General features: G+C 29.7%; 61 protein-coding genes, 1 pseudogene and 1 riboswitch (1 of these 63 running past the window's edge). Of the genes and pseudogenes, 12 read left to right on the forward strand and 50 right to left on the reverse strand.

The genetic code is table 11. The features are described from left to right. Positions 1-377: 377 nt before the first annotated feature. From ABCM86_RS11430 to ABCM86_RS11440, 3 genes are all read left to right on the forward strand, one after another. Positions 378-617, forward strand: coding sequence for a DUF1659 domain-containing protein (locus ABCM86_RS11430; protein ID WP_195931375.1), 240 nt, complete (start codon positions 378-380; stop codon positions 615-617). A gap of 26 nt (positions 618-643) precedes the next feature. Then, positions 644-874, forward strand: coding sequence for a DUF2922 domain-containing protein (locus tag ABCM86_RS11435; RefSeq protein ID WP_295764111.1), 231 nt, complete (start codon positions 644-646; stop codon positions 872-874). Between the two features lie 80 nt (positions 875-954). Continuing rightward, a complete protein-coding gene (locus ABCM86_RS11440; RefSeq protein ID WP_195931377.1) occupies positions 955-1,110 on the forward strand; it encodes a YvrJ family protein in 156 nt (51 codons plus the stop codon). 46 nt (positions 1,111-1,156) lie between these two features. Here ABCM86_RS11440 and ABCM86_RS11445 read toward each other — a convergent pair whose 3' ends face one another. The 16 genes from ABCM86_RS11445 to ABCM86_RS11520 form a co-directional block, all read right to left on the reverse strand. Then, positions 1,157-1,420, reverse strand: a complete 264-nt coding sequence (locus ABCM86_RS11445; protein WP_195931378.1) for a Mor transcription activator family protein — start codon at positions 1,418-1,420, stop codon at positions 1,157-1,159. Positions 1,421-1,534: 114 nt separating this feature from the next. Next, a complete protein-coding gene (locus tag ABCM86_RS11450) occupies positions 1,535-1,687 on the reverse strand; it encodes a hypothetical protein (protein ID WP_295764107.1) in 153 nt (50 codons plus the stop codon). A gap of 56 nt (positions 1,688-1,743) precedes the next feature. After that, positions 1,744-1,932 carry a hypothetical protein gene (locus ABCM86_RS11455; protein ID WP_195931379.1) on the reverse strand — a complete coding sequence of 63 codons (189 nt, stop codon included), beginning with the start codon at positions 1,930-1,932 and terminating at the stop codon, positions 1,744-1,746. Between the two features lie 15 nt (positions 1,933-1,947). Further along, the gene (locus ABCM86_RS11460) at positions 1,948-2,793 is read right to left on the reverse strand and encodes a hypothetical protein (RefSeq protein ID WP_295572017.1); all 846 of its coding nucleotides are present in this window, start codon (positions 2,791-2,793) and stop codon (positions 1,948-1,950) included. A 30-nt stretch (positions 2,794-2,823) separates the two neighbouring features. Next, positions 2,824-3,276 (reverse strand): hypothetical protein, encoded by a 453-nt coding sequence (locus ABCM86_RS11465; protein WP_195931381.1) that lies wholly within the window; start codon positions 3,274-3,276, stop codon positions 2,824-2,826. Positions 3,277-3,308: 32 nt separating this feature from the next. Continuing rightward, positions 3,309-3,737 (reverse strand): hypothetical protein, encoded by a 429-nt coding sequence (locus ABCM86_RS11470; protein WP_195931382.1) that lies wholly within the window; start codon positions 3,735-3,737, stop codon positions 3,309-3,311. 78 nt (positions 3,738-3,815) lie between these two features. Continuing rightward, entirely contained in the window at positions 3,816-4,520 is a 705-nt protein-coding gene (locus ABCM86_RS11475) for a DUF4367 domain-containing protein (RefSeq protein WP_195931383.1), read from the reverse strand. Continuing rightward, positions 4,513-5,055: an RNA polymerase sigma factor gene (locus ABCM86_RS11480; RefSeq protein ID WP_195931384.1), complete on the reverse strand. Its 543-nt coding sequence runs from the start codon at positions 5,053-5,055 to the stop codon at positions 4,513-4,515. Before ABCM86_RS11480 ends, ABCM86_RS11475 begins: the two co-directional genes overlap by 8 nt. A 148-nt stretch (positions 5,056-5,203) precedes the next feature. After that, positions 5,204-5,680, reverse strand: coding sequence for an MATE family efflux transporter (locus ABCM86_RS11485; RefSeq protein ID WP_195931385.1), 477 nt, complete (start codon positions 5,678-5,680; stop codon positions 5,204-5,206). Positions 5,681-5,723: 43 nt separating this feature from the next. After that, positions 5,724-6,245: a cyclase family protein gene (locus ABCM86_RS11490; RefSeq protein WP_022070869.1), complete on the reverse strand. Its 522-nt coding sequence runs from the start codon at positions 6,243-6,245 to the stop codon at positions 5,724-5,726. A 103-nt stretch (positions 6,246-6,348) separates the two neighbouring features. Next, positions 6,349-7,101, reverse strand: a complete 753-nt coding sequence (locus tag ABCM86_RS11495) for a permease prefix domain 1-containing protein (RefSeq protein WP_295572826.1) — start codon at positions 7,099-7,101, stop codon at positions 6,349-6,351. Between the two features lie 3 nt (positions 7,102-7,104). Next, a complete protein-coding gene (locus ABCM86_RS11500; protein WP_048926537.1) occupies positions 7,105-7,440 on the reverse strand; it encodes a PadR family transcriptional regulator in 336 nt (111 codons plus the stop codon). Positions 7,441-7,801: 361 nt separating this feature from the next. Then, positions 7,802-9,049, reverse strand: a complete 1,248-nt coding sequence (locus tag ABCM86_RS11505) for a Glu/Leu/Phe/Val dehydrogenase (RefSeq protein WP_295572832.1) — start codon at positions 9,047-9,049, stop codon at positions 7,802-7,804. 597 nt (positions 9,050-9,646) lie between these two features. Next, positions 9,647-10,099: a hypothetical protein gene (locus ABCM86_RS11510; RefSeq protein WP_195931875.1), complete on the reverse strand. Its 453-nt coding sequence runs from the start codon at positions 10,097-10,099 to the stop codon at positions 9,647-9,649. A 289-nt stretch (positions 10,100-10,388) separates the two neighbouring features. After that, on the reverse strand, positions 10,389-10,574 hold the full coding sequence (locus tag ABCM86_RS11515; RefSeq protein WP_195931874.1) for a hypothetical protein: 186 nt from the start codon (positions 10,572-10,574) through the stop codon (positions 10,389-10,391). A gap of 313 nt (positions 10,575-10,887) precedes the next feature. Further along, the gene (locus tag ABCM86_RS11520) at positions 10,888-11,310 is read right to left on the reverse strand and encodes a hypothetical protein (protein ID WP_337814454.1); all 423 of its coding nucleotides are present in this window, start codon (positions 11,308-11,310) and stop codon (positions 10,888-10,890) included. Between the two features lie 573 nt (positions 11,311-11,883). Between ABCM86_RS11520 and ABCM86_RS11525 the strand changes: the two genes are divergently transcribed. Continuing rightward, positions 11,884-12,453, forward strand: coding sequence for a flavodoxin family protein (locus tag ABCM86_RS11525; RefSeq protein ID WP_195931723.1), 570 nt, complete (start codon positions 11,884-11,886; stop codon positions 12,451-12,453). A gap of 253 nt (positions 12,454-12,706) precedes the next feature. Here ABCM86_RS11525 and ABCM86_RS11530 read toward each other — a convergent pair whose 3' ends face one another. The 5 genes from ABCM86_RS11530 to ABCM86_RS11550 form a co-directional block, all read right to left on the reverse strand. Further along, positions 12,707-13,471 carry an HNH endonuclease gene (locus tag ABCM86_RS11530; protein ID WP_295572843.1) on the reverse strand — a complete coding sequence of 255 codons (765 nt, stop codon included), beginning with the start codon at positions 13,469-13,471 and terminating at the stop codon, positions 12,707-12,709. Between the two features lie 38 nt (positions 13,472-13,509). After that, on the reverse strand, positions 13,510-14,286 hold the full coding sequence (locus ABCM86_RS11535) for a hypothetical protein (RefSeq protein ID WP_295572846.1): 777 nt from the start codon (positions 14,284-14,286) through the stop codon (positions 13,510-13,512). Then, a complete protein-coding gene (locus tag ABCM86_RS11540; protein WP_295572849.1) occupies positions 14,276-15,121 on the reverse strand; it encodes a hypothetical protein in 846 nt (281 codons plus the stop codon). The genes ABCM86_RS11535 and ABCM86_RS11540 overlap by 11 nt, the downstream gene beginning before the upstream one ends. 232 nt (positions 15,122-15,353) lie before the next feature. Then, positions 15,354-15,695 (reverse strand): hypothetical protein, encoded by a 342-nt coding sequence (locus ABCM86_RS11545; RefSeq protein WP_195929732.1) that lies wholly within the window; start codon positions 15,693-15,695, stop codon positions 15,354-15,356. 61 nt (positions 15,696-15,756) lie between these two features. Further along, positions 15,757-17,769: a hypothetical protein gene (locus ABCM86_RS11550; RefSeq protein WP_343004043.1), complete on the reverse strand. Its 2,013-nt coding sequence runs from the start codon at positions 17,767-17,769 to the stop codon at positions 15,757-15,759. A gap of 460 nt (positions 17,770-18,229) precedes the next feature. Here ABCM86_RS11550 and ABCM86_RS11555 point away from each other — a divergent pair, with 460 nt between their 5' ends. Together ABCM86_RS11555 and mgsA are read left to right on the forward strand one after the other, a co-directional pair. Then, positions 18,230-19,324 (forward strand): hypothetical protein, encoded by a 1,095-nt coding sequence (locus ABCM86_RS11555; protein WP_337814456.1) that lies wholly within the window; start codon positions 18,230-18,232, stop codon positions 19,322-19,324. 437 nt (positions 19,325-19,761) lie between these two features. Further along, positions 19,762-20,163: a methylglyoxal synthase gene (mgsA, locus tag ABCM86_RS11560; RefSeq protein ID WP_337814457.1), complete on the forward strand. Its 402-nt coding sequence runs from the start codon at positions 19,762-19,764 to the stop codon at positions 20,161-20,163. A gap of 70 nt (positions 20,164-20,233) precedes the next feature. On the opposite strand, the gene ABCM86_RS11565 is transcribed toward mgsA, so the two are convergent. Next, entirely contained in the window at positions 20,234-20,407 is a 174-nt protein-coding gene (locus tag ABCM86_RS11565; RefSeq protein WP_007285829.1) for a (2Fe-2S)-binding protein, read from the reverse strand. Between the two features lie 234 nt (positions 20,408-20,641). On the opposite strand from ABCM86_RS11565, the gene ABCM86_RS11570 reads away from it, so the two are divergent. Together ABCM86_RS11570 and ABCM86_RS11575 are read left to right on the forward strand one after the other, a co-directional pair. Continuing rightward, positions 20,642-21,289, forward strand: a complete 648-nt coding sequence (locus tag ABCM86_RS11570; RefSeq protein ID WP_337814458.1) for a hypothetical protein — start codon at positions 20,642-20,644, stop codon at positions 21,287-21,289. Positions 21,290-21,355: 66 nt separating this feature from the next. Next, a complete protein-coding gene (locus ABCM86_RS11575) occupies positions 21,356-21,868 on the forward strand; it encodes a ferritin (protein WP_278568860.1) in 513 nt (170 codons plus the stop codon). A 125-nt stretch (positions 21,869-21,993) separates the two neighbouring features. Here the strand turns inward: ABCM86_RS11575 and ABCM86_RS11580 are convergent, their stop codons facing one another. The 4 genes from ABCM86_RS11580 to cooS all read right to left on the reverse strand — a co-directional run bounded on the left by ABCM86_RS11580 (position 21,994) and on the right by cooS (position 27,397). Beyond that, positions 21,994-22,497 carry a GNAT family N-acetyltransferase gene (locus tag ABCM86_RS11580; RefSeq protein WP_343004045.1) on the reverse strand — a complete coding sequence of 168 codons (504 nt, stop codon included), beginning with the start codon at positions 22,495-22,497 and terminating at the stop codon, positions 21,994-21,996. A gap of 322 nt (positions 22,498-22,819) precedes the next feature. After that, positions 22,820-23,272, reverse strand: a complete 453-nt coding sequence (locus ABCM86_RS11585) for a MarR family transcriptional regulator (protein WP_195930017.1) — start codon at positions 23,270-23,272, stop codon at positions 22,820-22,822. Between the two features lie 464 nt (positions 23,273-23,736). Next, on the reverse strand, positions 23,737-25,488 hold the full coding sequence (locus ABCM86_RS11590; protein ID WP_337814460.1) for an FAD-dependent oxidoreductase: 1,752 nt from the start codon (positions 25,486-25,488) through the stop codon (positions 23,737-23,739). Between the two features lie 19 nt (positions 25,489-25,507). Continuing rightward, positions 25,508-27,397 carry an anaerobic carbon-monoxide dehydrogenase catalytic subunit gene (gene cooS / locus ABCM86_RS11595; protein ID WP_337814461.1) on the reverse strand — a complete coding sequence of 630 codons (1,890 nt, stop codon included), beginning with the start codon at positions 27,395-27,397 and terminating at the stop codon, positions 25,508-25,510. A 230-nt stretch (positions 27,398-27,627) separates the two neighbouring features. On the opposite strand from cooS, the gene ABCM86_RS11600 reads away from it, so the two are divergent. Next, positions 27,628-27,798, forward strand: coding sequence for a 4Fe-4S binding protein (locus ABCM86_RS11600; protein ID WP_195930020.1), 171 nt, complete (start codon positions 27,628-27,630; stop codon positions 27,796-27,798). A gap of 101 nt (positions 27,799-27,899) precedes the next feature. Next, positions 27,900-28,070 (forward strand): 4Fe-4S binding protein, encoded by a 171-nt coding sequence (locus ABCM86_RS11605; RefSeq protein WP_195930021.1) that lies wholly within the window; start codon positions 27,900-27,902, stop codon positions 28,068-28,070. A 277-nt stretch (positions 28,071-28,347) separates the two neighbouring features. On the opposite strand, the gene ABCM86_RS11610 is transcribed toward ABCM86_RS11605, so the two are convergent. Further along, positions 28,348-28,974 carry a redox-sensing transcriptional repressor Rex gene (locus ABCM86_RS11610; protein ID WP_195930022.1) on the reverse strand — a complete coding sequence of 209 codons (627 nt, stop codon included), beginning with the start codon at positions 28,972-28,974 and terminating at the stop codon, positions 28,348-28,350. A gap of 138 nt (positions 28,975-29,112) precedes the next feature. On the opposite strand from ABCM86_RS11610, the gene abc-f reads away from it, so the two are divergent. Continuing rightward, positions 29,113-31,029 (forward strand): ribosomal protection-like ABC-F family protein, encoded by a 1,917-nt coding sequence (abc-f, locus tag ABCM86_RS11615; protein WP_195930023.1) that lies wholly within the window; start codon positions 29,113-29,115, stop codon positions 31,027-31,029. Between the two features lie 136 nt (positions 31,030-31,165). Here abc-f and ABCM86_RS11620 read toward each other — a convergent pair whose 3' ends face one another. The 16 genes and pseudogenes from ABCM86_RS11620 to ABCM86_RS11695 all read right to left on the reverse strand — a co-directional run. Next, positions 31,166-31,510 carry a RidA family protein gene (locus ABCM86_RS11620; protein WP_195930024.1) on the reverse strand — a complete coding sequence of 115 codons (345 nt, stop codon included), beginning with the start codon at positions 31,508-31,510 and terminating at the stop codon, positions 31,166-31,168. 87 nt (positions 31,511-31,597) lie between these two features. Continuing rightward, positions 31,598-32,614, reverse strand: a complete 1,017-nt coding sequence (gene tsaD / locus ABCM86_RS11625) for a tRNA (adenosine(37)-N6)-threonylcarbamoyltransferase complex transferase subunit TsaD (RefSeq protein WP_295675583.1) — start codon at positions 32,612-32,614, stop codon at positions 31,598-31,600. 94 nt (positions 32,615-32,708) lie between these two features. Further along, on the reverse strand, positions 32,709-33,248 hold the full coding sequence (gene rimI / locus ABCM86_RS11630) for a ribosomal protein S18-alanine N-acetyltransferase (RefSeq protein WP_343004048.1): 540 nt from the start codon (positions 33,246-33,248) through the stop codon (positions 32,709-32,711). Between the two features lie 80 nt (positions 33,249-33,328). Continuing rightward, positions 33,329-34,063 carry a tRNA (adenosine(37)-N6)-threonylcarbamoyltransferase complex dimerization subunit type 1 TsaB gene (gene tsaB, locus ABCM86_RS11635; RefSeq protein ID WP_343004049.1) on the reverse strand — a complete coding sequence of 245 codons (735 nt, stop codon included), beginning with the start codon at positions 34,061-34,063 and terminating at the stop codon, positions 33,329-33,331. Then, on the reverse strand, positions 34,063-34,533 hold the full coding sequence (tsaE, locus tag ABCM86_RS11640) for a tRNA (adenosine(37)-N6)-threonylcarbamoyltransferase complex ATPase subunit type 1 TsaE (RefSeq protein WP_207743829.1): 471 nt from the start codon (positions 34,531-34,533) through the stop codon (positions 34,063-34,065). The genes tsaB and tsaE overlap by 1 nt, the downstream gene beginning before the upstream one ends. Positions 34,534-34,804: 271 nt before the next feature. Further along, a complete protein-coding gene (locus tag ABCM86_RS11645) occupies positions 34,805-35,419 on the reverse strand; it encodes an ECF transporter S component (RefSeq protein ID WP_343004051.1) in 615 nt (204 codons plus the stop codon). Between the two features lie 112 nt (positions 35,420-35,531). Beyond that, a riboswitch (FMN riboswitch) is annotated at positions 35,532-35,649 on the reverse strand. Positions 35,650-36,054: 405 nt separating this feature from the next. Continuing rightward, a complete protein-coding gene (locus ABCM86_RS11650; RefSeq protein WP_195929518.1) occupies positions 36,055-37,320 on the reverse strand; it encodes an amidohydrolase family protein in 1,266 nt (421 codons plus the stop codon). 193 nt (positions 37,321-37,513) lie between these two features. Beyond that, positions 37,514-39,655 (reverse strand): Tex family protein, encoded by a 2,142-nt coding sequence (locus ABCM86_RS11655; protein ID WP_343004052.1) that lies wholly within the window; start codon positions 39,653-39,655, stop codon positions 37,514-37,516. Positions 39,656-39,717: 62 nt separating this feature from the next. After that, a protein-coding gene (gene prfB, locus ABCM86_RS11660; RefSeq protein ID WP_295734675.1) for a peptide chain release factor 2 occupies positions 39,718-40,831 on the reverse strand; the annotation gives its coding sequence in 2 pieces (ribosomal slippage) (positions 39,718-40,755 and positions 40,757-40,831; 1,113 coding nt in all). Positions 40,832-40,840: 9 nt separating this feature from the next. Continuing rightward, on the reverse strand, positions 40,841-43,567 hold the full coding sequence (secA, locus tag ABCM86_RS11665; RefSeq protein WP_343004053.1) for a preprotein translocase subunit SecA: 2,727 nt from the start codon (positions 43,565-43,567) through the stop codon (positions 40,841-40,843). A gap of 173 nt (positions 43,568-43,740) precedes the next feature. Continuing rightward, positions 43,741-45,066, reverse strand: a complete 1,326-nt coding sequence (rmuC, locus tag ABCM86_RS11670) for a DNA recombination protein RmuC (RefSeq protein WP_343004054.1) — start codon at positions 45,064-45,066, stop codon at positions 43,741-43,743. 147 nt (positions 45,067-45,213) lie between these two features. Next, complete coding sequence (gene raiA / locus ABCM86_RS11675; protein WP_195929513.1) at positions 45,214-45,759, reverse strand: ribosome-associated translation inhibitor RaiA; 546 nt, start codon at positions 45,757-45,759, stop codon at positions 45,214-45,216. 542 nt (positions 45,760-46,301) lie between these two features. Continuing rightward, positions 46,302-46,715, reverse strand: coding sequence for a hypothetical protein (locus tag ABCM86_RS11680; RefSeq protein WP_343004055.1), 414 nt, complete (start codon positions 46,713-46,715; stop codon positions 46,302-46,304). 1 nt (position 46,716) lies between these two features. Beyond that, positions 46,717-47,226: a hypothetical protein gene (locus tag ABCM86_RS11685; RefSeq protein WP_343004056.1), complete on the reverse strand. Its 510-nt coding sequence runs from the start codon at positions 47,224-47,226 to the stop codon at positions 46,717-46,719. Between the two features lie 67 nt (positions 47,227-47,293). Beyond that, entirely contained in the window at positions 47,294-47,893 is a 600-nt protein-coding gene (locus ABCM86_RS11690) for a helix-turn-helix domain-containing protein (RefSeq protein ID WP_343004057.1), read from the reverse strand. A 440-nt stretch (positions 47,894-48,333) separates the two neighbouring features. Then, positions 48,334-49,002, reverse strand: a pseudogene (locus ABCM86_RS11695) (ABC transporter ATP-binding protein); the annotation flags it as partial. Between the two features lie 212 nt (positions 49,003-49,214). On the opposite strand from ABCM86_RS11695, the gene ABCM86_RS11700 reads away from it, so the two are divergent. Beyond that, positions 49,215-49,817, forward strand: coding sequence for a sugar O-acetyltransferase (locus tag ABCM86_RS11700; protein ID WP_195929507.1), 603 nt, complete (start codon positions 49,215-49,217; stop codon positions 49,815-49,817). A 112-nt stretch (positions 49,818-49,929) separates the two neighbouring features. Here ABCM86_RS11700 and ABCM86_RS11705 read toward each other — a convergent pair whose 3' ends face one another. The 7 genes from ABCM86_RS11705 to ABCM86_RS11735 form a co-directional block, all read right to left on the reverse strand. Beyond that, on the reverse strand, positions 49,930-50,847 hold the full coding sequence (locus ABCM86_RS11705) for a D-ribose ABC transporter substrate-binding protein (RefSeq protein ID WP_195929506.1): 918 nt from the start codon (positions 50,845-50,847) through the stop codon (positions 49,930-49,932). A gap of 37 nt (positions 50,848-50,884) precedes the next feature. Then, a complete protein-coding gene (rbsC, locus tag ABCM86_RS11710; RefSeq protein ID WP_195929505.1) occupies positions 50,885-51,820 on the reverse strand; it encodes a ribose ABC transporter permease in 936 nt (311 codons plus the stop codon). Beyond that, on the reverse strand, positions 51,810-53,303 hold the full coding sequence (locus ABCM86_RS11715; protein WP_343004059.1) for a sugar ABC transporter ATP-binding protein: 1,494 nt from the start codon (positions 53,301-53,303) through the stop codon (positions 51,810-51,812). Before ABCM86_RS11715 ends, rbsC begins: the two co-directional genes overlap by 11 nt. A gap of 21 nt (positions 53,304-53,324) precedes the next feature. Then, the gene (gene rbsD, locus ABCM86_RS11720; RefSeq protein WP_195929503.1) at positions 53,325-53,726 is read right to left on the reverse strand and encodes a D-ribose pyranase; all 402 of its coding nucleotides are present in this window, start codon (positions 53,724-53,726) and stop codon (positions 53,325-53,327) included. Positions 53,727-53,753: 27 nt separating this feature from the next. Further along, positions 53,754-54,638: a ribokinase gene (gene rbsK, locus ABCM86_RS11725; RefSeq protein ID WP_343004060.1), complete on the reverse strand. Its 885-nt coding sequence runs from the start codon at positions 54,636-54,638 to the stop codon at positions 53,754-53,756. Between the two features lie 661 nt (positions 54,639-55,299). Next, positions 55,300-56,232: a ComF family protein gene (locus ABCM86_RS11730; RefSeq protein WP_295763730.1), complete on the reverse strand. Its 933-nt coding sequence runs from the start codon at positions 56,230-56,232 to the stop codon at positions 55,300-55,302. Then, positions 56,216-57,671, reverse strand: partial view of an ATP-dependent RecD-like DNA helicase gene (locus ABCM86_RS11735; RefSeq protein ID WP_343004061.1) — the 3' portion only. It continues 773 nt past the right edge of the window; only the last 1,456 of its 2,229 coding nucleotides appear in the window; the start codon falls outside the window, past its right edge; it ends in the stop codon at positions 56,216-56,218. Before ABCM86_RS11735 ends, ABCM86_RS11730 begins: the two co-directional genes overlap by 17 nt.

The raw sequence follows: 57,671 nt of genomic DNA on the forward strand, positions 1-57,671 counted from the left end.
TGTAACATGAACATAAACTTATGAGCTATTTTTTTATCCATTTTTAAGTGTTGCACTTAATATGATAATTCATCATAAGAAAAAACCATGCGAATAGCATCATAAAATAACCATCCACCTATTACAATCCCTTACTTTTCATGTAAATTTCTAAATAAATGTATATATTTTTAATACAAGATAATAATTAAAATATGAACGGAAAATAAATTCAATCTCCCCCATTTTATAGCTATAGTCCCCCAACTATAGCTTTTTTTATTGCCTTTATTTTTCATTAATTAAAATCATCAAAAATCTTAATCAACTATATTTTAGGACATTGAAATTAAAACAACTTACACTTTAATTAATCAAATATATAGGAGGTAAAAAACATGCAAAACAGAGAATTAGCTATAGAAGTAACAGAAATTAAAAATCCATCATCTTTAAGAATAAAGTTTGATTGTGGTTTGGGGGATAATGGAAGGTCTGTAATAAAATCAAGAACTTACTCAAGCTTAAAGCATGATGCAAAACCTTTAGACGTTCTTAACGTTGCAAAAGCAATAGCATCACTTCAAAAGCACTCAGTTTTAGATATCGCAAAGCAAGATAACACAAGCTTAAATTAAAAAATTATAATTAGGAGGAATTTAATATGAATACAGAAGTAAAATTATTAATGACATTCATGACTCAGTTTGGAAGAAAAGTAAGTCTATTCGTAACAGATCCAAGAGAAGATATAACAGAATCAGAAATAAAAGCTGTTATGGACTTAATAATTGAAAAAAATATATTTGCACCAAGTGGTGAGGATATAGTTACTGCAAAAGATGCAAAAGTAGTTCAAACAGAAACTACAGAGTTTGATTTAGTAGTTTCGTAACTCATGAAACATTAGAAACGCCCTTCTAAGCTCATGAGGGGCTTTCTAGGAAGTTTTAATATTATTTGGAGGAATAATCAATGGAACTAGATTTAATGCAATTAGTAGCTAATTTAGGCTTTCCTGCAATCGTGACAATGTATCTATTGGTCCGAATTGAAGGGAAACTAGAAAATTTGAGTATCGGTATTAATTCTTTGAACTCAAACATAAGTGAATTAAATAATAAAATGTAGAATAGCTACACATCTCAATATAAATTAGGTGTGTAGCTCCTTTACTTTAAACACTTTTCTTATGCCTGTTTATTATAGCTCTTATGTAACTTTCAGACATATTGTATTTACCTGCTAATTCCTTATGATTAAATCCATTGTACTGAGATATAATTTCTCTATCTCTAGCTTCTTTATATACCATCTTTTCAGTAGGAAAGTATACTGATGTTCCCCCAAATTCTTTAAATAAAGCCTTTATTTTGTCTATACCAAGCTCTATAGCTATATTTTCAAATTGTGGAGGTAAATCACTTATTTTTAAATCCATAAAATATCCTCCTATAACCTTATTATCTTAAATTAATAAACTACTTTATATGGATATTCTGCAAATATTATATTTTACCTACTAAAAAACAATTATTTTTATCAAACGTAATGCCTATTCTGTTTTTCTTCTACCCTTTAACTTATTTTTATTATTATATATCTCTATATTTTTTTCTTTAATTTTCACATCTTCTAGTAAAGTTATAAGTAAATTTTCAAATAACTTGGACATAGTAATATTTAAATCTATAACAACAGTTTTCAACTTATCAACTATCTCTTTATCTAAAGTTACACCTACTTGTTCTTTACTTTTCTTTTTTATTTCTTTTTAATTTTATCAAAAATAATATATCCCCAGAAAGAAACTACACCTGATAAAAATATTACTGAAATCATAATAGAATTAATGTATGTCATTTCTACTGAATCAACTCCAATTCCACTGAATAAAGAAGATAAAATATACCCTAATATAATCGTAAATAATCCACATAAAAAATATTTCATTCTAATCACCATCCTTTATTTATAACATATAAGAGGATTTGGACCTATATTTTGAACATTTTTAGAAAAACTAATTCCTCCTCCTAAAGGGAATGAAACTGATGGTGAGATTGATATTGTAGAATGTCCATACTTAACACCTACTCCAACTTGAGATAAATTAACATTTTGTCTATGTAAATAAACTTTTCCAGATCCAGATTTAGCATAAGATAATCCATTATTTCCAATCATCTTAAATGAAAACGATGCACCAGTATTACCAGAGTCATGAATTTTGGCATATATTTTTTTACTAGAAGTTGCACCTGTACTTCCTAATGGTGCATATGAAACATTTAAATAAGAACTACTATGGAAATACGTTTGTTCACCATTAGATACAGCCATTAAATCAGTTCCTCTAAATACGGGAGCACCACTCCACTTAAATGAATAGTTAACAATTAAATTTGTTGCTTTATTTATACTATCATAATAAAAACGTCCACTGCTTCTACTAACTGAACAAGTAGCACTTGCTTTAATCATATGATCTTCCGAACCATTAAAATTCCTAATTGTATCAACTTGATCATTGTTGTATCCTAAAGATATCAACACTTCATCAGATAACTCATTTAAGCTAATAATATGATTATTAAAATCATCTTTATATTGCCTTATCAGTTTAATATCTTCATTTGAATATCCTATCGATTTTAAATTAGAATCACTTTTTTTATTAAGTTCTTGCAATTTAATGAACTCGTTTACAGTTTCAGTTTCTTCATTCTCATAAACATCTTCACTATCTTTAAATACAATTTGACTATTAGGCTCATTTATACTTTGAACATCTTGTGCATTTGCAGTTATCAAAAATATATTAGAATATATTGTTTTTATAATCTATCCTGTGTACATTTCTAAAATAGTATATTTATTTTTACCTATTTTTTTTATATCTACTATTTGATATTTTCCTTTTACCCAATTGTCATTTTTTATTTCACCATTTCCAGTTTCAAATACAGTCACATATCCATCAATTGATTGTAAATCATATGTTATTTCTATTCTGTATTCTTCAGAATTTACATTCTCTAATACATTTATATCCTTAATTTTATACTCTTTAAGAATATTAACTCTTTCATTTTTATCATTTAAATAGTTTTCATAAGTTAACTTTAAGTATTCTTCAAATACAATTCTTGCTATTTCTATTTTATCTTCTTCATTTTTAACTTCTACTATAGGAACGTCAAATCCAGACTCTGTTTTGGTTGTATTCCCTTTATTTATTGAGCATCCTGATATAAAACATATTGCTATTATTACAATTAATAAACTTTTTCTCACTATCACACCTCCCACTTTTTCATAAATATTAATTAATAGTTTACAATATTGCTAAATATAGCAATACTCTCAGAATCAGTCCCCTTATAAGCCTTCACTGTTGAATATATTCTGTAGCTACTTCCTTTTGAAACTGATTTAGTTTTATTAAGTCTACAGGAAATAGTATTACTTGTCTCTGTCCATGATTGTATTGTTTCCCACGAACCATTAACTTTTTTTTGTAACCTTGATGTTATTAATGTCTTACTAATTCCTGGATTAGCAGTCATGCTAGCGCTTACAGTTGCTACACCACCACTTATTTTTAGATTGCTGCTTGCCTTATCGATATGAGTATACCTTGCTTCATTTTGTATTTCTAAATTTGTCTCATATTCATTCGCAAATATTGGAGTAGCTAATAAAATATTAAATGCTAATACTGATACACCTAAACTACTGATTATCTTTCTTTTCATATATAAAAAAAACCCCCTAAATTTCTTTACACTAAGTAAACGAATAATTTATGAGGATTTGTTTCATTTTTTATCAAATTAATTTATATTTTTCGCAATTTTTATTAATTCAGACTTAATATCTAAATATTTGTCTTTATTTATATAGTCTAATTTTAAATCATACAAAGTACTTTCATCTTGCCATATTAAGCGACTTTTATTTTCTTTTTCAATATAATCTGCGTTATAACTGTTTATTTGAGCTTTACTTATTTGTGCATTCTCTGTATCCATGTATAAATTACTATTCTCAATTAGCAAGTAATTTAAAGTTATATAATCTTCTCCATCGGAATAAGTTATCGATATATCATTGTCATACTCTGCTCTATCAATCTCTTCAAAACCATCTGGTAAATAATTAATACTTTTCTTCTCTAAAAAATTTACTTTTTCATTGTCATTTTCATCTATTTTAAATTTATATATCGTAAATTTTTCATAAACATCTTTAACCATATCAAATAACTTCGTTCTTAATGCCTCAACACTCATAGTTACTGCAAATAAACTAATTAAAAATGCTATAAATACTACAGCTACTTTTTTTGTATACAAATATATCTTATTTAAAAATGATCTTCTCTTTTCCTCTTTAATTATTTTTTTTATTTTCTTTTCAAATTCTTTAGGATACTCATAATCAATGTCTTCTTCATCAGGTATTTGTTCTAATATAAAGTTTTCAACATTAGTACAATGCTGAAAAAGTAAATCATCAGTAATTTCATATTTATCCATGTACTTTCTCCATTTCATCTAATATGATTTTCAATTTTTCCTTACCTCTTTTTATTCTAGTTCTTACTGTAGAAGGACTTATATCTAATATTTCTGCAATTTTATTATCATGTAATCCATGAGAGTATTTTAAGAAAAATACTTGTTTGTATCGTTCTGGAAGCTTCAATATAGCAACATCTACTTTATTAGGTAAAATATCAGTATCATATACTTCTTGTTCAAAACCTTTTATTTCATTTTCAATTTTTTGAACTTTATTTTTTTCCATTTGTAGCTTCCTATATATGTCTATTGAAGAGTTCTTTACTATAGTAACGATAAATCCTTTCGTTTTGTTGCTTTTTACATCTTCAATTTTATCAATATTTTTAATTATTTTTAAAAAGCTATTCTGAACTGCATCATGTGAGTAATGCTCATCTTTCAATATGCTATTAGCAACATAATACATAGTTTTTTTATAACTATTAAAGATATCTTCAAACTTTATTTTATCTTCTTCTGTTTCAATTAAACTTAAATATAATAACATACTTTCTCTCTCTCTTCTAATTGTAAATTAATCACAAGCTAACCTAATGCGCTCCATGTTATTTAAATAAATTATCCTATATAAATATATAACTGGAGCTAATACCTTCTTTTCTTCTTTTACCAGTACTTCCTTAGCTCTTCTTTTTTCAAGCCTTTCCAGCTTGACCCTCTGCTCTTAAAATATTTGAGAAACAACTTGAAATAATTGCAAAAACTCCTGAAAAACTTACAATGATTAGATAAGTTTTTGTAAATTTCCAAGTTTCTGGACTGGCTCCAATTAAAACTAATATTTTATCCATAAATACTAGCATAAGTATTGTTAATACAATACCTATTCCTACACAGCTCCACATACAAAATGAACAAACTTTTTTAGAATATTCTTCTTTTCCTTCTCCCAAAGCACGTGCAATTACTGATGTACCTCCAATCCCAAAGATTGAGCCTACAGACATAAATATTAAAAATACTGGTGTTGCTAGTGAAACAGCAGCAACTTGATATGCATCATGTGTTTGACCTATAAAAAATGTATCTGCCAAGTTATAAATCAAAACCATTAACATCGCTATAACTGCTGGTATAGCATTTTGTATACCTCCAATTTTTATTAATAGCATGCGATTAATTAATTTATAGTAAAATGCCTGTTGCTACAGACATTTACTCAATCGTATTTAATACTTTTTTTAAAATACTTATAAACATATCTTCTTCTATATCAGTAAGTCCAACCACTAAATCCTTGTTGGCTTTTTCCATATGCCAATTAGCATCTCTACAACATTCTGCTCCCAATGGTGTCATTTCTACAATTTTGCCATTTTTCTCTTCCCAAGCTAGTATATCATCTACTGTAACAGTAAAATCAGGATTTTGTGATACTTCTTTAGATAAATCAAGGACACATAATGGCATTACCATGTCATCTGGTTTAAAAGTATCCAAACTTCTTTTCCCTTTAACAAAATGAACAGGTGCATCAACATGTGTTCCATATTGGCTCACAATTTCATAAGTATGAGCTCTGAAACCATCCTTTTCAAAATCATAAAGTACAGAAGATTTTACAGACGGAAAACCAAACCAATGTGGTGTTTCTGGACTAACCTCATGGCTTAAATCAACCCACTTGCATGTTTCCTTTAATTTATTAAGATCTTCCCATAAATTTAAATTACTCATTTATATCCCCCCTGATATTGTTTATATTATTTATTATAACGCAACAAAAACCCCCTATATCACAATTATATTTAATATAAGGAGTTTTTAAAATAAATCTTATCTATAATTTTTTATATTGTCTTTTTAATATCATGAAGATGGCAAAGAAAATTAAAGTCGTATATATGCTTATAATTTTAACTGTTTCCACGATTTTTGTACTGACTGTGTCTTTTAATTTTAATCTATAGTATAAAACTTGACCTTTTCCATTTTTTTCTGTTTGACCAGATGTTTCAAAATTAGATGTTCCACCCTTTACTTGATATGTATATACAGGTTCTGAGAATATATTTTCATCATCATAAACATATAATCTATATACACAATTCCATTCATTAGACTTTAATAATTTATCTAATTCTGACTTATATTGATCGGTACTATTTACATCTCTTGAACTAACAAATTTATTGAAAGTTTCTTCAAATCTCTTACTTTCATCTATCCATTTATTATGTTGTGTTTTTTGTTCTATATCCATATTTGATAATACAAATGATATAACGAATATAACTGCTGATAATAAAGTTATTATTTTAGTAAATTTTATTGATTTAGTTATCATTTTATTTCTCCCCTCTAATTTTTTGTTATTCTCCTTAGCATTTTCACATAGTATCTTTAACACATCGTTATCTATGTCAAATTTATTTATAGCCATATCATACGCTTCTTCTTTGCTATGTCCTTGACTTATAAATTCATCTGCCATATCAAGCAGATGACATTTTAGTTCTTCCTTTAATTCAATTACTCCTGCACTCTTATCGTTATTAAATAAATTGCACAAATATTTATCTATTTTATCCATTTTTTAAATTTCCTCCCCTAAAAATGAACCCATTACTTCTTTAATAAAAAACCATTCTTTCTTTTTAGTTTGATAAGTTTCTTTTCCTAAATCAGTCATTTTATAATATTTTCTTCTGCCTCCAGCACTTTCTTCCTGTGACCAGTAAGATTCTATAAATCCTTTTGATTCCATACGTTTAAGTGCTAAATACATTGTTCCTTCTTTTAATTCAAACATATTATTACATTTAGCCTTTACTGTTTTTGCAATCTCATATCCATAACAATCTTTTTCATTTAAGATTGATAAAATTATTGTGTCAATGTGACCTTTTAAAGCTTCTTTATTTAGTTCCATTATTTCACCATCTCTTTATAAAACTTAATACTCTATATTGCAAGGTACTGTTGTTTATATAGTAATACACATTACTATATAATGCAAGGTATTTTTTTTAAAATTTTTATATTCAAACACTAAAAAAGATAGAAATCATAAAAATTCCTATCTTCCTTATCATTATAAATATTTATATTTTTTTAATCTATAAACCAATAACTTTTACTTTTAATAATCTAGCCACTCTTCAGGATTCTCCATCTGATATTGTAAATCCTTCAAAAATAAAGACTTGTGCTAATAAAAAAAGAAGATGAAACACAACCATGTTTCATCTCCTTATTTATCTATTTATTATAGGCTTAAAATTCTTTAAATTTTAGTACCAACCTCTACGTTTCATAGCATCAGCAACTCTCTTAATTGAAGACATGTATGCTGCAGTTCTCATATCTACACCATATTCTTCTTTGATTGCCCATATAGCATCAAAAGCTTTTTTCATTGCTTTTTCTTGTTTAGCTTGGACTTCTTCAAATGACCAAGAGTCTCTTTGTAAGTTTTGTACCCATTCATAGTAAGAAACTGTAACACCACCACTGTTAGCTAATATATCTGGAACTAAAGTTATTCCTTTTTGAGCGAATATTTCGTCAGCACCAGGAGTAGTAGGTCCGTTTGCACCTTCGCAAACTACTTTAGCTTTGACGTCGTTAGCATTTTCAGCAGTTAATTGATTTTCAAGAGCACAAGGTAATAATAAATCAACATCAGCAGTTAAAACATCTTGATCTGTAGCTTCAGCACCAGAGAATCCTTTAACACCTCTAGTTTCAGCTACATAAGCCATTAAGGCTTTCATATCTATACCATCAGGGTTAGCTATAGTACCAGTATAATCGCCAACTATTACTACTTTAGCACCAAATTGTTCGATATACATACCTGCATAGCTACCAACATTACCACAACCTTGTAATGCCACTTTTGCACCATTAATATCGATACCAACTTTTCCTAAAGCCTCTCTAGCCATCATTGCTACACCATATCCAGTAGCTTCTGTTCTAGCTAAAGAACCATAGAAATCAACAGGTTTACCAGTATAAGTACCAGGAGCAAATTCACCAGTTACTTTTGCATGTTCATCAACCATCCAAGACATTATTTCTCCGTTAGTGTTTACATCTGGAGCAGGAACGTCCACTTTTTCTCCTATAAATGGAGCAAGTGCTGCAGCAAATCCTCTAGATATTCTTTCTAATTCACCTTTAGAGTAATCATTAGGATCGATTGCCATACCACCTTTACCTCCACCATATGGTATACCAGTTACACCACATTTGAAAGTCATCCAAGTAGATAAAGCTTTAACTTCGTCCAAAGTTACATTTGGATGGAATCTTAAACCTCCTTTAAATGGTCCGCAAGCGTTGTTGTGTTGAGATCTATATCCAGTGAAAGTTTTTATAGTTCCGTCATCCATTTTTACTGGAAAGTTAAATTCCATAACTCTCATTGGATTTTTAAGTATTTCGTAAACTGCTGGATCAGTTCCTAATTTATCACAAGCATGTTTAACTTGTAACTGTGCGATTTCAAATACATTTAAAGTTTTTTCTGCCATTTTATAAGCCCCCCTAAAATTTTACATAAATTTTTAAATTTTTGGTTTCTCAAATGTTTTTATATTAAATTGTCAATTATTACCATTCATCATAACTAGATTATATCATATTTTTTTTTTATATGTAATTGAATTTTTATTTAATTGATTATTAATTTTATATTTTAAAATTCTTTTATATTGCATTTTTTTATTACTTTTCAAAACTCTTTTTTATGTAGTATTGTTGATATTTCAAATATTTTGCTATTAATATATGAACAAGCCTAAAAAAACTGTTCTTTATATTGAATTTTTATAATTTTCCTTCAATTAAACTTTGACTTTATTTGACACTTAACTATCGACCATAGTAGATATAATCTCTATATTTCTACATTTTTTATATTATGAAAAATATAAATAAAAATTATTTTTTCACTTGTATAAATAATTTTTATTTATATATATCTTTTATAAAAAATCGCTTTAATTTATTATCTATTATTCATGTATTAGGGCTTATTTTAGTCTATTTATATAGTTTAAAATCAAAAAATCCCGTGTGAAAAATCACACAGGATTAATTATCTTCTGCTTTATAAATTATATTTTTAATTAAGCACTTTTGTGAGAACCCATTGATTTAACAACTACATCATGTTCTGAGTATTGTTTTAAGAATGGCAATCTCATTTCTTTTATAAATATTCCTATTACTATAGTTGGTGCCATTGCTGCTACTAAGTAAGCAGATATTTGTGGAATTGATAAACCTAAACCAAAACTTCTAGTCATAAATCCATATATCAAGCAATATGCTAATAAAGTATCTCTGCATACTAAACTTATTTGTAGTTTCTTATGGATTTGTTCTTTTGAATCACTTCTCTTCATTTCACAATATCCTCTTACTAAAGAATCTATAATTAAGCTGAATAAACTAAACATTGCTGCACCAGAAATAGAAACTATCAACGTACTAGCTACTGAATCTGTAGATTTTGTAATTACTAAATATAAATAAAATATAATAAATGATACCACTAAATCTTTAGATATTTTCTTCATATCTTTTACCCCCTTATATCGTCCACTTTAATTTTAATTAGTTTTCTTATCTTTTTAATTACATTATATTCACTGATAAATATTAATTCTATAAGTATCTTAACTAAAAATATAACAATATTAACACAAGGTAAATCTAGTTATATGGGTGTGTGTATCATAATTAAATTTAAATATAATGATAAAATCCCATGTAGAATCTAATAGTTCTACATGGGATTTTAAGCTTTAACTATACTCATATCCAATTGACCAATCCTTCTATATTTTCATCTCATAAAAATTACAGTCAAGAATTAAAAGTCTCTCTTACTACTGATATAATTGCTACAAACATTTCAGCAAGTAAACCGAAAAACCATCCTGCTGCTAATGATGCAACTATCCCTTCCATTATAGTAGTTTCTCCAGCATACATTAAATAGAAAAAGAATATTATAAAAACTATCACAACATCTATAAAGAATCTTTTCATATGGCATTACCTCCTATAAGTCTATCCAATTTTTTGTTCTTTCGTTTAATTGATGTTCTGATTCATTCTTTACTATAATATATGTTTATATTTATTCTTTTTCTACGAAATGACTCATTTTTTGCACACATTTTACAATGTTACATTTTCTTAAAATTTTTTCAAAAAGAAAATACTATACGATATGTCTAACGTATAGTTATTTAGGTCATTTCAATTATATCTATTTTATATTTATATTAAGATATTTTAACTGTTTGCATATTTTAAGTTAACTCAAATTTAACTTATCCCCTATAAGTTAAAAATATTTTTATCTATCTACTATAACATTCCCTTTTTCTTTTTTTCTAAGCTCTTTACTTAGCTCGCATACAACTAGTGTTGGTGCTAATGCTGCAATTACAAATGGTATAGTGTCTATAATTGTTAATTTTGGTCCTCCAAAAGAAACTCTCATTATTCCGTAGCATAATATAAATGTTAGTATACCATCTCTTGCTACTAATCTCATTTTTGCTATTATTTTTAATTCTTTTTCTGAAAGTGATACTCTCGTTCTTAAATCATTTTCATCTATATTTCTTATCGTATCACTCAATAAAGAAAATATACCTGCTGTACCTGATGAAACTATAATACCTTCTGCCATAGAAATATTTATTGCCTTATTAAATACAATATATAAAAGGCTCATTGTAAATAATAGAATGAAATCTCTGCCTATCTTTATCATTTTCCTCCTCCAAATATTAAAATATCCATTTATATAAATTTTTTCTTATATTTTATACATTTATTATATTCACTCTAGAGGTGTTTTTCTATAAGTATATTAACAAAAAAATATAATAATATTAACAGTATAGTATATTTTTACCAGGAAAATATTTTTCCAAAATTTATATTTTTAATAATGCATAAATACTTTCTTCCATGCCGTATAAAATGCTTTATCATCCTGCAATTTTCCATCTAAATCTAAACTTTCATATTAATTTAAATTAACTTGAAAATAACTATTTATATAAAAATGTTAACGTATTTATATCACAATATTAACTTTTTTATATATTTAATTATCTAATATAACAAATTAGAATTATCATTATATAAAAATATAAATGTATATTTTATAATACTTATAAATATACATTTACTTTTTTAAAAATTTAGATATTATTAATATATAGGGGTAATTGATAATATAATTTTTGTTGTCAGCATAATTTTGTTGTTAGCTGAAATTAACACTAAATTCACTATAATATAAGTCAATTCTACAATTTCAATTAAAGGGGGAATCTACATGAAAATATTAATTTTAACTGGGAGTCCTAGGAGTAAAGGGACTACATCATTATTAGCTGATGAATTTGCAAAAGGGGCAAAAGAGGCAGGGCATGAAGTCGTTCGTTTTGATACAGGAATATTAAATATAAGACCATGCATTGGATGCCATCACTGCCAAAAGAATGGGACTAATAAATGCGTATCTGATGATGCAATGACTAGACTTTATCCAGAGATACTATCGGCAGACTTAATCGCCTTTGTAACTCCTGTATATTACTTTGGGATATCTACTCAATTAAAAACGGCAATCGATCGTTTCTTCTCTATAAACAAGAAAATCAGAAAATTCCCTAAAAAGGCAGTATTATTAGCTGCTTGTGGAGATAAACAAGAATGGGCAATGGATCCACTTAAACTTCACTACGAAACTCTTTGCCGCTATTTAAGGTTTGAAGATATGGGACAAGTATTAGCGTATTCTTGCCATGAAAGAGAAGACATGGAAAATAGTAAATACCCTGAAATGGCTAGAGAACTAGGCCGCAGCTTAGTAGAAGATTTAACTTTAGATTATACATTTTAGGTAGGAAAAAAGCTTGTAGAATACTACAAGCTTTTGTTGGATGTTTTATTTTAATTTTTTTGAGAGTGCGTTATTTATTAATCTATATTTTTATATAAATTCTTGCGCTTTGTCATTTGTATTTTTATAATAGCACATATGTTCGATATGCGCAAGTGTTTTTGCGAATGTATGTTCGATTTATTTCTATATAAAAACTGCTGCGAAAAATTGAATTTTTTCTACAGCAGTTTTTCTTGAATTTATATATAATTTATGCAAATATACTTTGACTTTCTATTATATCTTTTAATTCTTCAACCGATAAAATTTTATCCCTCTTCCTATGTATCATTCTATGACAATTTGAACATAAACAAACTAAATCTTCCTCAGGATTTATAATAATTTCTCCATCAAAACTATAAAGAGGTTTAGTATGATGAACTTCTATAAAATCCTTCCCTAACTCTCCATAAACTTCTTCAAAATCAAAATCGCACACCATACATCTAGTTCCATGTATTTGTATAGCTTTTTTTCTATTTTGAGGGCTTCTTTCATACTTTGTTGTATAAATCTTTTTTAGCTTTCCTTCCACTCTATTTTCAATTTCAATTGTTTCAAGTGGATTTATATTCTCATCATTTAATGAATCTATTTTTATAAATTCAACTTTATATGTATCGCTAGATATTTTTGTGAATTTTATTGCTGGATATCCACTTTCTTTTCCCGATTTTAATCTATAATCTTTTAATACTTCATCAAATTCTTTTTTTAGATCAGCTTTCCAAAACATACGTGTTCTTGAAAGCTGAGAACTTTCCATTTCTATATGTGCTTTATATTCATTATTCTTATATATTAAAATAAGTGGTCTTTGCTCGCCATTTTGTATATTTTCAGAATCGAAAAACCATCTTATTTCTATTGGTACTCCCGAACCTCTATGTTGAAAAAATGATTTATCACAGTTTTTTATGGCTGTTATGTCGTTTACTATCTCCCATGAATAAAATTTTCCTGTTTCCCCCATTTGTATCTCCTTGGTTAAATTATTATATATTTTTTATTCTAATAAGATTCTTGAACATATTTAGGCTCTGGTAATTCTTTATCATAATAATATCCCAAATACTTCAAAGTAAGTTCCTCTAAATCCTCTTCACTCATAGCAGGTGCTATTATAACTGGATAGCTTTTATTCATCTCAAATAACACCATTCTTCCATAACGGTTATCTTCTCCAAGATCTTTTCTATTTTTTATTTTAGCTTTAAATATAGGTCCTAAATTTAATCTATCAACTATATTTAACATCTTTATTAAAAATTCTTTGCTTCTAAAGATAGGATATTTTAATATATAGTTATAAAAATCTAAATTATCTACTATTAATCCTATATATCTTTCTCTTTCTAGCTCATCTGTTGTGTAATCTTTTATATATTCTGCTGCTAAAATACATTTATACACATAATTTTCCCAGTCAAATTTTTTAAGAACTACATTGTGGAAATTTTTTATACTATCTTTTATTTGAGGATATTCATTTAATAAATACTCTCTCATTTTTGTGCAGAATAATGAATACCAAAATATTTTGTTCATATGTATATCTCTATCTGTATTTATATAGTATTCAGAGATTATATTTATAGCTTTAGAAAATAATGCTTTCTTTTCTTCATCACTTCCCTTAGCTATATAAATTGGAAAACATGGTGCATCTTCTATATTTATAACATTATCACTAAAATACTCTTCTTTTTGATTTATATTTCCTTCTAAAAAGTCATTATAGAATGATTCACTTTTTATTATTTTTTCATTTAATATTCTAATTTCCATTATATAACCCCCTTACTGCACGAGTAAATTTTTCAATTACGTTATTTCCAATAAGATTTACTACTTCATCAATATTTTCTAAACTAACTTCTTTTACATTTCTACTTTTCATTAATACATATAACTTTTTGTCTAGGTCCTTAGATAGATCATCCCCAATTGAGCTAATATCAACTATGTTGTCTTTTCCATTATTAATTACAAAGTTAATTACAGCTCTACTAAGTCCTTCACGTATATAAGCATTATTTAAATCTCTATTATTTGGAATATCAACAAATTGATAATCTTCACTTTTAAATTTAAGAATAATCGTCTCGTTTGAAAGTTCTATTTCAAATGGCCCTTTTAAATTTTTATCTATCATTTTCTCAAATAATTGTGATGGTTTTTTCATTACACTTAGTGTAATTATATTTGAATATCCTAATATTGAGTTTTTAGGTACTTCTATATTTTCTTTGAAATGTTGATAAAATCCATTTAAGTCTTCATTATTTGAAAATGATATATCTTCTTTTGCTTTTATAAGTAATTGTATTACTGTCTTATCTTTTATAGAAAGTCTTTCTTGAGGTATTGTAACCTCTCTTTCTACATCATCTATTTTGTAAAATTTAGTATCTTTATTTTGAACAACTAGTATCAACTCTGCTTTTTTATTCTCTATTTGAGATTTTATAAAATCAGAACTTATATCATATTTGGGTTCAAAGCAATAATTATCTCCTAGTTCCTTAAAATCTATATTTAGGATAAATTTACTCTTACTATAAGCATTTGATGTATTTGTTAATATTGGATATGGAAAATTAGCATCTTTTTTATAAATCATATTTATACCCCCACATAATAAACAAATTTAAGAGCTTTATTGTAATTATCTTTTAACTCTATTTGTAAATTTGCTATACCGTCTTTTATAGTTACATTTTTTATAAAATTATTTTTTATTTTGGCTCTGTTAGCTTACTTCGTGATAATTAGGATAAAAAAACAACTATACCTTAGAAATTTCAAGTTCTAAGGTATAGTTGTTTAATTTGTTATAAGTAGTTCGTATTATATTAATATTGTGCTTTAACTTCCTTTATAAACTTCGTTCTCTTTACATGATATAAAATTAAGTCAATAATCAAATATATAACTATCATTATTATCATCATTTTCAAATCTTTTATTTCAAATAAAAAATATACTACCTCTAATATCAATAATCTCATTGCAGTCTTAATTCGTTGAATACCTTCAAATCTACAATATGTAGCTTTATCTATATTTACGTTATATTTTTTATTAAATTTATCTACATAACTGTCTACTCCAAACATATAGTTTTTTTCTAATATACCTATACTTGCTGATAAAAGACCAATAGCTACAAACAATATACCTATATTTTGCTCCATGTAATTCTCCCCCTAAAATAATAGTTCTTCGCACTTTATAACAATTACGAACTTAATTATATTATACATGATTAATCACGAAGTTAGCTAACACAGCCTTTATTTTTAACTTTGTATTTGTTGATAAATCAACAACAGATTTATAATTATCCTTCATACGGAATTTATTTTTATGTTCTTCTCCCATTCCATCTATTATAGCAACACCTATATCACAAACTTTTAGTCTTTTTAATTGCTTCATAGTTGTTAAATTAAACTTAATAAATTCTTTATCTGAAATTACTATTCTTTCAACTTGAGCTGTAGAAACATTATATTCTACTTCTGGATCTTCATCATCTATTTCAGTATTTTCATTTTGTGTAATACTTCCTAAGTCCTGAGAATTTGAATCCTTTCCTCCCTCAATCTTGGAAATATTATCTCCTTCTGGATCTTTCTCATATTGCTTGTGTGGTGTTTGATTTCCTCCATCACCTTCCCCAGGTTGATAATCGGCTTGATCTATATCTTTTTCTCCGCCTAATGAAGTAGTTATAGTTATCACCATTTCTTCCTGTTCTGATACTGGTTCTTGGTCTACTCCTCGTACTTCAACTTGTTGCATATTTCCACTTTGCTTACTACTTGATTTTTTATTATTTTTATTTGTGTTCTTTTTAATCTTTACTGTTGAAATATTATTTAAAATATTTTCTTTAAGTTCTGCATTTAATTCATAAATAATATCACTTGTATCTATCTTCCCATCTGTAGGATTATTTTTTCTTATTTCTTCTTCAATAATTTTAGATATTTCTGTACTAATATTATTTATAAATGTTTTTGAACTTTTCTGTAGTTTTAAATCTTTTATATGATCACAAGAAAGTTCTGTATGAGATTCATTTTCCAGAGATTTTAAGAATTCATCTTCTTTTGTAGTTTTTGGTATTAATACAGCATTGAATGGTTTTTTGACATTATTTTTAACTTTTTTGTCTTCTATTTTCATTCCAATAGTCCTAACTATACCAACTCTACCTCTAGGTATTTTTGTATCATAATTGAAATATAGATTAAACTCATAATTGTCTTCTTTTGATTTTATATTTAAACTTCTAGGTTTTGTATTTATATATGTATCGAAGTATAGAGTTGTAAATACATCCTTTATATTATCAATATCTTGATCATAGTATTTACTGTTCTTTATATATGAAACTATAGTCTTATCATCAATTATTTTTTTATTTACTATTACCTTTAATTTCTTTTCTAAGATAGCAATAAAGAAACTATCACATACACTTCTAATAATTTCTCGCTCATCATTAAATTGTTCTCTTAAAAAAGGTATTATTATTTTTAATCCTCTTGTATCTTTACTAAATATATTATTAAATTCATTTTTGTGTGGCATAAATTTAAACTTATTTTGTTTTTCTTTATCCTGCTCTACACTTGTGAAATATCCTGTTGATCTATAATAATTTGATTCAAATTCATGTTCTATAAGCTGTACAGTACCACCTAAATGTTTATTACCATATGCATCGCAATTAGCAAAATACATCATGTATATATCAGATGCTGCATTAGATGCTATTTTACCAATACCATGAGATCCGCCCCTTGATTTTTCTAATGCTTCATCTTCTTCTTCACCATGTACTCCTTTGTTATACGCATAAATACTCCAAGTGTCCTTTGGATTATTAGTTTGTCCATTCTTAGCCCCCGCAAGACCTTTTGTATTGCTATCTTCAAATGATATGTAACTTACACATTCATCATTCATTTTACTTTGCATATGTTTTATTGTTTCTTTTGTATAGCTATTTCTTCCTTTTAAACAGCTTATTCTAGCTTTTACCTCATCTAATCCTGGTATATCATTTTTATTTATAGTTCCTATTTCTATATTTACTATTACTGGTTCTTTGCTACCTTGTAATTTACCATCCAAAGAATTTTGTACGTTTTCTCTTACAAGACCTGCTATACCAAAGTCATAAAACCTTTCTAATACTTTATTAAATGTAAGCTCTTCAAGACGATCACTACTTGAAAATTGCCATAAATCCCTCACTTTTTTATTCTCCCTTTTTATAAAATTTTAATTAATTATATAATGTTTATATAATTTTTATGTTTTTTCAAAACGTTTTATAATCCATTATATAATAATTACTTTATATTTAAAATAAATATCTTTAAACTATCCCCATCTTACTCGGTCCAAAAACCAACCCCCACGACTTTAAATCCGAAAGTAAACCTCCAAAAACACCCTCTTTCCGCCAAAACTCAATCACAAAAAACACTATTTGTATAAAATATCACACAATATTCCCTCTAAATAAATCATATTTCTACTTCTTTATACAGTATTTATAGTATATAATTTAAGTAAGAAAACAAACATTCGATATTTTTGTAGAGACAAATCTATTTTACGGTAGATAACAATTTTCTCACCTCTGGCAATGGACACTTCTTTTTATTCTACCTAGTAATTTTCTAATTTTTAAAAGGAGGACTTTTATATTATGAGATTTAGTTTTTTTGGTTTTTCGCAGCGTGCAGCAATTGATTTAGGGTTAGATCCAGCGGATTTATTAATTCTTAGATGGTTTGTTGATTTTAGAAATTCTGGCAAAATGATTAGTAAAGAGATAGATGGCAAGATGTTTTATCTTGTTTCTTATAGTGCTGTTGCTGAGGACCTTACTATCCTTTATATGAAAAAAGATTCTGTTTATAGAAGATTTAAAAAAATGTGTGATAAAAATGTTTTAGAAAAACGAGTTATTAAAAGTAAAAAAACACTTGTTTATTTTAATACCGCCGAAAATTTTCCTAAGTTAGAAGACTTTTCTTTTATAGAAAAATATATTAAAAATATGAAAAAGGAAAATAGTTATAATTATACTCCCCCTCAACTTAATGATGATGAAGATACTTGCTTAGATGATAAGACTATATGTTGTGATAATAAGCATAATGCAGATATATGCGTAGATGATAACACTATCTGCTCTGATAATAACTGTGATGAAGTTCCATGCATAGATGATAAAGCTATATCTTCTGACAATAACCATAATACAGATATATGCCTAAATGATGACAATATCTGTTCTGATAATAACTGTGATGAAGATATATGTGTAGATAATGACGCTATGTCATCTTATAATAACCGTAATGAATATACAGAAGTTAGTCCTAAAAATACTAACCCTAAAACGATTAAATATGCGAAAGCTAAATCAAAAAAGTCTAAGCATAGTAAATCTAAATCTAAAAAAGCTAAATCAAAAAGTGCTAGACAAAATGTAATTAAATCCGAAAAAATTATAAATAAAAATGTTAGTAGCTCCAAAATTACATCTAACAATATTAAGAACTATGAAAATAAACCTGAAAAAGTTATATCACAAAAAACTCAGAAAGAAATTCAGTATGATGATAAATCTTCTAGTGATAAATCTCCGAATAATAGCTCTAATAATCCAAGTAATAATTTTTTTAATTTAAGACAACATCCTATATACTTAAAGCAAAAACTCATGCTTGAATTATTACATATTCTAGGTTTAAATCCAAAACCATCAATAAAAAACCAAACTCTACTGCTATAAAATGACATGGAAAAAAATCAAGACCCCATGGATTTAAATCAACAGGGTACGGAAAAAATTCAACACCCCTCGGATTCAATTACAAGCGGTACGGATGAGACACCGTACCTCCCGTATAGAAAACCGTACCCCTCGGATGAAACACCTGACTAAAAGATAAATCTATTATATAAATCTATTAAATCAGACACACGCTGCTTGTGGATTTTGTGTTATTGTTTAAATCAAGATTTCTGGATTATATGGCTCTCTTTTTTGATTTTCTAGAACCGCTTGATATAGAGTTTATTCAAAATTCGCTTGTAGCAATTGGGGGTTAGTTTACAGGTAATGCCTTGAAATATTTTGTGCAGAATAATAATATTAACAGAAAATGTATTGCAGATTTTTTCTATTTTGTTTAATATTATTACAAAGCCAAAAATTAGGAGGTAATTATGCACAAAATTTTAAATGTCGCTTTAATTGCACATGACAAGAAAAAAGATACATTAGTTAGCTTTTGTATCGCTTATGAAGGCATATTAGCTAAATACGGTCTATATGCGACAGGTACGACTGGTAAAAGAATTATGGACGAAACACACTTGGACATACATAGGCTTGCTTCTGGGCCGCTTGGTGGGGATCAACAAATTGGGTCTTTGATTGTAAATAAGGAAATCGATTTGGTAATATTCTTAAGGGACCCGTTAACTGCACAGGCTCATGAACCAGACATCCAAGCGTTAATAAGGCTTTGTGATGTTTATAGTGTTCCTATTGCGACTAATTTAGCTTCTGCGGAAATTTTTATAAGAGCTTTAAATGATGGAGAATTAAACTGGAGATTAGATTAATATTATAAAAAATAACCCTTTATGAGATGATTTTTTCATTCATCCCATAAAGGGTTATCTACTTTTATGTCTATTTCAATAATTCGTCTAAAATTTCTTGTATTTCGTCTTCACATCCGCCGCATCCTGTTGATGCTTCAGTCATTTCTTTTATATCGTCTACTGTTTTTGCGCCATCTTCTATAGCTTTTTTTATTGTTTCATAACTAACTTCCATACAATGACATACGATTCTATCTTCCATATTTTATACCCCCATTTGTTATTTTGAGTATACCTATGAAGTTACTTTTGATGTCGTTTCTGTTTGGTATATCTTTATATTTCATATATACCCATACTTTCTAACTAAAAACATTTTTAGTTAGATTTTTATTTATATTTTTGATTTTAATTTGTTGTAAGTGGATTTATATCCGTTACTGCTATAAAATTTATAGTATGATAACAATTTATAGTAATTGAAGGAGGAAATTATATGAATACAATAAAAATAGATGGTTTAGTAGGTGGGTATCCAGAACCGATTGATGGAACTTCTGAATGGTATTATTCTCAAAAAGGTACGGACGATTTTCTTGATTTATATGAAGCTGAAGAAATTGTCAAAGATGGACATGCTTTTGGCGGTATGAACTGTCATCTAATTCATTTTCCTGATGGCGAGGTATTTAGTCCTTTTGAACTCAGGGAAAATTTTTATGTTGAGGCTCCTGTGTGGGATGATGGAAAGTTTTATTTTTTATGCGTTGATTTTTCTAAAAAGACAATTCAAATATATTGTTATTATCCAGAAGATAAAAAACTTGAACTTATTGAAAAACTGCCACTTGATTGTGTAAAGGATTGTTATAACCTAAAGCTAAATGTTTCTCCTCTTATGCTTGGACGAGATGCTAATGAGTGTGTTTTCCAAATCATTTGGCCAGAAAAAATCAGTTTTTCCATAGGTTCTACTGAAAGTCTCATGTTTAGAGATGGTGATGATTTATATTTTTCTGAATGGCATGAAGACCCAGATTATCATGAATACGTAATTATTAGAGATTTTCATACTGGTGAAATTAAAGATAAATTTTCAGGAACTATCTGCCGTATGCCAAACGGCGTATTTTGGAGATTTTAATTGTTTCATTTTCTAACTTTTTACTATAAAATATAATTAGAAACTATATTTCAAGGGGGCAAATTTATGTTAAGTAAAAGCTTAGAAAATGCAATTAATGATCAAGTTACATTTGAGTTTTACTCTTCTTACACTTATTTAGCTATGGCCGCTTATTGTGAATCTATTGATTTAAGTGGTTTTGCTAACTTTTTTAAAGTACAAGCTAAAGAAGAAATCGATCATGCTATGAAGTTCTATGACTATGTGTTCCAAAAGGGTGGAACTATAGTTCTTGGCGAAATAGACAAGCCAAAAGACACTTATAAAGATGTTGTAGAAGTATTTGAAACAGGTTTAGCTCATGAAGAATTAGTCACTAAAAAAATATACAGCATTATGGATATTGCAGTTGCTCAAAAGGAACATGCGACTATCAGCTTTTTAAACTGGTTCGTCGATGAACAAGTTGAAGAAGAAGATAACTTTACAACTATATTGAAAAAAGTTAAAAGATGTGTGGACAACCCTCATGCATTATATATGATTGATGATGAATTGGCACAAAGGGTTTATGTTGCACCTGCTAGTAATGCATAATTTAGATTTTAAAAAATATTTTTAAGTTTACATAAAAACTGTGTAGCCTGGTCTTAGACTACACAGTTTTTTATAGATTTTATACAAATGTTTTGATAGATTGCTAAAGTAAATTTAATATTTAATTAGAAAGTTTTTTCAAAAGCTACTCTTTTTCCACCATCTTCTAAATAAACTATTCCACAATATTCAAATCCATTTTTCTTAAGTAAACTTTGCATTAATATATTATCTTCATGAGTATCTACCTTTATACTATGAATATTGTTTTGTTTACATACTTCTTCTGCATATTTTATTATTTTGTGTGAAAGACCTTTCCCCTTATGAGTGTTATCTACAGCTATTCTGTGAATTACGCCATAATCCCCGTTTGTAATCCATTTTCCATCTAGAATATTTTCATACGATTTCTCTTTTGCAAATGAAATTACAGTTGTTGCAACAATGTCATCACCATCCAACATTACATAACTTTCACCATTATTTATATCATTATTTATAACTTCTTCATTTGGATAATTATTTTGCCATTGGTCGATATTTTGCTCTTTGAAATATGCTTGGGCTTGTTTTACTATATCCATTATTTTTGTTATGTCTGATTTTGTTGATTTTCTAAATTCCATTTTATTCTCCTTTTTATTTAATACATTCAATCTAGATATATTTTATATAGCTAGATTAACTATAAATTATTTATTACTCAGTTACACATTTATTTAAAAATAAAAATCCTTCTTTAATATTTTTATGTTTTAAATAACTTACATCAAAGTTGAAAATTTTAAATACTAGCTGTATACATAATCCTAATCCGAATGTAATTATATACATCCCATGGGCTTAATCCTAAATTAGACTTCAACGCTAAAACTGTTGCACAAGCACAAAATATAAATCCTAGTAATAATTTACATAAGACTTTTAATATTTTCTTCATACTCTCACCTAGCCTTGATTTTTATACTCATGCCAATACTCTTCAATGTTTTCACTCATTTTTTTAATTAATTTTGTTGCCATTTCTTTTTCTTCTTTGCTAAAACCTTCAAAACTTATTTTTAACTGTTTAGCTTCTTCTTGCATTATAAAATCATATACTTTTAACGCATTTTCTGTCGGCGTTAATTTGTATCCTCTCTTATCCGATTCATCTTGTTCCTTGTTTATATATCCAAGTTCAATTAATTTTTGTACTGCTTTTGTAGTCGTCGTCTTATCAACTTTTAACATATTCGATAGCTCCACAAAATTTATACCTGGATTTTCACAAATCCTTGTTATAAATAAATATTGACCTTTTTTTAAATCGAATTGTTTATACTTCCAATCTGCTGTGGAATTTATTGCTCTTGATAATGCACCGACATATCTCAAAGTTTCATATTCTAAATTATTCATAATCTCACTCCTATTATATAAATAGTCCTTTTTAGTTGAAAGTTCAACTATTTTTTTACGAAATTTTTCATCCTTACAAAAAATACATCCACATAAAATGTATATATTTCCATATTTCAAACCATTATGGTTTTATTTCAAACCAAATTAAAATTTTTTTGTATAATTTATAAATTTTTTGTTTTTTCGCAAGTTTTTACAATTTTCTACATATCCTATAGGATATAATACTTTTTGTATTCCGAAATGACGAGGGTATGGAATTTAAGCAATTATTAAAAAGGTCATTAAAAAAATTATTAAAAGAGCCTTGGTTGTGGGGACTGTTATGGCTCAATAATTAAAAATGCCGCAAATCAATGATACATAATAAAAATCATTTCAACATGAAAAGAAGCATCCAGTTAAAACTGAAATGCTTCTTCCTTTTTTTATATTAAAAATTTAACCCCTAAGTTTTTGCCTTACCATTCAAATTGTCCATCTTCTTTAATTTTGAAAAAGTCAGAATATCCAAGGTCAAATACTCTTTCTTTTAAGTTTTCTACTTTTATTTTATCTTTTATAAGTTGAGTATAAACTCCAACATATGAGATGTCTCCTTGTGCTATGAAACCAGTCAGAACATTATCTTTTATTACTGCTTTTTTATAATTTTCACCATCTGTATATGTAAATACATCATAAGTGTCGTCTGCTGGCGTGATAAATCCTATTGAAACTGTAGGTATACCCATAAAGTTCATTGTGTTTTTAAACTCAAATGTATCGTCTATTGTGGCTTTTTTTCCTGCCATGTTTGTCGCTGCTACTTGTGCTTGTTTTGTGGCTAATGGCCAGATTCCTGTTCCTGTTATGTCACCTGCTGCGTATATATCTTGTTTATTTGTTTCACATTTTTCGTTTATTTTGATTCCTTTTTCTGTCTCAATTCCTGAACCTTTTACAATTTCTATATTAGATCTTACTCCTGTCGAAACTATCAACAAATCACAAGGAATTATTTCTCCATTTTTTATTCCAATACCTTTTATATTTCCATCTTCGTCTAAAAATACTTCTGATGCCATGCAATTTTTAAGGATTTTTACTCCCTTTTGTTCAAACTTCTCTTCATAAACTTTAGCTGCTCTAATATCAAGTTGTTTATCTAAAATTCTATCTTCTGATGCGATTAATGTTAAAGTACCTACATTATCTAGCTCAACTAATCCTGCTAATGCGTCCATTCCGACAAGACCTGCCCCCATAATTACAATACGTTTAGAGTATTTTGCTTTTTCTCTAATCATTACAGCATCTTCTATATTTCTAAGTGGGTATACATTTTTGGCATCTCTCAAATTTTTAATCGGAGGAATAAACGCATTGGCACCTGCTGTTATTAACAACTTGTCATAAGCCAACTCTTCTTCTTTGTTTTCTTTTTCATATTTAATTTTTTTATTATCTGGGTCAATTGATTTTACTGTCGCTTTTTTTATCCAAGTTGCATCTTGCTTGTTTATAAAATCTTCGTCCACAAAATTAATTCCATCTATTGTTCTGTGTTCTGAAATTACATGGTGTAACATGCAACGAGAGTAAATTTTTTCGTCTTTTGATACTACAATAATTTTTGCGCTTTTGTCTAATTCTCTGATTGTCTTTACTGCAGTTATTCCAGCGATACTCGCACCTATTATCACATAAGTTTTTATATTTTCTTGTGAGGTTGTAGCTACATCTGATGATAATTCTACCTCCTCACTTTGTAATTCTAAAGCACCGCTTGGACAATTATACACACATAAAGGAATATCTTCCTCTTTGCACAAATCACATTTTATTATATCTTGTTTTGTTCTGTCGTCTGGTTTTAATATTCCATAAGGACAGCTCATTACACACATATAACATGATCCACATCGTTTCTCATCATAAGAAACAATCCCTGTTATAGAATCTTTTGTCATAGCTCCACTCATACATGTTGCAACACATTCTGGTTTGTCGCAATGTCTACAAGTTAGTGGAACTGGACTCTCTTCATAATTTAGTTCTATGTGATTTCTACTTTCTGTATCTATATTGGATAAATCTATAAAATATTTATCTTTATTTACATCTATAAAGCTATCGAATTTATGTTTTTCGCTACAATTTCTAGTCATACAGGCTACTACACAACTTTTGCACCCCGTACACAAATCTTTATGAATTATTATTCTGCGCATTTGACCACATCCTTAAAAATTATTTTAAACCTAAGCCTTTTCTTCTATCTAATATCTCTGATTCTAATATTTCTGCTGATGCTACTGGGTCTGGGTTTATTATTACACTTCCTCCAGTTATGTCTTTTAGCCCTTCTGTCAGAACTTGTGTCACTAATGGTCCTCCTGTTACAAATGGTGGTAAAGCTAGGTGAAGTGGCAGTCCTAAAGCTAAACCGAATGCTCCATCTGCTAGTGCTTGTTCTTCTAACCATTGTGGTGCAGAAAGTGCTACTGGTAATTGTGGTATATCTACGTTTAATGCCTCTGCCAATTCGCTAACAACTATTTCGATTCTTCCTATTGCTAGACATGGTCCAAAGTTTAGTACTGGTGGTATATTTAATTTTTTACATACTGCTTTTAAATTTTCGCCTGCTAATTCTTCTGCTCCAGGTGACATCAATCCTACGTTTTCTAGTCCACCTGTTGAACATCCTGCTGATAATACTAATATATCTTTTTTGATTAATTCTTTTACTAATTCGACTGTATGAACATCATGTCCGCCCGCAGTCATGTTTGAACATCCGACTACACCGACAACACCTTTTATTGTTCCATCAGCGATTAAGTCTATTAATGGTTTCCAATTCCCACCTAAGAATTCTTTTAAGTTCTTTTCACTAACACCTGTTAGCGATTCATCATAACCGTGGTCTTTTGGTATATCTATTTCTACGTTTCCTCTTCTCGCTTTGTATGCCTCTACTGCTTCATTTATCAATCTGTGGTCTATTTCATCAAATTTATCTCTATCTAATTGGATTAATTCTGCATTTTTCTTTTTAGCAACATCATCTAAACAAATCATTTTTACTTGTAATTTGTCTGCTATTGGTTCAAGCCCTGGCAATGTGCAGTTAAATTCTGAAACTACCATATCTACTGCCCCCGTTGCTAAAACTGCCTCACTTGTGTAGTTGTTTCCTGCGTGTCCTGCGAATATTTCTTTGTAGTGTTCCCCTCTTAATTGTAAATCTTGACCTACACATGTACATCCTACTAATCTGAATCCTTTTGCTCCTACTGATTTTGCTACTTCTACTGCTTCTGGTAATTTAATTTTTTCTTGGAAACTTGCAAATGTTGAATGTTGATGTCCTGTTACCATTATATTTATATAGTCTTCGTCGATTACTCTAAATCCTACTGGAGCCATTCTTATTACTGGGTCGCCTAAAACTATATCATTTAATAAGTTTGTTAAAGTTAATCCATATAAACCTGTGCAAATTCCTAGTGATAGACAATGCATTAACATATCTACTGGGTCTGAGCTTAAGTTTGTAGATGATTTTACACATCCATCAAATACTTCTGATTTTGCTCCACCTGGCATGATTCCAAGCTCTTTCCATTTATAAACTCTCATATGGTAAGCTAGCTTTTCAACTAATTCCATTTTTTCATATCTCGGTTTGTATAAATCTTTTAGGATTGCATCTGCTATTTTTACGCATCTTTTGTGTGGGTCATCATCAAATATTCCTAATTCTTCGCCTAATATGTTTAGAGCTTTTTCACTTTTTATAACCCCATTGTGTTCTCCAACATGTTTTACATTTAATGCTGTATTTTCAACAACGTGTAGATAACATGCTGCCCCTGCTGATACTGCTCTCAAGAAGTTTCTCGCTACTATTGTATCTGCATCTGCTCCACATATTCCTCTTGGTGATTTTGGAGTTACTCTACATGGTCCGTTTGAACATAATCTACAACAGACACCTTGAAGTCCAAATCCACATTTTACTTTTTGGTCGATTGTTCTTTGGAATGCTGTTTCAAATTCTCCTGATTTTGATGCTACAAAGTTTTCTAGTTTTTTGTCTGCACTTTGACACATTTTACAAGTGTTACAATTCATATTTTTTACTCCCCCTTATTAATTATTTTTTAATTTATTTATACCATAATTTACCACTAATAAACACCTAATTTGTTAATTTTTTAATTTTTAAGTTAGTTTCAAAACTTAGAATACAAACTATATATTCAAAATCCTAACTATTTTTGACCCAAATTCTTATTGTGATATAGAATAAACTTTGCTATAATTATAAGTGAAATTAAAATCATTATAAGGGGGATTTTAGTATGGCTTACAAAATAACAGACGATTGCGTTGCTTGTGGTTCATGTGCTGATGAATGTCCAAACGATGCTATAACTGCAGGGGACGACAAATACAGCATAAATGCTGACGAATGTTTAGATTGTGGATCATGTGCTGATGCCTGTCCAAACGATGCTATAGTTGAAGAATAATAGCAGAGAAGACTATCTGAGGGGGGTTCGACCTCGGATAGTTTTTTGTTGGGTTGTTTTTAATTTCAAAAATTTTGACATCAATTAAGGAGAATAAAGATATGGCTTACATAATAAGTGATGCTTGTATAAGCTGTGGTGCATGCGAATCAGAATGCCCTGTAGAATGTATATCAGCTGGAGATGACCAATACGTAATAGATGCAGATAGCTGCATAGAGTGTGGTTCTTGTGCTGACGTATGTCCTGTAGAAGCTCCAAGCGCTGAATAATTTGAACGTACTTTTTTATTTTTAATGAGAAGGCTAAGTGATTTTATCACTTAGCTTTTTTTAATATAATTCTAATGAAAGCGACTTTGTCTATTGATTTAAATTAACTTCATTTATGGTGGCAACGACTTTGTCCGTTACTTTAAGTTCACTTCGTTCATGGCGCCAACGCTTCCGTCCTTTGCCTTAGTTTTTTACAATAAAAAAGCTACATGAATCACGTACAAATTTCATGTAGCAGTTTATTATAATTTTTTATAAATGTAAAGTATCTTGATTACTCTTCTTTCATTAAGTATGATAATGTAAATAAACTTTCAGTTAAGTTTACATTTTCAACTATAATATCATCTGGTACTTTTAAGTCCATTGGCGCAAAGTTCCAAAGCCCTTTTACACCACATGCAACTAATCTATCAGCTAATTCTTGAGCTCCGTTTTTTGGAACACATAAAATACCTATATCTATTTTATTATCTTTTACGAAATCCTCAATACGATCTGAATCTAATATTTCAAAATCTCTTATCTTTAATCCAATTATTTTTGGATTAGCGTCAAATAATCCTTTTATTTCAAATCCAGCTTTTCTGAATCCAGAATAGTTAGCTATTGCTTGTCCTAAATTACCTGCTCCTATTAGAATTGCATTATATGGTCTGTCTAGCCCTAGAATTTTTCCGATTTCCGCATGAAGGGCTTCGATATTGTACCCATACCCTTGTTGTCCAAATCCACCAAAATTATTTAAATCTTGTCTTATTTGTGATGCCGTAAATCCTATTATTTCACTTAATTCTTTTGAAGATATTCTTTGTACGTCGTTATCAAGTAAGTCACCAAGATATCTGTAATACTTAGGTAGTCTTCTGATGACCGCCATTGATATGTTTTTACCTGCCATCGTCTCACCTCTTTTAATTTAATATTTTCATAACAATATAATTAAATAATACCATATTTTTTAAATAGTTTCATATATCCTTGATTATATTATATCAAAAGTTTATAATTTTAGGTAGTTTAAGGAGGTAGAAAACTTATGATCATTTTATCTTGCAATAATTTGAATAAAAGTTTTGGCGTAGATTCTATCCTTGAAAATGCTAGTTTTACTATAAATGAAGGCGATAAAGTCGGAATCGTTGGAGTTAACGGTACTGGAAAGACGACTTTATTCAAAATTATTTCCGGTGAATATGGATATGACAGTGGGGATATTTACACTTCTAAGGATTGTGAGATTGGTTATTTAGAGCAAAATACCAATTTTTATTCGGAAAATACTATATTAGAAGAGGTTCTTGAAGTATTCAGACCTCTTATCGAAATGGAAGAAAATCTTAGACAACTTGAAATCAAAATAGCTGAAGAAGGAAGTAAATCAGATTCTAAAATCTTAGATAAATTAATGGACGAGTACTCGCACAAAATGGAGCAATTTGCTGCAAATAACGGATACGGATATAAATCCGAGGCGAAAGGTGTTCTTATTGGTTTAGGATTTAAAGACAGTGACTTTGACAAGAAAGTTGATATTCTTTCTGGTGGGGAAAAAACAAGAGTACTTTTAGGTAAGTTACTTCTTAAAAAACCTACATTATTACTTCTAGACGAACCGACAAACCACCTTGATTCTGAGGCAATTGAGTGGTTAGAGTTCTTCTTAAAGCAATATAGAGGTACTGTTATGCTTATTTCCCATGATAGATATTTCCTAGACCAAGTGGTAAATAGAACTTTCGAAATCTACAACAAAAAACTTAAGACTTATAATGGTAATTACTCTGATTTTATAGAGCAATCTAAAGTCGAAAAAGAATTAGAACTTAAAAAATATGAAGACCAACAAAAAGAACTGAAAAAACAAGAAGAGTCTATCGAAAGGCTTAAGGCTTATGGTCGTGAAAAACATCTTAAAAGAGCTAGAAGTAAAGAAAAAGCTCTTGATAAGGTTGATGTTCTTGATAGACCTGAATTATACAGAAAGAAAGCAAAAATATCTTTTGACCCAGCTGTTGTCAGTGGTAATGATGTAATGCAAGTTAAGGATATTTCTATGGGATATGGCGATAGAATGTTATTCAAAGGCTTGAATTTCGAGATATATCGTGGGGAAAAAGTCGCTCTAATCGGGCCAAATGGAATAGGTAAATCGACTTTATTCAAAATAATAATGAATGAACTTACTCCTCTTTCTGGTGATGTGAAACTTGGTACAAATGTAAACGTGGCTTATTTCCACCAAGAGCAAAAAACTCTTGATTTAAATAATACAATTATTGATGAAATTTGGAAAGACAACACACATCTTACTCAAACTCAAATTAGATCTATGCTTGGTGCATTCTTATTTGAAAATGACGATGTATTTAAACAAATTTCTTCACTAAGTGGGGGCGAAAGAGCTAGAATAGCTATATTAAAATTAATCTTATCAAAAGCGAACTTCCTGCTTCTTGACGAACCGACAAACCACTTAGATATAGATTCAAAAGAAGTTTTAGAAGATGCCCTAAATGGCTATACTGGAACAATATTCACAATTTCACACGACAGATATTTCTTAAATACTGTAGTAGACAAAATCTTAGTATTAGACGAAAACGGAATTACTGAATATCTTGGTAACTATGACTATTACATGGCTAAAAAGAAAGAATCTGAAGAGATAAACGCTGTTGTTGAAGAAGAATCAGAAAAAACTAAAACTCAACTTAAAGAAGAAAAACGTCGTGAACGTGAAGAACGTGAAAGACAAAAGAAAAACAGAAACAAAATAGTTAATACAGAAAAAGAAATCGAGCAAATCGAAACTAAAATAAGTGAGCTTGATGAACTTCTTTGTTTAGAAGAAGTTTACTCTAACCCTGAACGTTCTAAAGAAGTTTCACAAGAGAAATCTAACTTAGAAGATAGACTTGCTGAACTTTATGAGCTTTGGGAAGAATTAATGTAATAATTTATTATTTAAATAAAAAAAGTTCTAGTTTACCTCATTTAAGTAGGTATCTAGAACTTTTTATTTTGTCTATTTAATCATATAGTCACTTTATTATATGAGCTTTTTTAATATTTAGAACTAATTTTAAATACTATTTTTTAGCTGCGACTATACTTATTTCAACTAATAAGTTTTCTCTAGCCATGTTAGCTTCTACACAAGCTCTTGCTGGCTCGTTTCCGTTTTCTACCCAAGCATCCCAAACTGAGTTCATATCAGCGAATAATGCCATATCTTTTACGTATATAGTTGCTGATAATATGTGGTTTTTGTCAGAACCATATTGGTTTAATATTGCTTCAGCTTTAGCTAAAACTGCTGCAGTTTGTTCTTTCATATCACCTTCGTCGTTAGTTAATCCACTTAAGTAAAGAGTGTTGTTATGTTCAACTACTTTACTCATTCTTCCTGTTCCTTCAAATCTTTTGATTTCCATGATGTCTTCTCCTATTTTGTCATAATTTGTTTATATAATTCTAAAAATTGTTAGTTATTTATCGAACAAAATCTAGATTATATTTTATTAGTTAATGTCTATTTTTAAGTTTGGCACTGCGTTTAATGACATATCATCAATTTTTCCATTTATAAAATTATGATATCCTGCACAACCTATCATAGCTGCGTTGTCTGTGCATAAATCTAATCCTGGGAATTTTATTTCTATGCCTTTTTCGTTTGCCATTTGTGTTATCTTTTCTCTTAGTGCTGAGTTTGCAGCAACACCACCAGATAAGGCAATTGTTTTGTATCCTTTTTCTTCGGCTGCATTGACAGCTTTTGTAGATAATACTTCTACTACTGCCTCTTGGAAAGATGCAGCAACATCTTCTACTACTATCTCTTGTTTTTTCATTTTTTGAGCATTTAAATAATTTAATACTGCTGATTTTAATCCACTAAAACTGAAATCATATGAATCATCTAAGTATGCTCTTGGGAATTCTATTGCATGTTTGTTTCCTTGTTTTGCAAGCTTGTCGATTATTGGTCCACCTGGATATCCAAGCCCCATAGCTCTAGATATTTTATCAAATGCCTCACCAGATGCATCATCTCTAGTTCTTCCAAGGATTTCATAATTTTGATAATCTTTAACCTCAACTAAGTGAGTATGCCCTCCTGAAACTACTAAAGTTATAAATGGAGGTTTTAAATCTTTGTGTTGTATATAGTTTGCATTTATGTGACCTTGCATGTGGTTTACTCCAACTAGTGGAATACCAAGCGTAAACGCAAGTGCCTTAGCATAAGATAATCCTACTAAAAGAGCTCCAACTAATCCTGGTCCATAAGTTACTGCTATATGGTCGATATCTTCTGCTTTTATTCCCGCTGTGTCTAGTGCCTCTTGATAAACTGCATCTATATTTTCAATGTGTTTTCTTGATGCAACTTCTGGAACTACACCACCGAACTTTTTATGTAATTCAATTTGTGTTGAAACTATATTTGCAAGTACTTCTCTTCCGTTTTTTAATACTGCAACTGCAGTCTCATCACAACTACTTTCTATCGATAAAGTTATTATATCCTTCATTGTTTCACCGCCTCATATTCTAGCTATTTATAATTTTGTATATTTGCGTTTATTAATTTTTTTATTTATATCATTCATTATGCAAATGTCATATTTATAATTCTGATAGCTGATTCCACATTATTATTGCGTCTTCTCTATCGCTATAATATTCTTTTCTGACTCCTGCCATTTTGAATCCATATTTTCTGTATAGATTTTGTGCAACTGTGTTTGAACTTCTAACTTCTAAAGTCATTGAAACTAATCCATGCTCTTTACAAAGTTTCACCATTTCAGCCACTAATCTATCACCTATTTTTTGTCCTCTATAATCGCTGTGTACTGCTACGTTTGTTATGTGACCTTCATCAACAACAAACCAAACGCCCACATACCCAACAATTACAGAATCCAACTCAGCCACAAGATATCTAGCTAAGTTGTTTTTTAGTTCATCCATTAGAGATTTTTTTGACCATGGATCATCAAAACAATTTACCTCTACTCTATGAACTCCATCTATATCGTCTTTTCTCATTGGTCTAATTATTAAGTTATTCATATTTAATTCTGTGCCCTGCCCCAAAATTGGGTTTAAATCCATATGTAAATCTTGATTTATATTATTTAGATTTTCTCGATTCTTTTCCATTTTGAAACCTCACTTTTCTCCAATATTATTAATTATTTTTGTAGACTAAATAGTATTTATATTTATATAGCCTTTATTAATTATTTTTGTTCTTGAAGTTTTCTTTCAGCTTCTAATTTTCTTTGTTTTTCTTCATATTGTTCTTCTGCTTGTGATTTTCTGATATATAGCGGATTTACTGTATAACAATCGAATATATCTTTTCCTTCATCAAATTTAACTTTCGCCACAGAACATAAACTTCCTGCTTTTGTCACGTTATTTGATGCTGCTGGAATTTCTATATTAGATATTTCTCTTATTTTGTCTTCGTATTTATAAACAGCTTCTCCAACTAATATCCATTGTTCACCGCTTTGTGCTAATTCTTCAAGAAGTTCGTCTATTTGTTGAATTCCGATTTCTTTTATTTCTACTAATTTTGTACCTTCATATAGGTATCTTCCTGTATAAACTTGATTTCTTTGTGCATCTAATATTGAGCATATTTTTTTATCACAAAGGTTCATATTTGCTGCTAAAGCCTCTAGTGAATTAACTCCTATCACTGGTATATCGTTAACATGAGCTATTGCCTTTGCTGTTGCCATACCAATTCTAAGCCCTGTGAAAGAACCTGGCCCTTCACAAACTGCAATCGCATCAATCTCACGCACATTTAAATCACTTAAACCTAGCATATTTTCTATCATTGGCATAAGTTTTTGTGAATGAGTTTTTTTAGTGTTAATTGTATATTCACAAATTAATTTATTGTCTTCTATAACAGCTACACTTGCCGCCATAGATGATGTATCTATCCCTAAAATCTTCATTATTTAGTCAACTCCTCAACTATTTTTTCATATTCTTCGCCATAAGGAATAAGCGTCATCTCTCTTCCCATGTCTTTGTAGTTTAATTCTATTTTTAAGTATTCATCTGGTAGTATGTCCTCGATTATATTTGCCCATTCGATTATACATACACCGTCGCCATTTATGTATTCTTCAAATCCTATATCGTACATTTCCTCGCTACATCCAATTCTGTATACGTCGAAATGATATAGTGGCATTTTTCCTTCGTATTGGTTCACTATTGTGAAAGTTGGACTTGTGATATAGTCATCTACTTCTAGTGCCTCTGCCAAACTTTGAGTCATTGTTGTTTTTCCTGCACCTAAATCACCGATTAAACAAACTATGCTCCCTGGCTTTAAAAGTTTACCTAACTTAAAACCAATCTCCCTAGTTTCTTGATCGTTATTTAAGTATATATTCTTTATCATCTGTGTGTTTTTCATATTTTCATCTCCGTATCTAATCTACTATTTAAACTATAAGGTGAAATTAATGTTATTTATTACACTCTACAGTTTAAATATAAACCAAATATTATTATATTATACTTTTTAGTAGTTTTATAGGCTTATACGTTATTTTTTCAATGTATAAGACTATATTTATTATAACCTAAAAAAAGTATGAGATATGTCGCTAGCCTTATACTTTTCATTAACTCGATGGAAACTAAAAAACCTGCCCTAACAAAAGGACAGGTTTATTTTTATAAATCTATTTAACTCTTAATATTCTTTCCATCTTTTTATATAATGGTAAAATTACCACTGTCATGATTGCACCTTTTAATATATTAAACGGTATTACTAACCAAATCATAAAAGTGAATAAATCTGTAACTCTGTGGTTTAATACTGTACCCATGCTTATTATTGCATCCATTGGCATTACTAATCCGTATAATGGGAATACTATGTAATAATCTACTACTGCACCGACTATCGCCATAAGTATTGTTCCTAAAACACCACCGATTAATACATTTTTATAAGTTTTAGCTTTTCTACATATAAAGCATACCATTAATACATATGGTCCTGCGATTAATACGTTTGCTATTTCACCAACGCCTCCAGTTGTACTTCCTGAAACTGCTTGTAATAAGTTTTTGATTACGACTACTATAAAACCTGCAACAGGTCCCATTGATAATCCACCGAATACTGCTACTATATCTGATAAATCAAGTTTTAAAAATGATGGGAATATTGGTAATGGCACTTCTAAAAATCTTAAAAAATAAGATATAGCTGCCAAAATTCCTATCTGAGCTATCACTCTAGTAGACATTGTTCTTTTTGATTTGTGAGTATTTACACTTTGTTGCATAATACATAACCTCCAATAAAATAAATTATTATAGGTCAAATAAAAAAACTCGAGAGAATCTTCTTCTTCGAGTTTTATGAGTAATCATAATAAATAAATCTTTTAAATTTATAACTCTCTTCTTTCATCCAGACTCTACTGTCGGCTTTGGAATTTCACCAAATCAACTAATTAAATAGCTCGCGGGCTTTACCGCCGGTAGGGAATCTCACCCTGCCCCGAAGATTTTTTCTAGTTATTTTATTTTCCTATTCAATTATTATAATAATCAATGTAATAATTTCTGTCAACAAAATTAATATTTTCACATGCTACATTTATACATTATTCTTATTAATTCCATATTTTTTTATATATTGAATTGTATTTCTAGCATATATTAGATATAAATTTTTATTTTTTTGTTTACACAATATTATTTTTTGAATTTAAATTATAATTATTTATTTTAATTATAACTTAATGTTATTGTTTCCTTAATATTATTTTTCCTTAATGTTATTTTTTCACTAATTACATTATTATATTATCTTTTTACTAATTACATTATTTTTATTAATTATTTTTAATGTTTTATTAGTTACTTTCTAATTACTTTTTTATTACTTTTTAATGTTTTAAATTTTACATTTAATTTATCTTTTATAAACGACTTTTCCATCTATTATTGTGTATAAAACATTACTTTGGATTTCTAGTGGGTTTCCGTCCCAAATTACTATATCGGCATCTTTTCCAACTTCTATAGAACCAACTCTGTCTTCTATTCCTAAAACTTTTGCTGGATTTATAGTTATCGCCTCTAGTGCTTTTTCTTGTTTCATACCGTATTTAACAGCTAATCCCGCACATATAGGTAGATATTGCAGTGGGATTACTGGATGGTCTGTCATTATGCAGATATCCTTCCCTGCATTTGATAAAATCCCAGCGGTTTCAAAAGTTAAGTTTCTAAGCTCAATTTTTGATCTTTCTGATAAAGATGGACCTACTATAAGTGGATAATCTTCTTCTAATAATTCTTCCACTATCATGTGCCCCTCTGTGCAGTGATCTAGTGTAAGTTTTAAATCGAATTCTTGAGCAATTCTTATCGCTGTGAACATATCGTCAGCTCTGTGTGCATGTGCTTTTAAAGGTATTTCCTTTTTTAACACAGGTATAAGCGATTCTAATTTTATATCAAATTCTGGCTTATCTATATCTTCATCTTCTTCTGCCGATTTTAAGTCAAATAAATATTCTTCTGCCTTTCTTAAATTCTCTCTAAGTAATGCAGCAATCGCCATTCTTGTCTGTGGTGTATCATCATTTGAACCGTAGCATGATTTTGGATTTTCACCAAATGCAACTTTTGATGCAACTGGATTTTTGATTATCATTTTGTCTATTCTTCTACCAAAAGTTTTGATTGCAGCTGCTTGTCCCCCCATCACATTTGCGCTTCCAGGAGTTGTACAAACTGCTGTTATTCCACCTTCATACGCCTCTTTAAATGTTCTATCCATTGGATTTATTCCGTCGATTACATTTAAGTGTGGTGTTATAGGGTCAGTTTCTTCGTTTCCATCAGCACCTTCTACTCCCATTCCGTCTTCCCAAAGACCTAAATGAGTGTGTGCATCGATAAACCCTGGATAGATGAATTGCCCTTGTGCATCTATTATTTCTAATGTATCCGTATTTGGGTCAAAATCAAACTCACCATTAGCTCTCAGTTCCTTGTTAAGCTCTTCGTAGTCATCTTCTCTTCCTATAACTTCACCATCAAGTACAAACTCTGTGCTTAATGAATTTAGTTTTTCACCCATTGCTACTATTTTTTTATCTTTTATTAATATTCCTATTTTCTGTATTCCTTTAGTAATTGTATTTACTGTTCCATTTTTTATAAGTAACACTATATGCCTCCAATTTTATTATATTTTTATAATCTATCTCAAGTTATTTGTTGTTTATTTTTTAAATATCGTGTTTCTAAGTTAACATATAAATGATTCTAAAACAAGATGTACAACATAAATAGTATAACAAAAATCCGCATCCGCATTTTAATATGCGAAAGCGGATTTTCTAATTACACAGATTTTATAATTACAGTTTCATAGATAATGAAACGCGTCCCTTATCTAAATCTATTCCTATAACTTTAACATCTACAACATCACCAACAGATACTATTTCCATTGGATCTTTTACAAATTTATTGCTCATTTGTGATTTGTGAACAAGTCCGTCATTTTTAATTCCTATATCGACAAATGCACCAAAATCAACGACATTTCTGACAGTACCTTTAAGCACCATGCCTTCTTGTATATCTTCAATTTTTAATACATCTGTTCTTAATATAGGTTTCATACCTTCATCTCTAGGATCACGACCTGGTTTCTTAATTTCTAAAATTATATCTTTTAAAGTAGGCTCTCCTACTTCTAATTTTTTGCTTATTTCTTTTAGACCTATATTTTTAACTCTATCGTCTATATCATCAATATTTTTGCTTTCGATATCATCCATAGTATAACCTAACATCTCTATCATCTTTTTACAAACATCGTAACTTTCAGGATGGACACCAGTATTGTCTAGTGGATTTTTACCATCAGCAATTCTCATAAATCCAGCACATTGAACAAATGCACTTGGTCCAAGTCTTTTAACTTTTTTAAGTTGAGCTCTTGATGTAAATGCTCCATTTTCTTCTCTATATGTAACTATATTTTTTGCGACTGTTTTGCTTATTCCAGAAACATGTTCAAGTAATGAATAAGATGCTGTATTTAAATCAACACCAACACTATTAACAGAGTCCTCAACAACTCCATCTAAAACTTCTGTAAGTCTCTTTTTATTTAGGTCGTGTTGATATTGTCCAACACCTATATTTTGTGGCTCTATTTTTACAAGTTCTGCAAGTGGGTCTTGAAGTCTTCTACCTATTGAAATTGCACCTCTTATAGATACATTGATGTCTGGATGTTCTTCTGCTGCCAATTCTGATGCAGAGTATATTGATGCTCCAGCCTCACTAACAATTACATATTGAGTATTTAAGTTTTCTTCTTTTATTAAATCAGCTATCATTTTTTCAGACTCTCTAGATGCAGTACCATTACCGATTGCTATTACATCTATGTCATATTTTTTGACTAAATCTACAACTTTCTTTTTAGCTGATTCCATTTTTGCCTGTGGTTTATGTGGATATACTATTGATTGATCAAGGAATTTACCATTTCTATCTACAACAGCTATTTTACATCCATTTACATAACCAGGGTCAAATCCCATAACTACCTTGCCTTTTAGCGGTGGTTGTAATAGTAGATTTTTTATATTTTCACCAAATACACTGATTGCTCTCTCTTGTGCATTTTCTGTTAAATAAGCTCTTATCTCTCTTTCTATAGAAGGGAAAATAAGTCTTTTGTATGAATCCTCGATAGCTGATAGAATTTCTGTCTTATTTTTTGAATTGTTTTTATTTATGTATTTATTTTCTATATAATTTAATACTTTGTCGTTATCTATTTCTAACTTAACTTTTAAGAAGTTTTCCTTTTCTCCTCTATTTATTGCAAGAACTCTATGTGATGCCATTGTTCTAACTGGCTCACTATAATCATAGTACATGTCATAAACTGATTTTTCGTCAGTTGTATTTTGAGTTACGACAATACCATGGTCTATAGCTAATTTTCTTATGTATTTTCTTATTTCTGCATCATCAGACACAACTTCAGCGATTATGTCTAAAGCTCCTTTAAGTGCATCTTCAACATTTTCTACACCTTTTTCTGTGTTTATATAATTAGAGGCCTCCATATTTATATCAGCTATATCTTGTTTTAATAGAGATTGAGCTAAAGGTTCTAATCCTTTTTCCTTAGCTATTGTTGCTCTTGTTCTTTTCTTTTGTTTATAAGGAGCATAAATATCTTCAACTTCTTGAAGTGTTTTTGCTTTTGCTATATTAGTTTTTAGTTCTTCAGTTAATTTTCCTTGCTCATCTATTATTCTAGTTACATCTTCTTTTCTGCTTTCTAAATTTCTAAGATAAGTAAGTCTTTCGTTTAACTGTCTTAAAGTTACATCGCTCATCTCGCCTGTCATTTCTTTTCTATATCTTGCAATGAAAGGGATTGTATTTCCTTCATCAATTAGTTTTATAGTGTTATCTATATACTCCCTTTTAATCTTAAACTCTTTTTCTAAAATGTTATATATATCCAACCCAAACAACTCCTTTAAAAAACAGGGAGCCACGTGTATTTGTAGCCCCCCTGTATTATTTTTTATTGATTTTTCATTTTATTCATTTTTAAATATTCATTTATGAATAAATTGATATTTCCATCCATTACGCTATCCACGTTTCCAATCTCCGCATTAGTTCTGTGGTCCTTCACTAATTTATAAGGTTGGAATACATAGGACCTTATTTGGCTACCCCATGTTATTTGTGAATATTTACCCTGGATGTCCTCAATTCTTTCTTTGTTTTCTAATTCTTTTAAATGAATCAATTTACCTTTTAACATCTTCATTGCAGTGTCTTTATTGGCAAATTGTGAACGTTCATTTTGGCATTGAACAACAATTCCTGTTGGAATATGAGTTATTCTAACCGCAGAATCAGTTTTGTTTACGTGCTGTCCTCCAGCCCCAGATGATCTATATGTGTCGATTTTTAAATCATTAGGATTTATCTCAACATCAATCTTGTCATCAAGCTCTGGCGTAACATCTACTGAAACGAAAGATGTATGTCTTTTTCCTGATGCATCAAAAGGTGATATTCTGACGATTCTATGAACGCCTTTTTCACTTTTTAGATACCCGTAAGCATTTGTTCCTTGAATCAGTAGCGTAACACTTTTTATCCCTGCCTCTGGGTCACTTATCATGTCTAATGTTTTGACCTTGAAGTTATTTTGGTCAGCCCATCTAAGGTACATTCTAAGTATCATTTGTGCACAATCTTGTGCATCTAATCCACCAGTTCCAGCATTTATAGATAAAACAGCATTATTGGCATCGTATTTTCCATTTAATAAAGTTTTTATTTTAACTTCATCTATTTTATCTTCAAGTGTTTTTATAGATTTTTCGATGTCACGTTCAATCGACTCATCCTCTTCCTCAAGACCAAGTTCTATTAAAACTTCTATGTCTTCTAAGTTAGAGTTTAACTCTTCATATTCAGAGATTATGTTTTTTAAATCGCTGTTTTGTTGAAGAATTTTTTGAGCTCTTTCGTTATCATCCCAAAAATCTTGTTTATTTATTTCTTCTTCGTATTTTTGAATTTGTGCTTTCTTTGAAGCTATGTCAAAGGGAAACACCCAATTCTTTTAAATCTTTAGACATTGTCTCAACTGACTGTCTATAATCTAATTCTCTTAGCATTAGATCCTCCTAGTTTTTGCCACAGCAGTTTTTATATTTCTTACCACTTCCACATGGGCAAAGGTCATTTCTTCCTACTTTTGTTTCCTTAACAACTGGTTGTTTAGGTTCATCAGTTGGAGCTTCTATTGTATCAACATCAACTATTTGTTTTCTTTCAGTTGGTTGTTTTTCTATAGTTATTCCGAATAAGTATCTAACTGTATCTTGTCTTATTTGGTCAACCATTTCGTCAAACATATTGAATCCTTCTAATTTGTATGCTATTACTGGGTCTTGTTGACCTAAAGCACGAAGTCCTATACCTTGACGTAATTGATCCATAGCATCTATGTGGTCAATCCAGTGACTATCAACACATTGTAAAAGTATGATTCTTTCTATTTCTCTCATTCTTTCTGGTGTTATAACTTCTTCTTTTTCTTTGTATATAGCAAGTGCTATTTCGTAGATTTTTTCGATTAATTCTTCACCTTGTAAAGTTTCTAGTCCTTCAACTTCTAAACTTTCAGCTGGCATAAATGAAGTATATAGGTAGTGTTTTAATTCTGTGTAATCTACTTTTTTATCTTCTGTATATGCTTCAACAGCAGCACCTATTCTGTCTTTTATCATAGATTGGATATATTCGTGTATATCTTCTCCTTCAAGAACGCTACTTCTTTCAGCATATATAACTTGTCTTTGTTTATTCATAACATCATCATATTGAAGTACATGTTTTCTTATACCGAAGTTTCTACCTTCGACTTTCTTTTGTGCATTTTCAATTGATTTAGTTAACATTTTGTGTTCGATAGGCATATCTTCTTCTAAACCTATTCTTTCAACAACACCTTGTATTCTTTCGCTACCGAATAATCTCATAAGATCATCGTCAAGTCCTATATAGAATCTTGATGAACCTGGGTCACCTTGACGTCCAGAACGTCCTCTTAACTGGTTATCGATTCTTCTAGATTCATGTCTTTCAGTACCGATTATAGCAAGTCCACCTGCTTCTTTAACAGCTTCTTGTTCTTTAGCAGCTTGGTCTTTAAATTGGTGATATAGTGAGTCGAAAGTTTCTTTAGCCTTTGCTAAATCTTCGTTTTCTGCTAATTCTTCAGCATCTATACTAGTATCAACTCTCTTGATTGAATCATCAGTAAATCCATGTTTCTTTAATTCTTTTTTAGTTAAGAATAATGGGTTACCACCAAGCACGATGTCAGTACCACGACCAGCCATGTTTGTAGCTATAGTAACTGCTCCAAGTCTACCTGCTTGTGCTATTATCTCAGCTTCTTTTTCATGGTTTTTAGCATTTAATACTTCGTGTTTTATACCTTTTCTCTTAAGTATTTGAGAAAGTAATTCTGATTTTTCTATTGAAACTGTACCAACTAGTACTGGTTGTTTTTTAGCATGTCTTTCAAGTATATCTTCTGCTACAGCGTTGAATTTACCTCTTTCGTTTTTATAAACTACATCAGGTAAGTCTTGTCTTAATATTGGTTTATTTGTTGGTATTTGTACAACGTCCATTTTGTAGATTGATTTAAATTCTTCTTCTTCTGTTTTAGCTGTACCTGTCATACCTGCAAGTTTTGAATACATTCTAAAGAAGTTTTGGAATGTTATTGTAGCAAGAGTTTTTGATTCTCTTTGTACGTGTAAACCTTCTTTTGCTTCTATAGCTTGATGTAAACCTTCTGAATATCTTCTACCAAACATTAGACGACCTGTAAATTCGTCAACTATAACTATTTCGCCATCTTTAGAAACGTAGTCTACGTCTTTTTTCATTATAGCGTGTGCTTTAAGCGCTTGGTTGATGTGGTGGAATAATTCAGTATGTTCAACATCTGTTATATTCTCAACGTTGAAGTAAAGTTCTGCCTTTTTAATACCAGATTCACTTAATGAAACTGCTTTTTGTTTTTCATCTATTTCATAATCTCCATCTGATGGAAGTTCTTTTTCTTCTTCTGTTTTTTCTTGTTGTGTTTTACTTGGTCTTTTTAATGTTAATACGAATGTATTAGCATCTGTGTATAAATGCGTAGATTTATCCCCAGGTCCAGATATTATAAGTGGTGTTCTAGCTTCGTCTATTAATATAGAATCGACCTCATCGACGATAGCATAGTTTAATTCTCTTTGAACTCTTTGTTCTTTGTGAATTACCATATTATCTTTTAGGTAATCAAATCCGTACTCGTTGTTTGTTCCGTATGTTATATCGCATTCATATTGTTTTCTTCTTTCTTCTGGACTTTGTCCGTGAACTATAACCCCTACAGTAAGTCCTAAGAATTCGTAAACTTTTCCCATTTCCTCTTTATCACGTTTTGCTAAGTAGTCATTTACTGTAACAACGTGGACACCTTTACCTTCAAGAGCGTTAAGATATACAGGCGCTGTTGCAACTAATGTTTTACCTTCACCTGTTTTCATTTCAGCTATTCTACCTTGATGTAAAACCATCCCCCCGATAAGTTGTACTTTGTAGTGTCTCATACCTAAAACTCTTTTTGAAGCTTCTCTAACGGTAGCAAAAGCTTCTGGTAGTATATCGTCTAAAGTTTCGCCTTTTGCTAATCTGTCTTTAAAAGTATTTGTCATACTTTTTAATTCTTTATTAGTCATGGCTTCGAATTTTGGTTCCATAGCATCTATTTGATCAGCTATTTTTTCAAACCCTTTTAGTTCTCTTTTGTCTGCCATGTTAAATAAGTTATCTAAAAAACCCATTGTTTCGCATCTCTCCTCATTGCATAAATTATACTATTATACATTTTAACATAAAATTTGAATATTTAATATTAAATATTGCCTCAATCGTTTATTTTAATACTATTTTATCCCATTTAATTAAATTTAAATTCATTTTAATTTACTTCTCTATTAATTACTTTATTAATTGCTTATATTTCTTCATCCTCACTATCTTCTTGAGGTAGATAAGCATCTGTATCTTCAAAGCTAAGTTTGTCTATATTTTTAAGTTTTCGGTTAATTTGTCTAGTTCTAGTTCCTACTAATTTGTCTATTTCTGAGCTAGCTTGATTTAATTTGTTTTGTGCAGAATTAAGCACTGTTTCAAACTTAGAAAACTCAGTTTTAACAGCTCCAAGTATCTTCCAAACTTCGCTCGAATGTTTTTCTATAGCAAGACTTCTAAATCCCATCTGTAAGCTGTTTAAAAGGGCTACGAGCGTTGTAGGACCTGTTATGTTGACCTTGTACTCTCTTTGAATTAATTCCACTAAATTTTGATTTTTTAGGACTTCTGCATAAATCCCCTCTGTAGGTAAAAACATCAATCCAAAATCAGTTGTATTTGGAGGGTCTATATATTTATCCCTTATATCTTTAGCTGATTTTTTTATAAATCTTTCTAAGTTCTTTGAATTAACTTCAATTTGAGCTTGGTCTTGCATGTCATATGCATCCAACAATTTATTATAAACTTCTAGTGGAAATTTTGCATCTAGTGGCAAGTATACCATTTTGTTATCATAGTCCTTGCCTGGTAATTTTATAGCAAATTCTACAGTTTCTCGTGAACCTTTTTTAGTTATTACGTTCTTTTCATATTGTTCAGGTGAAAGAAACTGCTCTAATATTCTTTCCAATTGTATCTCGCCTAATACGCCTCTTGTCTTTGTGTTTGAAAGGACTTTTTTTAAGTCACCAACACCAGCCGCAAGACTTTGCATTTCGCCGAGACCTTTATGCACTTGTTCAAGCCTTTCACTCACCACTTTAAATGATTCACTAAGTCTTTTTTCTAATGTATTTTGTAGTTTCTCATCAACTGTAACTCTCATTTTTTCGAGATTTTCTTCTGTCGATTTTGTAAGTTCCGTAAATTTTTCATTTTGGAGTTTAATTAAATCATCTATACTATTTCTAAGATTGTAGTTAAATGCATCTAAAGTTCTCTCCATCGTTCTTGAATATGTATCAAATTGATTCTTTTGAAGTTTTGATAACTCTATCATATTAGCTAATATAGATGAACTCAGTTTGTCAATTGAGCCAGCAATTTCAGATCTATTTGATTTTTCGTTTTTTCTAGATTCTTCCCTATTTACACTCATCTCTTCTCTAAGTGTTTTTTCTACTGATATTAGTTTTTGGTCTATGTTTTTTTGCATAGGAGTTATATCTACTCCTTTTGATTTTATCGATATATAAATGTTTATTATCAATAAAATTATCACCACAACCAATAATATTTCTATCATTTACCCCTCTCCTTTCTTTTTAATTATTGACATATTTTTTATATTATTTTCGCTATATTTATTTTTTGTTGGAATTTAAAAGAGCTATCGATAATTTCTTATCGATAGCCCGCTACTTTCATTCTCTAATTAATTTGTTTCATACTATTATTCATGTTCAATTAATCCATATCCGCCTGTTTCACGTCTATAAACTATTGAAATCTCATCTGTGTCTATATTTCTAAACATATAGAAATCATGTCCTACTAATTCCATTTGTAATACTGCTTCTTCTGGACTCATTGGTTTCATATCGAATTTTTTGTGTCTTTCTATTACTATATCAAATTCTCCATCATTTTCATCAAAGCCATTGTCTTCGATATTTTGGAATCTTATGCTATCTTGACCTTTAGATTGATATTTACCTTTTAATTTATTTTTATATCTTCTTAATTGTTTATTAAGTTTGTCATAAACAACATCAATTGCAGCATATAAACTTTCTTGGCTATCTTCAGCTCTTATTATAGGTCCATTTATAGGGATTATTGTTACTTCTATTTTTTGTTTTGCTTTTCTAGCGCTTACAGTAACTTTAACTTCAGTGTCTTCATGTAGATATTTTTCTAGTTTACCTAATTTATCTTCTACAGCCCCTTTGATTCCATCTGTAAGTTCTATCTTTTTTCCTGTTATTAATATTTTCATAAGAACAGCTCCCTTCACTATGCAAAGTTCATAGTATGTACTTCACCAATTATGATAATTTTTTATGTTTTAATATATATTCTCCACCAGTTTTAAATATCCTTTTAATTTTTAATTTTTTTTTAAATTTTTTTAACTTATTTTTTGAATATATTTTAATATAATAAAACATTTTGTCTAAATGTGGATTAAATTGTCCACAAAGCCTGTGCATAATGTGGATAACTCTGTTAATAACTTTTTATATGTTGAAATTTCAACATTTTAAAAAATCCATATATCCACAATACATATGTTTGGATGTTAGTAACATCAAAATTTTTGCATTAAATCTAATAAATCATTGTTTATAAAGACTTGTTTTTTGAAAAATAATTTTCACTTTTGTAAATCTTTTATATTCAGATTCAATATTTATATCTAAATTCATTTTGTTGCAAAGTTTTTTACAAAGATATAACCCCATGCCTGTTATTAATCAAATTTTGTCAAAATATAAAACAGCAACGGATAACTTTACATTACCAATTGCTGTTTTCTCTCTACATAATAATTCTCGATATTTCTACTGTTACTATTTTTAAAATTATTCCGGCACACATTATAAAAAATAAAATTTCTCTAACATTTTGACTTTTTACAAATAATGATATGATAGATGAAATTATAATAATGCCAGCTCCTATACATCCTATTATAGTCGGGATGCTCACAAGTTCAAATATTCCACCGGCTATAGCTGTCTCCTCAACAGCATTTTGGATAGTAATATCCAGTCCATCTCGCGCTGCTGCAAAACAACAAACCACAAGGCCGTATATAACAAGAATTAATATTCTTCTACCCCAAAATTGTATATTGTCCCTATTGATAAAACAATAAGACATAAATCCAATCAATATAAGAATGAGTATTGTTGTAATTATAGTCGTAGTGTTTGAAAAATATAATTTCACACTATTCGCCCCTCTTTCCATACCAATCTAAAATTGCCTTTAGATTCTTTTCATCAACGTATTTTCCTCCATGTAACATCATTTCTAACATTTGATCTTCTTCTTGTGTTCTATCTTGTTTATTAGCAAGACCTTTCCCCGCTGTTTTTACCATAATTGTCATCATAAGTTTATAAATTCCATGGAGTTTTTTAACATCGAAACCGCCTTGTAAAGTAAAGACTGGTATTGAGCTTGGAATTTTATTTTTCGTTCTAACTTCTTTAACTTGTGTTCCTGTTTCCCCCATACCAACAGCACCTACAGCACACACATCATAATCTTTTATTGCTTTTTTATATCCCTTTACTCCACTCGCCATAATCCAGCCAAGATATATAATTTTACCGCCTGGTTTAACCTTATTTTTTATTTCATCAAGTGAATAATAAGGCAAAGATAATTTATCACTTAATAACTTAGCGTATTCTTTTGTTGTACCAGTGTTTGAAGTATAAACTATTGCTTCCATCTTTTTCTCCCTTCTTATTAATTTATTATTGTTACTCTTAATCTAAATTTTTTATAGACTATTTTTACTAATTATTTATTTTTTTAGAAAACCTCTCAACATGATTTTTTAACATTTCCGTTAAATCATCACCCTCTCTTTTATTATCATAAAGACTATACATCAAGAAAATTGGACCATAAAACTCAATTGCCAATTGTTTTGCCTCTTCTTTTTTTCCTGTTATTCCCGCAAACAAATATGTCATATAGTCTATCGGCCCAGAAACCAAGTATTTCTGATATAAATCTGACATTTCTTGATTTCTATACTGCTCTAAAGTAAGCATTCTTCTGAATAAAGATGAAAATTCTTCTTCCGTCCAATGTTTAAATTGTGCTTCTGTATAAATTCTGATTTTATCAGTAGATATATTTCTATATTCTTTTATGATTTCATCCATATTTCCATCTGGCATATTGTACTCTCTTGCCCTTGCATAATCTAATTCATCCATTCTATTTATAATACTGTCAAAAATATCTCTTTTGTTTTTATAATGCTTATATAATGCACTTTTCGCCATTCCTAATTCCCCAGAAATTTTGCTGATTGAAACAGCTTCATATCCATCCTGGGCAAACAGTTTAAGCGATGTTAATAAAATTTTCTCTTTTGTCGTACACATTTTAAACCTCCTTAGCGAACCATAGTTCACCTTATATTTATATAGTAGTGAACGGTAGTTCACTTGTCAAGTAATAAATCTAACTTTTTTACTTTATATCTTTATTCCTCTATATTTTTCTTATATCCAAAATAAGTCGCTATAAAATATATCAAGTATATAAATAAAAATAATGATAGGCTATATAATATTGCATATAAATATGAGTATTCGCTACTTAGTACTGGATTAAGAAGACCGTTTAATGAGGTTGTAACTGAAATATCAATTATAATTGGATAAATTACTGGGAATAAAAAGAATATTAATAATTGCTTTCTTATTGTTTTATATATTCGGCTTTGCTCTATGCCTAATTTACTTAAAATTGAATAATGATATTTATATTTTGTGGAATCACTCAAGGTTTGTATTGCTAAGATAGTCGCTACAATTGCTGTGAATATATTTCCGTCTTTTAAAAATAATATTCTCTGGCAGAAACTTGCACTAAAAGCATCATGTGTTACCATCAATATTGTAGCATTTAAATTTTTATTTATTTCATCCATAGTTTCAAGTAACATTCTCGAACTTTTTGAATCAAGTGCACCCGTTGGTTCATCTGCTAAAATTAATTTTGGATTATTTATCAACGCCCTAGCACATGCACATCTTTGTTTCTGTCCACCTGAAACCTCATATGGAAATTTATCTAGTATACCTTCTATGTCCAATCTTTTTGCTATATCGTTTACCATTTCGTCTATCTTATTTTCATTCTTTTTATTTATAATTAGTGAAAGTGATATATTTTCAGCTATTGTCAAAGTATCTAGTAAATTAAAATTTTGGAATACAAACCCCAAATTATTTCTTCTAAATGACGCTATGTCTCTATCTTTTATTTCTGTTATATCATTGCCGTTAATTATAATTTTGCCAGCTGTAACTGTGTCTATTGTTGATATACAATTCAAAAGTGTAGTTTTTCCACTTCCGCTAGCCCCCATAATCGCCACAAATTCTCCTTCATTTACAGTAAATGAAATATTATCTATTGCCTTTGTTATATTATTTTTTGTTCCATAGTATTTTTTTAGATTCTCTATTTTTAAAATATTTTGCATAAAATCCACCTCTTATTTTTTTAGGATTTAAGATCTTAAATTTAATTATTTTTATTAGTTAACCTATAACTATTGTATCAACAAAAGGTATAGGATTTTATTACACTTTTGTTAGGTTAATTATTATATTTTAAAATTTAACCTAAACAAAATTGCTTATATGTCTTAAAATATATAAATAGCTGAAAATAATATAAAAAGGAGTTTGAATAATGATAACTAAAGAAATGATAGAAAACGAAAAAGGTTATTACGCAAAACATTTTGCTATGGACCATTCGTTAAAAACAAATGCTCAAAATTTATTGTGGGAGTTTAATAATACAAGACCTGATGAAAGTGAAAAACGCGCTAGTATTTTACAAAAATTGTTTGGAACTTGTAGTCCTATAACTTTTATCGAACCAAATTTTAAATGTGACTATGGTTTTAATATTCACACACACGGATTTGCCTTCATAAATTACAATTGTGTTATGCTTGATACTTCTCCAATTAATATTGGTGAAAATGCATTTATCGGACCTGGGACTTGTCTTTCTTGTGCGGGCCATCCGATTTATCCTTCTGAACGTATTGTTGAGGGTATTTCTACATCTAAACCTATAACTATCGAAAACGATGTTTGGATTGGGGCTAATTGTACAATCTTTGGTGGCGTTACAATTGGGGCTGGAACTGTAATCGGCGGTGGTAGCGTTGTAACAAAAGATATCCCTGCCGGTGTTGTTGCTGCTGGAAACCCATGTCGTGTTTTACGTCCTATAACTGAAGAAGATAGATTAAATTTAACAAAGGATTTCAGAATTTTATAGAATACTTTTATATCAGAAAATCAAAACAAATTTTTATTTACTTAAAATGTATCATATTTTCTATACAAAAAAAGTAGGTGCATTTGCACCTACTTTTTTCAAAGTTTATGAATTATTTTGTTACTAATTCAACTTCAACTGGTATAGATTTTTCAACAGCTTCTCCGTTTATTATTTTTATAGCTGTTTCTACTGCTGTTGCACCCATTAAGTCTGGTTTTTGAGCAACTGTTGCTGCCATTTTACCTTTTTTAATTGCTGCTACTGCATCATCTGTTGAGTCGAATCCAACAACTATTATGTTTTTGCTTCCGATTGCTTCTACTGCTCCAAGTGCCATTTCGTCATTGTGAGCGAATACACCTTTTATATCTGAGTTAGATTGAAGCATATTTTCCATAACTGTCATACCTTCAGAACGATTGAAGTTAGCTGTTTGACTAGATACAACATTTAATTGGTCATCTGCTATTTTGTGGAATCCTGCTCCTCTGTCTATTGTTGCACTTGAACCTGAAGTTCCTTCTAACTCAACAACTTTTGCATCTTTTCCAACTAAACTTACTAAGTATTCTGTTGCCATTCTCGCACCTTCAACATTGTCAGATGCTATTGAACAATCTACATCTACACCGTTAACTGCACGGTCTAAAGATATAACTTTGATACCTTTTGCTATTGCATCTTTTACTGCTGGTGCAACTGCATCAGAATCAACTGGGTTTACTATTAAAACACTTATATTTTTTGAAATTAAATCTTCTATATCACTTGTTTGTTTTGCTGCATCATCACCAGCATCTACTACTATTAAATCTCTTCCTTCTTCTTTTGCTTTATCCTTCGCACCTTGGCTTAATGTTACGAAGAATGGGTTATTTAGTGTAGATACTGAAAATCCTATGCTTCCGTTTCCTACTAAACTTCCGTCTGAACTTGCTCCATTTTCTTCACCTTCTATACTACATCCTACTAAAGAGAATGCTAATATTGCTGATGAAACAAGAGCAACTAATTTTTTAAGTTTCATTTTTATCCTCCTAATATTTACGGGCTATTTTTAATACTTAACGTTTACGGTCTGATAAAACCGCTATTAATATAACTAATCCTTTTACTACATCTTGATAGTAAGAAGATACACCTAATATGTTTAATCCGTTATTTAATACTGCTATTATTAGAACACCTACAAATGTTCCCCATATTCTACCTCTACCACCGTTCATACTAACTCCACCAAGTGCAACTGCTGCGATTGCATCTAGTTCATATCCGTCACCTAGTGTTGGTTGTGCTGAACCTAAACGAGATAAAAGTATTAATCCTGCCATAGCTGCCATTAATCCTGAGATTGCATAAGTAGCTATTTTAGTTTTGTCTATGTTTATACCTGCTAATTTTGCAGATTTTTCGTTACTACCTGTTGCATAAACTTTACGTCCAAAAGTAGTTCTTTCTAATATAAACATAAATCCTATAAATATTAATATAAACATTATTACTGGGAATGGGATATTTAATATAAGCCCTTTTCCTACGAATTTTAATAAATAACTATCTCCTAAGTTAGAGATTGGTTTACCATCCATGAAGATCATTGTTAATCCTCTGAATACTGTCATTGTTATTAATGTTGCGATGAATGGTTGTAAACGACCTTTTGTTACAAACACACCACTTATTATACCGAATACTACACCTAATACTAATGCTACTATCATAGCTATTGCTACTGGTGTTCCATTAGCTATTAAACTAGCACATATTGCTGTTGTAAGAGCCAATACCGAACCAACTGATAAGTCGATTCCGCCAGTTAAAATAACACAAGTCATCCCGAAGGCAATCAGTCCGTTTATTGAAGATTGTCTAAGTAATGATAAGAAGTTCTTTACTGTTCTGAACTCTGGGCTTATGATACTTATCACCGCTACTAAAAGAATTAAGGCAATTACCGCACCTAAATCTTGTATACGATTCATTACTTTCTTATTTTCCATTTAGTTCTCCTCCTGTTGCTAAAGTCATGATACTTTCTTGGTTTGCTTCTTCTTTATTTAAAATTCCTCTTACTTCGCCTTCTCTTACTACCATAACTCTATCAGACATTCCTAAAACTTCTGGTAGTTCAGATGAGACCATAATTATCGCAACGCCTTTTGCCGCAAGTTCGTTAATTATGTTGTAAATTTCTTTTTTCGCTCCTATATCAACACCTCTTGTTGGCTCATCTAGGATTAAAACTTTTGGATTAGTGTAAATCCATTTTGCAAATATTACTTTTTGCTGATTCCCACCACTTAAATTATTACATTCGTGTTGCGGTCCAAAGCATCTTATTCTTAATTCTTCTATTCCTTTATTAACAAGTTCTTGTTCTTTTTTCTTATTTATAACTCCACCGTTAGAAATTCTTCCCAGGTTAGCTAAAGAAATATTTTTCATTATACTTTCTTCAATCATTAAACCTTCTACTTTTCTATCTTCTGTTATAAATCCAATACCATTTTGTATTGCTTGTTGTGGATTTTTATTTTTTATTTCTTTTCCATCTAAGAATAGTTGTCCAGTTACATTTGGCATGTTACCGAATATAGCTTGCATTATTTCCGTTCTACCTGCACCCATAAGTCCTGATACACCTAAAACTTCTCCTGCACGAACTTCAAATGATACATTTTCAAATGCACCTGGGCAGTTTAAGTTTTTAACTTCAAATGCAACATCACCTATCTTAGAATTTCTAACTGGATATCTTTCTCCAATTTCTCTACCTATCATCATTTTAACTATGTCATTCATATCTATATCTGCAATTCTTTTTGTATCGATATAAGTACCATCTCTAAGAATTGTTATACGATCACATAATTCAAATATTTCTTCCATACGGTGAGATATGTAAACTATTGAAACGCCTTTTTGTCTTAGCGAATTTACAACTTTGAATAATACTTCTGTTTCACTTTGAGTTAATGCTGCTGTTGGTTCGTCCATGATTAATACTTTTGCATCTATCATAAGAGCTTTTGCAATTTCTATCATTTGTTGTTGTCCTATAGATAATTCATCCATTCTTTGAGTTGGGTCTATATCAACTCCAAGCATATCTAGAATTTCTTGAACTCTTTTTCTCATTGCTTTTCTGTCGCATATTCCAAATGCTTTTTTAATTTCTTTTCCTAAAAACATATTTTCTTCGACAGTTAAGTCAAATAATACATTTAACTCTTGATGAATAAATACTATCCCTGCTTTTTCAGCTTCTTGTGGGTTGTTATAACAAACTTCTTTCCCATCTACTATAACTTGTCCAGCATCTTTAGTGTAAACACCTGTTAGAATCTTCATTAAAGTCGATTTTCCTGCTCCATTCTCTCCCATAAGAGCATGAACTTCACCATCATCTAATAAGAAACCAGCATTTTTTAAAACTGCATTTCCTCCAAACGACTTATCGATTCCACGCATTTCAATTTGCATATCTCTACCTCCTTGTTTTTGTTAGAAAATACATCCCGACTGTAAAATTATATTTGCATATGGAGTTGTTTCTCCAGTACGTATTACAGCTTTGCATTCTCTTGTCATTTGCTTTAATCCAACATGCGAAACATATTCTACTTCTACATCTTGTCCTTTGAAGTATTCTGTTATTTCTGCTAATACTTGTGGATTATGTTCTTTTATTTCTTCTGCTAAAACTATTTTTTCTATTTTCATATCGTTGCCAACTTCTTTTAAAACGTCCATGAAAGTTGGTACTCCGAATTTTACTGCTAAATCAATTCTTTCTGTTTCATCTGGGATTGGAAGACCGCAATCACCTATACATATACAATCTGTATGTCCCATATATGAAAGTACTCTTGATATATCACTATTTAATATTCCATGTCTTTTCATTGATACTTTTCTCCTTACTTTTGCTTTTTACTGTAACTCTTTTTCTACTTCGCTTACTGTCGGCATTCCTGTTTGTGCACCGAATTTTTCTGTAGATAAACTAGCTGCTGTATTTGCAAAAGTTAATGCAGTTTTTATATCTGCTCCATTTGCTATTTTTACTGAGAATGCACCGTTTAGCGTATCTCCTGCACCTGTTGTATCAGCTACTTTAGCTGGTCTTGCTGGTACATTTAATATTTCACCATTTTTTAAACATGTAGAAACTCCTCTTGACCCTTGAGTTATTAATAATTTTTCTGGGTATTTTTTTAGAAGTTCTTCTGTTGAAAGTCCTTTACCAAATATTAAAACTGCCTCATGCTCATTTGGTGTTAAGTAAGTTACTTTTTCTACAACTTCCATTGGTACTTCAGCTGCTGGTGCTGGATTTAATATAACTGGTATATTATTTTCTGCACAGAACTCAACTGTGTAGTGTACTGTTTCTAGTGGTATTTCATGTTGAAGTACTACCATGTCATAATTTTTTAATTCTTCTTTTATACTATCTATATATTCTTTATCTACTTTTCCATTAGCTCCTGGAACAACTATTATTGTGTTGTCATTTTCTGCAACTGTAATCATTGCTATTCCTGTAGGAACTCCATCTAATACTTTTATGTTATCTGTTTTTATGCTGTGGTTTTTCATGTTGTCTATCATTTTCTTTCCGTTCTCATCATTACCAACGCATCCAAACATTTCTACTTCTGCTCCAAGCTTAGCCATAGCTACTGCTTGGTTAGCACCTTTTCCTCCTGGTATGTAGCTTATACTATCTCCCATTAATGTTTCACCTTTAAGTGGTATTCTTTCTGACGTTACCGTCATATCTATATTAATACTCCCTACTACTGCAAGTTTCATATTTTCACCCTCTCGTTTTGCTTTTTATCGTCCGTTTCTCTATTGAGTAATTATATGTGTTACTCTTTTTCATTTTTTCCTTTCTAATTATAAGTGTTTTTATATGAAATCGTCAACATTTTTTTACAATTTACTACATTTTTTTCTATTTTAGAGCATAATCCACGCATTTTATAGGGATATATATAATTAAATAGTATATCACATTTAATTTTCTAACTATTTTTAAATACTTTTAGTAAAAAATATATCTTCATTTATGATTATCTATATAAAAAACGCCTCTAAGATAAAGTATTGTTCTTTATCTTAGAGGCGTCATAAGTAGTATAATTTAGCCAACAAAAAAGTACCTAAAAGGTACTTATATGAATATTCAGCTGACCTGGTTTTTGACCCCACACTCGCCTACTGCGACGTTCGCTCTGGGTTTGCCGCACTACTAGCCGTCTCGATTTAGAATTTTATTGGTTATCGGTAGGTCTTACTTCTAAGCCGCACCATGATCATCAACCCCGCTTTTGGCGTTGACTTACGTGGATCCCTTTGCCTGCGACTGGCTTGGACTTTCAACCACAGACCTGAATAATCACTAATATATTTTAATATCTTATGATAGATATGTCAATAGAATGATTTACCTTATATAACTATTTTTATGTTAGTCATTTTCTTTGTCAGATATATATGTATCTCTTGCCCTCGTTAGTAAGGTTAATACGGTTATTTTATTTACAGGAATTAATCTAAGAAGTTTTGATATTTCGTTAGTTGTAGATGCTGTCGTAAAAATATCATCTATTAATATTACATTTTTATCTTTGAGTAAATTGTTTTTATCTTTTATAATGAATGAATTTTTTACTTCTTGTTCTCTTTCTTTTTTATTTAAATTGTATAATCTTTTAGTATTTTTACACCTAACTATACAATTTAAAGTTGGTATTCCTGTTATATCACTCAAATCTTCTGCTATTTTTTGTGCTTGATTAAATCCTCTCTTCCTAAGTCTCTTTTTATGTAAAGGAACGAATAATAGATAATCCGCACTTAAATTCTCAAGCTCCATCTTTTCACTCATAATCTGTGCAACATATCTACAAAAATAAGTTTTATTTTTATATTTAAAGTCTAATATCATCTTTTTACTCGTTTTATCGTACTCTATACAAGAAATCGCCCGATCAAAATAAAAACTTCTATGTGTGCAAGATGGACAGTCTTTAATATTTTCATATTCTAAATTGTGGTGTATGATTGGTTTCCCACATTTTAAACAAGCATCTTTTAAAAAGTGTAATTTATTGAAACAATCTTTACATATAGAATATGTGTTGGTTAGTTTTATAGGATTGTCACAGATTATGCATGAAATATTTTTAGGATATATAAAATCTAGTATTGTATCTTTGAAGGATTTAAGTATTGATTTTATATCATCTATATTTTTTATATCATTTATATATATCTTATTTATTTTTATATTATTATCTAAATCCTCATTACTTTCTATTACTTTATTATTAAGTTGGTTATGAGTTTTTTTATTTTTATCATAATATCTTTGAATAATTTTTCTATCTATTATCTTCAATAAGCAGACCCTCTTTTTTTAATTTATTTAACTTAAGTGCTAAATTAGAGTATCTGTCATTACTTCGATTGTTTTTTATCATAAATTCTAGGTACTTAACTTCTCCAACAAGTACAACCTGTTTCTTTGCACGTGTGACAGCTGTGTAAAGAAGATTTCGGCTAAGTAGCATTGGCGGTGCCCACGCCATAGGTATTACGACGATTGGGAACTCACTTCCTTGGCTTTTGTGGATAGTTGTGCAGAAACTGTGATCTAATTCGTCTAGTTCGTCGTATTTATAAGTTACTATTTTTAAACTATCGAATATTACAAATATCTCTTTCTTTTCTTTGTCTATATAGTAAATATAGCCAATATCTCCATTATATATACCATGTCCGCTGTTGCTTCCGTCTTCGCTTTTCCACTTTCTAGTGTAGTTATTTTTAATTTGCATAACCTTATCGCCCACTCTAAATGTTCTCTTAGAAAATACTTCTTCAGTTTTATATTTATTTGGAGGATTTAAACTTTTTTGAAGTTCTATATTTAAATTATTCACACCAAGCGTTCCTTTTCTCATTGGCGATAAAACTTGGATATCTTTTAATTTATCCACACCGTAGAATTTCGGCAATCTCTCGCTTACTATTCCCACAATTTCTTGTAGTATATCGTCGCCTTCTTTTTTAATAAAGAAGAAGTCTTTACCCTTTACGTTTAATTTTAAAGGTTCTCCTTTATTTATTTTATGGGCATTGACTACTATCATACTCTCCTGAGCTTGTCTAAATATTTCATTTAGTCTTACTGTATTTATAACTTCTGAATCTATAAGGTCTTTTAGGACATTTCCTGCTCCAACAGAAGGCAACTGGTCGCTATCTCCTACAATTAAAAGTCTTGTGCCTGATTTTATCGCTCTAAGCAAGCTATACATAAGCACAACGTCAACCATAGAAACCTCATCTAAAATAACAACATCTGCATCAATAGGGTCTTCTTCATTTTTCATAAATGTAAGGTCATCACTATCCATACCAAACCCCATCTCTAAAAGCCTGTGTATTGTTTTCGCTTCTTTATTAGATGTTTCACTCATTCTCTTTGCAGCACGCCCTGTAGGAGCTGCTAAAACTACCTTTTGGTCGTTATTTTCAAATACTTTGATGATTGTATTAATTGTTGTTGTTTTTCCTGTCCCTGGCCCACCAGTAATTATTACAACACCTTGTTCAATAGCTTCTTTGACAGCCATAATCTGATTTTGGGCAAGTTTTATTCCATCTTCTCTTTCAATCATCTTTATTTCATGGTCTATGTTTATTTTTAAGTCTTCAAAATCGACCTGAGAAAGTCTTATCATCTCTCTGCATACTCCGTTTTCTGCCATATAGTATGGCATCAAATATACATTTATATCATTATTATCTTTTTCAACGTGTATTTTTTGAGTA

This window comes from Clostridium sp. 2218st1_F5_2218SCRN_220325 (genome assembly GCF_039062665.1).
Classification (GTDB): Bacteria; Bacillota; Clostridia; order Peptostreptococcales; family Peptostreptococcaceae; genus Intestinibacter.

What these genes read in the sequence shown, in the direction of transcription:
- ABCM86_RS11505 (WP_295572832.1), bottom strand. Translation starts at nt 9,049, where the DNA reads ATGGCAGAAAAAACTTTAAATGTATTTGAAATCGCACAGTTACAAGTT.
- ABCM86_RS11575 (WP_278568860.1), top strand. Translation starts at nt 21,356, where the DNA reads ATGTTAAGTAAAAGCTTAGAAAATGCAATTAATGATCAAGTTACATTT.
- rimI (WP_343004048.1), bottom strand. Translation starts at nt 33,248, where the DNA reads ATGGAAAAGAATCGAGAAAATCTAAATAATATAAATCAAGATTTACAT.
- ABCM86_RS11555 (WP_337814456.1), top strand. Translation starts at nt 18,230, where the DNA reads ATGAGATTTAGTTTTTTTGGTTTTTCGCAGCGTGCAGCAATTGATTTA.
- ABCM86_RS11645 (WP_343004051.1), bottom strand. Translation starts at nt 35,419, where the DNA reads ATGCAACAAAGTGTAAATACTCACAAATCAAAAAGAACAATGTCTACT.
- ABCM86_RS11535 (WP_295572846.1), bottom strand. Translation starts at nt 14,286, where the DNA reads ATGGAAATTAGAATATTAAATGAAAAAATAATAAAAAGTGAATCATTC.
- abc-f (WP_195930023.1), top strand. Translation starts at nt 29,113, where the DNA reads ATGATCATTTTATCTTGCAATAATTTGAATAAAAGTTTTGGCGTAGAT.
- ABCM86_RS11590 (WP_337814460.1), bottom strand. Translation starts at nt 25,488, where the DNA reads ATGCGCAGAATAATAATTCATAAAGATTTGTGTACGGGGTGCAAAAGT.
- secA (WP_343004053.1), bottom strand. Translation starts at nt 43,567, where the DNA reads ATGGGTTTTTTAGATAACTTATTTAACATGGCAGACAAAAGAGAACTA.
- ABCM86_RS11530 (WP_295572843.1), bottom strand. Translation starts at nt 13,471, where the DNA reads ATGGGGGAAACAGGAAAATTTTATTCATGGGAGATAGTAAACGACATA.
- ABCM86_RS11430 (WP_195931375.1), top strand. Translation starts at nt 378, where the DNA reads ATGCAAAACAGAGAATTAGCTATAGAAGTAACAGAAATTAAAAATCCA.
- rmuC (WP_343004054.1), bottom strand. Translation starts at nt 45,066, where the DNA reads ATGATAGAAATATTATTGGTTGTGGTGATAATTTTATTGATAATAAAC.
- ABCM86_RS11490 (WP_022070869.1), bottom strand. Translation starts at nt 6,245, where the DNA reads ATGAGTAATTTAAATTTATGGGAAGATCTTAATAAATTAAAGGAAACA.
- raiA (WP_195929513.1), bottom strand. Translation starts at nt 45,759, where the DNA reads ATGAAAATATTAATAACAGGAAAAAAGATAGAACTTACAGATGGAATC.
- rbsD (WP_195929503.1), bottom strand. Translation starts at nt 53,726, where the DNA reads ATGAAAAGACATGGAATATTAAATAGTGATATATCAAGAGTACTTTCA.
- ABCM86_RS11445 (WP_195931378.1), bottom strand. Translation starts at nt 1,420, where the DNA reads ATGGATTTAAAAATAAGTGATTTACCTCCACAATTTGAAAATATAGCT.
- ABCM86_RS11510 (WP_195931875.1), bottom strand. Translation starts at nt 10,099, where the DNA reads ATGAAGAAAATATCTAAAGATTTAGTGGTATCATTTATTATATTTTAT.
- ABCM86_RS11685 (WP_343004056.1), bottom strand. Translation starts at nt 47,226, where the DNA reads ATGGAAGCAATAGTTTATACTTCAAACACTGGTACAACAAAAGAATAC.
- ABCM86_RS11455 (WP_195931379.1), bottom strand. Translation starts at nt 1,932, where the DNA reads ATGAAATATTTTTTATGTGGATTATTTACGATTATATTAGGGTATATT.
- ABCM86_RS11605 (WP_195930021.1), top strand. Translation starts at nt 27,900, where the DNA reads ATGGCTTACATAATAAGTGATGCTTGTATAAGCTGTGGTGCATGCGAA.
- ABCM86_RS11525 (WP_195931723.1), top strand. Translation starts at nt 11,884, where the DNA reads ATGAAAATATTAATTTTAACTGGGAGTCCTAGGAGTAAAGGGACTACA.
- ABCM86_RS11690 (WP_343004057.1), bottom strand. Translation starts at nt 47,893, where the DNA reads ATGTGTACGACAAAAGAGAAAATTTTATTAACATCGCTTAAACTGTTT.
- ABCM86_RS11470 (WP_195931382.1), bottom strand. Translation starts at nt 3,737, where the DNA reads ATGAAAAGAAAGATAATCAGTAGTTTAGGTGTATCAGTATTAGCATTT.
- ABCM86_RS11620 (WP_195930024.1), bottom strand. Translation starts at nt 31,510, where the DNA reads ATGGAAATCAAAAGATTTGAAGGAACAGGAAGAATGAGTAAAGTAGTT.
- ABCM86_RS11705 (WP_195929506.1), bottom strand. Translation starts at nt 50,847, where the DNA reads ATGAAACTTAAAAAATTAGTTGCTCTTGTTTCATCAGCAATATTAGCA.
- ABCM86_RS11600 (WP_195930020.1), top strand. Translation starts at nt 27,628, where the DNA reads ATGGCTTACAAAATAACAGACGATTGCGTTGCTTGTGGTTCATGTGCT.
- ABCM86_RS11545 (WP_195929732.1), bottom strand. Translation starts at nt 15,695, where the DNA reads ATGGAGCAAAATATAGGTATATTGTTTGTAGCTATTGGTCTTTTATCA.
- ABCM86_RS11485 (WP_195931385.1), bottom strand. Translation starts at nt 5,680, where the DNA reads ATGCTATTAATAAAAATTGGAGGTATACAAAATGCTATACCAGCAGTT.
- tsaB (WP_343004049.1), bottom strand. Translation starts at nt 34,063, where the DNA reads ATGAAGATTTTAGGGATAGATACATCATCTATGGCGGCAAGTGTAGCT.
- ABCM86_RS11715 (WP_343004059.1), bottom strand. Translation starts at nt 53,303, where the DNA reads ATGCAAATTGAAATGCGTGGAATCGATAAGTCGTTTGGAGGAAATGCA.
- ABCM86_RS11580 (WP_343004045.1), bottom strand. Translation starts at nt 22,497, where the DNA reads ATGGAATTTAGAAAATCAACAAAATCAGACATAACAAAAATAATGGAT.
- tsaD (WP_295675583.1), bottom strand. Translation starts at nt 32,614, where the DNA reads ATGAAGGATATAATAACTTTATCGATAGAAAGTAGTTGTGATGAGACT.
- ABCM86_RS11515 (WP_195931874.1), bottom strand. Translation starts at nt 10,574, where the DNA reads ATGAAAAGATTCTTTATAGATGTTGTGATAGTTTTTATAATATTCTTT.
- ABCM86_RS11520 (WP_337814454.1), bottom strand. Translation starts at nt 11,310, where the DNA reads ATGATAAAGATAGGCAGAGATTTCATTCTATTATTTACAATGAGCCTT.
- tsaE (WP_207743829.1), bottom strand. Translation starts at nt 34,533, where the DNA reads ATGAAAAACACACAGATGATAAAGAATATATACTTAAATAACGATCAA.
- ABCM86_RS11570 (WP_337814458.1), top strand. Translation starts at nt 20,642, where the DNA reads ATGAATACAATAAAAATAGATGGTTTAGTAGGTGGGTATCCAGAACCG.
- ABCM86_RS11610 (WP_195930022.1), bottom strand. Translation starts at nt 28,974, where the DNA reads ATGGCAGGTAAAAACATATCAATGGCGGTCATCAGAAGACTACCTAAG.
- ABCM86_RS11440 (WP_195931377.1), top strand. Translation starts at nt 955, where the DNA reads ATGGAACTAGATTTAATGCAATTAGTAGCTAATTTAGGCTTTCCTGCA.
- rbsC (WP_195929505.1), bottom strand. Translation starts at nt 51,820, where the DNA reads ATGGAAAATAAGAAAGTAATGAATCGTATACAAGATTTAGGTGCGGTA.
- ABCM86_RS11540 (WP_295572849.1), bottom strand. Translation starts at nt 15,121, where the DNA reads ATGATTTATAAAAAAGATGCTAATTTTCCATATCCAATATTAACAAAT.
- ABCM86_RS11435 (WP_295764111.1), top strand. Translation starts at nt 644, where the DNA reads ATGAATACAGAAGTAAAATTATTAATGACATTCATGACTCAGTTTGGA.
- mgsA (WP_337814457.1), top strand. Translation starts at nt 19,762, where the DNA reads ATGCACAAAATTTTAAATGTCGCTTTAATTGCACATGACAAGAAAAAA.
- ABCM86_RS11495 (WP_295572826.1), bottom strand. Translation starts at nt 7,101, where the DNA reads ATGGATAAAATAGATAAATATTTGTGCAATTTATTTAATAACGATAAG.
- ABCM86_RS11565 (WP_007285829.1), bottom strand. Translation starts at nt 20,407, where the DNA reads ATGGAAGATAGAATCGTATGTCATTGTATGGAAGTTAGTTATGAAACA.
- ABCM86_RS11475 (WP_195931383.1), bottom strand. Translation starts at nt 4,520, where the DNA reads ATGGATAAATATGAAATTACTGATGATTTACTTTTTCAGCATTGTACT.
- ABCM86_RS11500 (WP_048926537.1), bottom strand. Translation starts at nt 7,440, where the DNA reads ATGGAACTAAATAAAGAAGCTTTAAAAGGTCACATTGACACAATAATT.
- cooS (WP_337814461.1), bottom strand. Translation starts at nt 27,397, where the DNA reads ATGAATTGTAACACTTGTAAAATGTGTCAAAGTGCAGACAAAAAACTA.
- rbsK (WP_343004060.1), bottom strand. Translation starts at nt 54,638, where the DNA reads ATGAAACTTGCAGTAGTAGGGAGTATTAATATAGATATGACGGTAACG.
- ABCM86_RS11700 (WP_195929507.1), top strand. Translation starts at nt 49,215, where the DNA reads ATGATAACTAAAGAAATGATAGAAAACGAAAAAGGTTATTACGCAAAA.
- ABCM86_RS11480 (WP_195931384.1), bottom strand. Translation starts at nt 5,055, where the DNA reads ATGTTATTATATTTAAGTTTAATTGAAACAGAAGAAGATAAAATAAAG.
- ABCM86_RS11585 (WP_195930017.1), bottom strand. Translation starts at nt 23,272, where the DNA reads ATGAATAATTTAGAATATGAAACTTTGAGATATGTCGGTGCATTATCA.